At 60.9% G+C, this 55,438-nt stretch carries 50 protein-coding genes and 2 pseudogenes; 27 read left to right on the plus strand and 25 right to left on the minus strand.

From position 1 onward, the window contains the following. Positions 1-84: 84 nt before the first annotated feature. The 3 genes and pseudogenes from PG899_RS18580 to soxR form a co-directional block, all read right to left on the minus strand. Positions 85-495, minus strand: coding sequence for a nuclear transport factor 2 family protein (locus PG899_RS18580; protein WP_016351173.1), 411 nt, complete (start codon positions 493-495; stop codon positions 85-87). 9 nt (positions 496-504) lie between these two features. After that, on the minus strand, positions 505-1,083 hold the full coding sequence (locus PG899_RS18585) for an O-methyltransferase (protein WP_190284082.1): 579 nt from the start codon (positions 1,081-1,083) through the stop codon (positions 505-507). A gap of 68 nt (positions 1,084-1,151) precedes the next feature. Then, positions 1,152-1,618, minus strand: a pseudogene (gene soxR, locus PG899_RS18590) (redox-sensitive transcriptional activator SoxR). Between the two features lie 66 nt (positions 1,619-1,684). Here soxR and PG899_RS18600 point away from each other — a divergent pair. Beyond that, positions 1,685-2,680 carry a questin oxidase family protein gene (locus PG899_RS18600; protein ID WP_190284081.1) on the plus strand — a complete coding sequence of 332 codons (996 nt, stop codon included), beginning with the start codon at positions 1,685-1,687 and terminating at the stop codon, positions 2,678-2,680. Between the two features lie 19 nt (positions 2,681-2,699). Here PG899_RS18600 and PG899_RS18605 read toward each other — a convergent pair whose 3' ends face one another. The 7 genes from PG899_RS18605 to PG899_RS18635 all read right to left on the minus strand — a co-directional run bounded on the left by PG899_RS18605 (position 2,700) and on the right by PG899_RS18635 (position 9,895). Continuing rightward, positions 2,700-3,134, minus strand: a complete 435-nt coding sequence (locus PG899_RS18605) for a hypothetical protein (RefSeq protein ID WP_041217824.1) — start codon at positions 3,132-3,134, stop codon at positions 2,700-2,702. A 64-nt stretch (positions 3,135-3,198) separates the two neighbouring features. Further along, positions 3,199-4,242, minus strand: coding sequence for a M35 family metallo-endopeptidase (locus PG899_RS18610; RefSeq protein ID WP_167824990.1), 1,044 nt, complete (start codon positions 4,240-4,242; stop codon positions 3,199-3,201). Between the two features lie 270 nt (positions 4,243-4,512). Continuing rightward, on the minus strand, positions 4,513-5,151 hold the full coding sequence (locus PG899_RS18615) for a DUF2913 family protein (RefSeq protein ID WP_190284080.1): 639 nt from the start codon (positions 5,149-5,151) through the stop codon (positions 4,513-4,515). 99 nt (positions 5,152-5,250) lie between these two features. Beyond that, positions 5,251-6,546, minus strand: a complete 1,296-nt coding sequence (locus tag PG899_RS18620; protein WP_190284079.1) for a DEAD/DEAH box helicase — start codon at positions 6,544-6,546, stop codon at positions 5,251-5,253. 251 nt (positions 6,547-6,797) lie between these two features. Then, a complete protein-coding gene (gene speG / locus PG899_RS18625) occupies positions 6,798-7,331 on the minus strand; it encodes a spermidine N1-acetyltransferase (RefSeq protein WP_016351180.1) in 534 nt (177 codons plus the stop codon). A 99-nt stretch (positions 7,332-7,430) separates the two neighbouring features. Next, positions 7,431-8,081, minus strand: a complete 651-nt coding sequence (locus PG899_RS18630; protein ID WP_011706529.1) for a DedA family protein — start codon at positions 8,079-8,081, stop codon at positions 7,431-7,433. Between the two features lie 230 nt (positions 8,082-8,311). After that, positions 8,312-9,895, minus strand: a complete 1,584-nt coding sequence (locus PG899_RS18635; RefSeq protein ID WP_182859855.1) for a CHASE4 domain-containing protein — start codon at positions 9,893-9,895, stop codon at positions 8,312-8,314. 221 nt (positions 9,896-10,116) lie between these two features. Between PG899_RS18635 and PG899_RS18640 the strand changes: the two genes are divergently transcribed. From PG899_RS18640 to PG899_RS18650, 3 genes are all read left to right on the plus strand, one after another. Continuing rightward, a complete protein-coding gene (locus PG899_RS18640) occupies positions 10,117-11,073 on the plus strand; it encodes a hypothetical protein (RefSeq protein ID WP_158197025.1) in 957 nt (318 codons plus the stop codon). Positions 11,074-11,296: 223 nt separating this feature from the next. Further along, positions 11,297-12,163: a nuclease-related domain-containing protein gene (locus PG899_RS18645; protein ID WP_182859854.1), complete on the plus strand. Its 867-nt coding sequence runs from the start codon at positions 11,297-11,299 to the stop codon at positions 12,161-12,163. A 137-nt stretch (positions 12,164-12,300) separates the two neighbouring features. After that, positions 12,301-12,864 carry a hypothetical protein gene (locus PG899_RS18650; protein WP_158197023.1) on the plus strand — a complete coding sequence of 188 codons (564 nt, stop codon included), beginning with the start codon at positions 12,301-12,303 and terminating at the stop codon, positions 12,862-12,864. Positions 12,865-12,920: 56 nt separating this feature from the next. Here PG899_RS18650 and PG899_RS18655 read toward each other — a convergent pair whose 3' ends face one another. The 5 genes from PG899_RS18655 to dapB form a co-directional block, all read right to left on the minus strand. After that, entirely contained in the window at positions 12,921-14,174 is a 1,254-nt protein-coding gene (locus PG899_RS18655; protein WP_405689607.1) for a DUF1615 domain-containing protein, read from the minus strand. Positions 14,175-14,266: 92 nt separating this feature from the next. Beyond that, a complete protein-coding gene (gene leuA / locus PG899_RS18660; protein ID WP_043162931.1) occupies positions 14,267-15,925 on the minus strand; it encodes a 2-isopropylmalate synthase in 1,659 nt (552 codons plus the stop codon). 485 nt (positions 15,926-16,410) lie between these two features. Continuing rightward, complete coding sequence (carB, locus tag PG899_RS18665) at positions 16,411-19,647, minus strand: carbamoyl-phosphate synthase large subunit (protein ID WP_158197020.1); 3,237 nt, start codon at positions 19,645-19,647, stop codon at positions 16,411-16,413. Between the two features lie 16 nt (positions 19,648-19,663). Then, positions 19,664-20,800, minus strand: coding sequence for a glutamine-hydrolyzing carbamoyl-phosphate synthase small subunit (gene carA, locus PG899_RS18670; protein ID WP_182859852.1), 1,137 nt, complete (start codon positions 20,798-20,800; stop codon positions 19,664-19,666). Between the two features lie 688 nt (positions 20,801-21,488). Further along, complete coding sequence (dapB, locus tag PG899_RS18675) at positions 21,489-22,301, minus strand: 4-hydroxy-tetrahydrodipicolinate reductase (RefSeq protein ID WP_077096784.1); 813 nt, start codon at positions 22,299-22,301, stop codon at positions 21,489-21,491. 310 nt (positions 22,302-22,611) lie between these two features. Between dapB and PG899_RS18680 the strand changes: the two genes are divergently transcribed. From PG899_RS18680 to serA, 4 genes are all read left to right on the plus strand, one after another. Beyond that, positions 22,612-23,946, plus strand: a complete 1,335-nt coding sequence (locus PG899_RS18680) for a Na+/H+ antiporter NhaC family protein (RefSeq protein ID WP_016351189.1) — start codon at positions 22,612-22,614, stop codon at positions 23,944-23,946. Between the two features lie 132 nt (positions 23,947-24,078). Further along, a complete protein-coding gene (locus PG899_RS18685) occupies positions 24,079-24,678 on the plus strand; it encodes a 5-formyltetrahydrofolate cyclo-ligase (protein ID WP_182859851.1) in 600 nt (199 codons plus the stop codon). Between the two features lie 185 nt (positions 24,679-24,863). Next, complete coding sequence (gene rpiA, locus PG899_RS18690; protein ID WP_182859850.1) at positions 24,864-25,517, plus strand: ribose-5-phosphate isomerase RpiA; 654 nt, start codon at positions 24,864-24,866, stop codon at positions 25,515-25,517. 373 nt (positions 25,518-25,890) lie between these two features. Then, entirely contained in the window at positions 25,891-27,123 is a 1,233-nt protein-coding gene (gene serA, locus PG899_RS18695) for a phosphoglycerate dehydrogenase (RefSeq protein WP_024946386.1), read from the plus strand. Between the two features lie 206 nt (positions 27,124-27,329). Here the strand turns inward: serA and PG899_RS18700 are convergent, their stop codons facing one another. After that, on the minus strand, positions 27,330-27,710 hold the full coding sequence (locus tag PG899_RS18700; protein ID WP_011706544.1) for a diacylglycerol kinase: 381 nt from the start codon (positions 27,708-27,710) through the stop codon (positions 27,330-27,332). A gap of 155 nt (positions 27,711-27,865) precedes the next feature. Here PG899_RS18700 and PG899_RS18705 point away from each other — a divergent pair, with 155 nt between their 5' ends. Next, positions 27,866-28,930 carry a 3-deoxy-7-phosphoheptulonate synthase gene (locus PG899_RS18705; protein WP_029303894.1) on the plus strand — a complete coding sequence of 355 codons (1,065 nt, stop codon included), beginning with the start codon at positions 27,866-27,868 and terminating at the stop codon, positions 28,928-28,930. 6 nt (positions 28,931-28,936) lie between these two features. After that, positions 28,937-29,395 (plus strand): aminoglycoside 6'-N-acetyltransferase, encoded by a 459-nt coding sequence (aac(6'), locus tag PG899_RS18710; RefSeq protein ID WP_182859849.1) that lies wholly within the window; start codon positions 28,937-28,939, stop codon positions 29,393-29,395. Positions 29,396-29,416: 21 nt separating this feature from the next. Here the strand turns inward: aac(6') and PG899_RS18715 are convergent, their stop codons facing one another. From PG899_RS18715 to PG899_RS18725, 3 genes are all read right to left on the minus strand, one after another. Further along, positions 29,417-30,202, minus strand: coding sequence for an ATP-binding cassette domain-containing protein (locus PG899_RS18715; protein WP_182859848.1), 786 nt, complete (start codon positions 30,200-30,202; stop codon positions 29,417-29,419). After that, entirely contained in the window at positions 30,189-31,196 is a 1,008-nt protein-coding gene (btuC, locus tag PG899_RS18720) for a vitamin B12 ABC transporter permease BtuC (protein ID WP_182859847.1), read from the minus strand. Before btuC ends, PG899_RS18715 begins: the two co-directional genes overlap by 14 nt. A 100-nt stretch (positions 31,197-31,296) precedes the next feature. Continuing rightward, positions 31,297-32,028 (minus strand): substrate-binding periplasmic protein, encoded by a 732-nt coding sequence (locus PG899_RS18725; RefSeq protein WP_029300033.1) that lies wholly within the window; start codon positions 32,026-32,028, stop codon positions 31,297-31,299. A 113-nt stretch (positions 32,029-32,141) separates the two neighbouring features. Here PG899_RS18725 and PG899_RS18730 point away from each other — a divergent pair, with 113 nt between their 5' ends. The 4 genes from PG899_RS18730 to PG899_RS18745 all read left to right on the plus strand — a co-directional run bounded on the left by PG899_RS18730 (position 32,142) and on the right by PG899_RS18745 (position 35,868). Next, a complete protein-coding gene (locus PG899_RS18730; protein WP_005302630.1) occupies positions 32,142-32,498 on the plus strand; it encodes a DMT family protein in 357 nt (118 codons plus the stop codon). 60 nt (positions 32,499-32,558) lie between these two features. After that, positions 32,559-33,698 (plus strand): type IVa pilus ATPase TapW, encoded by a 1,140-nt coding sequence (gene tapW / locus PG899_RS18735; protein ID WP_011706550.1) that lies wholly within the window; start codon positions 32,559-32,561, stop codon positions 33,696-33,698. A 283-nt stretch (positions 33,699-33,981) separates the two neighbouring features. Then, positions 33,982-35,253, plus strand: a complete 1,272-nt coding sequence (gene glgC / locus PG899_RS18740; protein WP_011706551.1) for a glucose-1-phosphate adenylyltransferase — start codon at positions 33,982-33,984, stop codon at positions 35,251-35,253. A gap of 135 nt (positions 35,254-35,388) precedes the next feature. Then, positions 35,389-35,868, plus strand: a complete 480-nt coding sequence (locus PG899_RS18745; protein WP_182859846.1) for a WbuC family cupin fold metalloprotein — start codon at positions 35,389-35,391, stop codon at positions 35,866-35,868. 111 nt (positions 35,869-35,979) lie between these two features. Here PG899_RS18745 and PG899_RS18750 read toward each other — a convergent pair whose 3' ends face one another. From PG899_RS18750 to PG899_RS18760, 3 genes are read right to left on the minus strand one after another with little or no spacing between them, the layout of a single operon-like run. After that, on the minus strand, positions 35,980-36,222 hold the full coding sequence (locus tag PG899_RS18750) for a FeoC-like transcriptional regulator (protein WP_011706553.1): 243 nt from the start codon (positions 36,220-36,222) through the stop codon (positions 35,980-35,982). Then, a complete protein-coding gene (feoB, locus tag PG899_RS18755; protein ID WP_044800326.1) occupies positions 36,219-38,492 on the minus strand; it encodes a Fe(2+) transporter permease subunit FeoB in 2,274 nt (757 codons plus the stop codon). The genes PG899_RS18750 and feoB overlap by 4 nt, the downstream gene beginning before the upstream one ends. A gap of 55 nt (positions 38,493-38,547) precedes the next feature. Continuing rightward, positions 38,548-38,775: a FeoA family protein gene (locus tag PG899_RS18760; RefSeq protein WP_005302641.1), complete on the minus strand. Its 228-nt coding sequence runs from the start codon at positions 38,773-38,775 to the stop codon at positions 38,548-38,550. A gap of 119 nt (positions 38,776-38,894) precedes the next feature. Between PG899_RS18760 and PG899_RS18765 the strand changes: the two genes are divergently transcribed. From PG899_RS18765 to PG899_RS18795, 7 genes are all read left to right on the plus strand, one after another. Further along, positions 38,895-39,224 (plus strand): translation initiation factor, encoded by a 330-nt coding sequence (locus PG899_RS18765; protein ID WP_024945954.1) that lies wholly within the window; start codon positions 38,895-38,897, stop codon positions 39,222-39,224. A gap of 256 nt (positions 39,225-39,480) precedes the next feature. Continuing rightward, the gene (locus tag PG899_RS18770; protein WP_010633534.1) at positions 39,481-40,038 is read left to right on the plus strand and encodes a TMEM165/GDT1 family protein; all 558 of its coding nucleotides are present in this window, start codon (positions 39,481-39,483) and stop codon (positions 40,036-40,038) included. Positions 40,039-40,236: 198 nt separating this feature from the next. Continuing rightward, entirely contained in the window at positions 40,237-41,175 is a 939-nt protein-coding gene (locus PG899_RS18775) for a DUF2157 domain-containing protein (RefSeq protein ID WP_182859845.1), read from the plus strand. Next, complete coding sequence (locus PG899_RS18780; RefSeq protein ID WP_182859844.1) at positions 41,168-42,175, plus strand: DUF4401 domain-containing protein; 1,008 nt, start codon at positions 41,168-41,170, stop codon at positions 42,173-42,175. The genes PG899_RS18775 and PG899_RS18780 overlap by 8 nt, the downstream gene beginning before the upstream one ends. After that, positions 42,172-42,669, plus strand: coding sequence for a GDYXXLXY domain-containing protein (locus tag PG899_RS18785; RefSeq protein WP_270697540.1), 498 nt, complete (start codon positions 42,172-42,174; stop codon positions 42,667-42,669). Before PG899_RS18780 ends, PG899_RS18785 begins: the two co-directional genes overlap by 4 nt. Positions 42,670-42,742: 73 nt before the next feature. Beyond that, positions 42,743-43,489: a substrate-binding periplasmic protein gene (locus PG899_RS18790; RefSeq protein WP_182859842.1), complete on the plus strand. Its 747-nt coding sequence runs from the start codon at positions 42,743-42,745 to the stop codon at positions 43,487-43,489. A gap of 100 nt (positions 43,490-43,589) precedes the next feature. Beyond that, positions 43,590-44,336, plus strand: a complete 747-nt coding sequence (locus tag PG899_RS18795; protein WP_043168376.1) for a substrate-binding periplasmic protein — start codon at positions 43,590-43,592, stop codon at positions 44,334-44,336. A gap of 61 nt (positions 44,337-44,397) precedes the next feature. Here PG899_RS18795 and PG899_RS18800 read toward each other — a convergent pair whose 3' ends face one another. Further along, positions 44,398-45,411, minus strand: coding sequence for a GGDEF domain-containing protein (locus PG899_RS18800; RefSeq protein WP_049045573.1), 1,014 nt, complete (start codon positions 45,409-45,411; stop codon positions 44,398-44,400). Between the two features lie 1,564 nt (positions 45,412-46,975). On the opposite strand from PG899_RS18800, the gene PG899_RS24310 reads away from it, so the two are divergent. The 3 genes from PG899_RS24310 (at position 46,976) to PG899_RS18810 (ending at position 50,547) form a co-directional block, all read left to right on the plus strand. Then, on the plus strand, positions 46,976-47,467 hold the full coding sequence (locus PG899_RS24310; protein ID WP_182859841.1) for an AAA family ATPase: 492 nt from the start codon (positions 46,976-46,978) through the stop codon (positions 47,465-47,467). Beyond that, positions 47,424-49,238, plus strand: a complete 1,815-nt coding sequence (locus PG899_RS18805) for a retron Eco8 family effector endonuclease (RefSeq protein ID WP_269149524.1) — start codon at positions 47,424-47,426, stop codon at positions 49,236-49,238. The genes PG899_RS24310 and PG899_RS18805 overlap by 44 nt, the downstream gene beginning before the upstream one ends. A gap of 136 nt (positions 49,239-49,374) precedes the next feature. Further along, positions 49,375-50,547, plus strand: coding sequence for a reverse transcriptase family protein (locus PG899_RS18810; RefSeq protein ID WP_182859839.1), 1,173 nt, complete (start codon positions 49,375-49,377; stop codon positions 50,545-50,547). Between the two features lie 845 nt (positions 50,548-51,392). On the opposite strand, the gene cysS is transcribed toward PG899_RS18810, so the two are convergent. Then, entirely contained in the window at positions 51,393-52,769 is a 1,377-nt protein-coding gene (gene cysS, locus PG899_RS18815; protein ID WP_270697541.1) for a cysteine--tRNA ligase, read from the minus strand. Positions 52,770-52,959: 190 nt separating this feature from the next. Between cysS and PG899_RS18820 the strand changes: the two genes are divergently transcribed. Genes PG899_RS18820 through lpxH form a run of 3 tightly spaced genes read left to right on the plus strand, consistent with a single transcriptional unit; the run spans position 52,960 to position 54,888 of the window. After that, positions 52,960-53,457, plus strand: coding sequence for a peptidylprolyl isomerase (locus tag PG899_RS18820; RefSeq protein ID WP_182859837.1), 498 nt, complete (start codon positions 52,960-52,962; stop codon positions 53,455-53,457). Next, on the plus strand, positions 53,447-54,166 hold the full coding sequence (locus PG899_RS18825; RefSeq protein WP_182859836.1) for a DUF4269 domain-containing protein: 720 nt from the start codon (positions 53,447-53,449) through the stop codon (positions 54,164-54,166). Before PG899_RS18820 ends, PG899_RS18825 begins: the two co-directional genes overlap by 11 nt. Further along, complete coding sequence (lpxH, locus tag PG899_RS18830; RefSeq protein WP_182859835.1) at positions 54,163-54,888, plus strand: UDP-2,3-diacylglucosamine diphosphatase; 726 nt, start codon at positions 54,163-54,165, stop codon at positions 54,886-54,888. Before PG899_RS18825 ends, lpxH begins: the two co-directional genes overlap by 4 nt. 75 nt (positions 54,889-54,963) lie before the next feature. On the opposite strand, the pseudogene netD reads toward lpxH, so the two are convergent. Further along, positions 54,964-55,359: pseudogene (netD, locus tag PG899_RS18835) on the minus strand (Nrf-like electron transfer protein NetD); the annotation flags it as partial. Positions 55,360-55,438: the final 79 nt, after the last annotated feature.

A 55,438-nucleotide genomic window follows, 5' to 3' on the forward strand; every position in this document is an offset into this window, starting at 1 on the left:
TTCATGTAGAACCTCCTGCGTTCAAGGTACGGGAAAATTCTACTTATGAGCACCCTGGTTTTTCGGGGGGATTACCAAACCATATCAGGCGGGTTGCGACTCCCGCGGGATACTGGTGACCCAGTGACGACGCCAGTGCGGCGCCTCGTAGAGATCGGGCCAGAATTCGGTCTGATGGCAGATGGTATTGCCACGCACCGTGTGGAAGGTGATGGCACGCGCCTCGACTTCACCGTCGGTGATCACCACTTCGGTCACCACCTCCCGCCCCTGCTCCAGCAGGCGAACGACATCGAAATTCCAGGGCCCGGCCGCCGGGTAGCGTCGATTGATCTCGACGAAGTTGGCCCGCCCCTCGATCCGCTCCCCCGACTGGGGCCAGTCACAGAGGAAGTCATCGCTCAGCCACCTGGAGGCCTTGACGAAATCGTTGCTCTGCATGGCCTGCCAATAGGCCTCCACCACTGCTTTTGGTTCCATGGTCTTGTTTTCCATGCCTGTCCCCTACAACCGCACCACCAACCACTCCCCCTTGCCCACCGGCACCAGCGAGGTCGCGAAGGCCGGATCCTGCTCCACCTCTGCCATCCACTCGGCCAGCTCCTCCCGATGGGAGATGGCATTGTCCACCACCAGCAGACCGCGGGGGGCCAGCAGGCGCTGGATCTCGGGCCACCAGGCCTGGTAGTGCTGGCGAGCGGAGTCGAGGAAGATGAGCGGGTAAGCGGCCGTCGGCAGGGTGGGCAACAGCGTACCGGCTTCCCCTGCCAACTGCTCAATCCAGGGTTCGAGCCCGGCCCGCTCAAAGTTGGCGGCCGCCATGGTCCGCTTGCCCTCGTCCAGCTCGATGGTGGTGACCCGGCCCCCCAGCCGTTTTACTGCCTCGGCCAGCCAGAGGGTGGAGTAACCGTTGGAGGTGCCGATCTCCAGCACCGCATCGGCCCCCCTCGTCTGTACCAGCACCGCCAGCAGCTCGCCGGTATCGCGGGTAATGTTGAGCATCTTGCTGCCACGGGACTGTTGCGCGCCGTCATTCTGCTCGCCAAACAGCTCCAACTCCCGTTTCAGTTGTTCCAGTGCCATGTCTCCTCCTTGACGGTGTAAACGAGTCGGCCCGGTGCATGGCATGGCTGGACCGCCCCTCATGTTCATCATTTTGCTGCCGGCCCGCTCGGTGGCGTATCCCCCAGCAGGTAGCGGGGACCCTCGCCCTGCCCGGCGGCCTGATCATCCGGATTGTAAAGTGCGCAGTGCTCCAGCGAGAGGCAACCGCAGCCAATGCAGGCGCCGAGCTTCTCCTTGAGCTGCTGCAGAGCCGTGATGCGCCGATCGAGCAGGCTCTGCCACTGGCCGGCAATGCCGTCCCAGTCGCGGCGATCCGGGGTGCGCCCCTCGGGCAGACCGGCCAGGGCCTCCCCTATCTCGCCCAGGCTCAACCCCATGCCCTGCGCCACCCGGATGAAGGCGATGCGGCGCAGCACATCCTGCGGATAGAGTCGCTGCCCCCCTCGCTGCGCACACTGCCAATCAGCCCCTTCTGCTCGTAGAAGCGCAGGGCGCTGGCCTTGACGCCCGAGCGCTTGGCTATCTGGCCGATGGCCAGCCATTTGCGTTCCATCGCCACGCTTGACCTCAAGTTAGCTTTAACTTGCACAATCCTGTCTCCCCTTATGAAAGGAGTCAAATGATTATGCATCATCTTCATCATCTGCTCGATGTCAATCGAGCCTTTTCCCTCAACGGACGCGGCACCACCAACCACTGCCCGATGGCATTGCACGCCCTGCACGAGATGGGCGCCAATCCCCGCCAGCTGCAGCAGTTCTTCGCACACTGGCAGGCCAACCATGCCCTGCCGGGGGGTGAACAACAGCAGGGGGATGAGGAGGAGCTGCAGTTTGTCCGGCTGCGTCAGCAGTTGGCAACACGGCTGGCCGACGAGGGGTGGCTGCCCACCTTTGCCAGCCTGTTGGAGCAGGGTCTTTCACCGGCCGGCGGCGCCTTCCATCCGCTGATCCGCTTCGCCTGCGCGCTGGAAAATGGCCATCAGGGAGAGCAGGCCGCCGCATTGGCCGCCTGGCAGTGCAGACCCTTGCGGGTGCCGGCCGGGCAGCGGGCGCCGGTGCAGGATATCGGCACTCTGCTGAGCGCGCTGGCCCAACAATGGGAAGGCGCATGCTGGCAAGGCGAGTGGATCACCAAACGACTGCGGCAGGTGACGGATGCGCCGACCTGGGCGAGCGGGTTGCCGAGCGGGGTATCATCATCGGATCTGCTGGTGCAGCTGGCCAACGCGGCCCTCGCCCTCTACTGGCAGACCGGCAATTTTACCGTGCTGCACATGGTGACCGGCAGTCGCGCCGCCGCCATCGTCGCCAGCTATCTGCCCGCGCCATGGCTCGCGCGCTGGCAGACCCTGATGTGGCAGGCGGTGGCGGCCGCCTATGTCACGGTCGGCGCGCCGTCACTGCAGACGCCGGTCTGGCCCGATACCGGCAAGCTGTCGTGGCAAAACGTGCTGGCCCGGGCAGTGGCGAGCCTCGACGATCATGTGATCAAGCTGGTGCATTGCTGCTGGCGAGAGGGACTCGCCAGGCCTTTGCTGGCAGACCGTTATCTGGCGGTGGCCGCCCGCGCGGCAGGCCTGCTGGCGCCTCACACCGGGCCGGATGCCATCTAGGTAGTACACAGGGGCTGCCCTAGGAGGCGGGCAGCCGGGTGAAGTGAATGACGGGGCAGCGGGGAGCCACGCCCCGGGTCAGGGTCAGCGGCTGGGCGCGGTAGCTCAGTTGGTAGCGGCCGGGGTGGGAGAGATCGTAGACCAGGGTCAGATCCGCGTCGGCCTGGCTCTGCTGACCGGCCCCCAGCAAGAAGAAATCCTCGGCGCCCGGGTTGCCCCGCTTGGCCAGCGGGCCCTTGTAGGGTATCGGCCGATCATCGAGGGTGAGTTCGATGGCATCGGCAAACCAGCCTTCGAACGGCGTGAACCAGCTCAGCACCTCGAGCGGCCCCTCCCCCCGGTTGGTCAGGGTCATCACCAGCGGCAGCGGCTCGTTGACCCGGCTTTGTGCCTTGACCGACAGATCGCACTGCAGGGGGGCCAGCGCCAGGGTGGTGAGCAAGAGTGTCATCATGGTCGCTCCTTCCTGTGACAAACGACATGGACAAGAAGGGGCCTTGCGGCCCCCGGTCGGCAAATCAGTTTTCGCTCGGCGTATTCTCGGCGAAGTACTCGTGGTTGTCGGCGTTGTTGAGCGCCTTGACCGGATCCGTCTTCGCCAGGTTGCGGGCATTGGCCTGACCGTAACCCAGATCGTCGGTGCCCGCCACCACGTTGAAGTGGCTCAGCTCGTGGACGATGGTGCCGGCACGGGAATCGGTCCCGCTGACCGGTGCGGTCCAGAAGCTCTTGCACAGGTAGACCTTGTAGGGCTGATCCGGATAGACATAGGCAAAGTAGCTCTGCTTGCAACCGCAGTCGAAGGTGAGCGGCTTGTTGTCGATGGCATCCTTGATCTTGCTGAAGTGGGTCTCGGCCTGATCCCAGCGCGATGCATCATAGGCGCCAAACCAGCTGCGATAACGCTGGCCTTCCGGCTTGTCCACCGCCAGGTAGCTGCTGGAGTTGTTGGTGATGCCGCTGGCCGCATCGAGCGCCGCCAGGATGTCGCTCTTCTGGGTGTTGGTGCAGCGGCCGCTGAAGCTGACCGAGGCGGTCACCGCCTGCGGCTCGGCCAGGGGGGCCGCCTTGGCCAGCACCCGCTCGTCACTCACTCCGTCCACCCACAGGGTCACCACATTGGATTCGCTCACCTGGGCCTGCTTGGCCTTGGCGGCTTTCGCCTCTTGCGGCAACGTCGGCAGCAGGTAGCGGATGCTGTACTGGCCCTGGGCACTCATGTCGTAGAGACCGGAGACCTCGGCCTGCACCGTCAGGCTCTGGCCGGCCTTGAGCAGCTGGAAGTCCTTGTCGGTCGGGGCTGCCCGCTTGATCAGGGCCCCCTCGTAGCTGACCGGCTGGCCGTCCCGCTCCACCAGGAACAGGGGGGCATCTTCGCTGCCCGGCAATTGCCATTTGAGCAGGCGGACCGGCTTGTCCCCACTGTTGGTCAGGGTCAGGTTGACGCGCACGTCGTCACTGTTGCCATCCACCAGGGTGAGCTGGGCGTCGAGCCCTGCGGCGCAGAGCGGGGAGGCCAGCACGCCGGCCAGCAACAGGGCAATGGGAGTCGCTTTCATCATGTTTCCTCATTCATTGAGTGTCGCCTTGTCAGGCGGTTTGCTTCCTTCAAGGCCCTCTTTGGGGCCCACTCACCCTAGAGCAGTTTTTTTCCGCGACCATCCCACCATATGGGGGACGCCCCCCAGGATAGGGGGAATGCCCAATGTCCCCGCTTGCTGCGACAAGAGTCGCGCCGCCCTCCCCCTTTCCCCTGCCTGCCACCCCGCCCGCGCGCTCATAAAAAACCCCGGCACCGGGCCGGGGTCTCAGACAAATGGAACACTCCCTGTTCAGGGGCCCACCAGCAGCGCCAGCGCCGGTTGTGCATTGTCCGGCACCAGCCGGTAAGCCTTGTGGTGCTTGACCAGGGTGGTTTTCTTGTTGCCCTGGCTCAGCAGCAGGCGGTGGGCAAAGGCCGCCCGTGCCAGCCGGGCCTCGTCGCCGCGCACATAGAGGGTGAGCGGCTTGATAAGCTCACCCGCCTCGATGTGGCCCTGATACTCGCTGGCGCTGATGATGAGGCTCGGCTGACCGCCCGATTGCAGACGCAGCTTGGCGCTCACCTCGCTGTCGGTAATCACTAACCAACCCTCGGCCACGAGCTCGGCCAACAGGGCGGCCAGCCGGCTGCCGAGCCCGGTCGGCTCGGCCATGGCCCGCTCATACTGGCTCATGATCCGCTCAAGCAGCCCCTTGAGATCGGCGCCGGCCCCCAGGGTGCGGCCAAGCTGCACCCAATCCTTCAAATCCTCCATCACCAGCCGGGAGAAACGCTTCTCCTTGAGGGAGTCGGCCATCCAGGTACAGAGAAAATGGCTCTCTTGCGCCGGGGTACGCTTGCCAGCCTTCTGCTCGGCAGTGCGGGCCAGTTCGGCCAGACTCTGGCTGGCCATCTCGAACAGGGCCTGATTGTAGGTTGGAGAGGTCATAAGCAATCCTTGAGTCGACCACCAGGGGTCAACACCGATGACAGAGATGGCAAAGGCGCCAGTGGCGCCTTTGCGGTTCAATAGAGCGGCCTGCGCGCCTTATTTCGGCTGGCGCGGCTTTTTGGCGGCAGCCAGGCGCTTGAGGCGCTGGCCCTGCAGCTTGGCCTCAGCCATGGCCTGGGCGGCGGCGTTGTCTTCCCGCTGCGGGCGCTTGCCAAAGCGACGACGCTCCTGCAGTTGCTTGATCAGCTCGTCGCGGCTGCTCACCTCGTAGCCCGGCACCATGATGCGGCGGATCTTCTGACCGATCAGCGCCTCGATCTCCAGCAGGGTGCGCTCTTCCTCGCGGCTGACGAAGGAGATGGCCATGCCGCTCTTGCCGGCGCGGCCGGTACGGCCGATGCGGTGCACATAGTCTTCCGCCAGGAACGGCAGATCATAGTTGACCACGTACTCGAGATCCGGGATATCCAGGCCACGGGCGGCCACTTCAGTGGCCACCAGCACCCGCAGCTTGCCCTCGGTGAACTCGCGCAGGGCGCGGCGACGGCTGCCCTGAGCCTTGTCGCCGTGCACCACGGCCGACTTGATGCCGTCGAGGTTCAGCTCGGCCACCAGCTCGTCGCAGCTCTCGCGGGTACTGGCAAACACCAGCACCTGCGGCCAGTTCTGCTTGCCGATGAGCTCGGAGAGCAGCTCGCGCTTGCGCTTCTGCTCCACCGGATAGACGGTGTGGCTGACGGTATCGGCGGTGGAGTTCTGCTTGTTGACGCTCACTATCTGGGGCTTGTCCAGCATCAGGTTGGCCAGCTTTTTCACCGCCTCGGAGAAGGTGGCGGAGAACAGCAGGTTCTGACGGGTCTTGTTGACCGCTTGCAGGATCTGCTGCACATCGGCACTGAAGCCCATGTCGAGGATGCGGTCTGCTTCATCCAGCACCAGGCACTCGACACCGGAGAGGCTCAGGTTGCAGGCGGTGAGGTGCTCCAGCAGCCGGCCCGGGGTCGCCACTATGATGTGAGCGCCCGCTTTCAGTTTTCTGGCCTGCACATCCTGCTTGCCACCGCCGTAGATGGTGAGGGTGGTGATATCCAGATGCTTGGCGAAGTCATTGATGTTGCTCGCCACCTGGGCCGCCAGCTCGCGGGTCGGGGTCAGGATCAGCACCCGGGCGTTGGAAGGCTGCACCGGCGTCGGATTGTCCACCAGCCGCTGCAGGATGGGCAGGGCAAAGGCGGCGGTCTTGCCGGTACCGGTCTGGGCGCTGGCCAGCACGTCACGACCGCGGCGAATGGCCGGGATCGCCTGCTGCTGCACAGGGGTCATCTCCTGATAACCGCACTCTGAGATGGCGCGCAAAATCTCGGGGGCAAAATCGAACGATTCAAATCTCATAATGGGTTCCTGTGTTCCAGCTGGACTGTGGCTGGCTTGGTTAGCTCGGCATGAGCGAAAAGTCGGTGCAGACCACCGACGGCTGTGCCTGACATCAAGTCAGAGAGTGGCCGGAAAATGGCGGGCGCGAAGTGTAACAGATAGATGGCGCAAATTCTGCCTCAAATACGCGCCCTTTTCATGGGGCCAGGGCCGCCTTGCTGGCAAGGCGAACACGCCCCGCCAGCAGCCCTTCACGTCCATGCGGGAGCTCAGCCACCTCGACCATTCTGGGCCAGGAAGTCTCTTTGGAACAGGCACATGCGAATGGCGGTGCGGTATTGGCCATCGATGAAGAACTCCTCTTTGAGCTCCCCCTCCGGCTCGAAGCCCAGCTCCTGATAGATGTGGATCGCCCGGGCGTTGTCCCGATCGACGATGAGATAGAGCTTGTGCAGGTTGAGCACGTTGAAGCCGTACTTCATCGCCTTCAAGGTGGCGGTCTTGGCATAGCCCTTCCCCTGATGGGCGGGGGCGATGATGATCTGGAATTCGGCGCGGCGATGGATGCTGCGGATGTCCACCAGCTCCACCAGCCCCACGTTGTCCCCCGCCACTTCGAGGATGAAACGGCGCTCGTGCTGGTCGTGGATGTGCTTGTCATAGAGCTGGGCCAGTTCCATGTACGCCTCGTAAGGCTCCTCGAACCAGTAGCGCATGATGCTGGCGTTGTTGTTGAGTTGATGGACGAACTTGAGATCCTCGCGCTCGAGGGGGCGAAGGGTCAAGGTGTCATGGGATGACATAAGGTACCTGCTTGCAGAGTGAAGGGGCGCCGGCCAGCCAGGGGAGGCGGCGCCATGAAGAATGATAGCAACAGACGGCGGGGCCCGTGCCCCGGCCGGTCAGCGAATGCGGTTGGTCGGGCGCTTGAGCAGCCGGATGGCGATGGCGGCCATGGCGATGACGAACAGACCGAGGGAGGTCACCAGCAGGCACTTGGTCAGCAGCTCGTGATACTGGGCAAACACCGGGGCCGCCATCACCGCCTTGCCCACCAGGCTCAGCACCAGGGCCCAGAGGAAGGCGCTGGCAAAACTGGCGATCATCACCCGCGGCAGGTGCAGCCGCGAGACCCCCATCAGCATGGGCGTCAGCACCCGCACGAAGGGCACGAAACGGGAGGAGAACATGGCCCAGAAGCCGTAGTTGTGCAGCAGGCGGGAGGCCCGCGGCAGGCTGCCGTCCGGGATCATCCGCTCCACGTGGCCCATGAAGGCGGTGCCGTGCAGCGCCTGCCCCTGCACATAGGCGATCAGGCTGCCAAGCCCCGCCGCCAGCGGCATGTAGAGCAGCGTCACCTCGGGGCCGAGCACCCCCATCCCCACCAGCCCGCCGGCCAGCAGCACCAGGCTGTCGCCGGGCAGGGGCAGAAACACGAAACTCGATTCGAGAAAAAGGATCACCACCAGGCAGGTGACGAGCAGGCCCACCGCCTGCATCTGGATCAATTGGTCAAAGTCCTGTTGCCATATGGCAAGCAGCATGTCCTGCATCTGGTGACTCCCATCAACTTCGTGAGCATCCATCCTGGGCGGCCTGACGGCCTCCGGTGCGGCAGACCCTCCCTGTCGCCAACCCCTTTTCTCCCTGAGGGTGGCCCGTTATACACCCGGCCAAGTGAACAAGAAATTAATACAGGTCATGGATAGGGGAGATAATAGGCCAAGGCCAGCAAAAAAATCGGGCCCGCTCCGGCTGGAGGGGCCCAGACAGGAACACGGCGTCAACTGCGCTTGAGGCGCTGCAGCTTGGTGAGGGTGAGCAGGGTCTGGGCCGAGAGATCGCACACCGACAGCACGAAGGCGAGTTCGTCGGGATGCCATACCTCGCTCAGCTTGGCACGCTCGGCAATGATGAAGCCGAGCAGTTCATCCCCCTGCTTGAGGGGGGCCATCAAGATGGTGCCGGAGAGCCCCTCCAGCCCGAGCTGGGCCAGCATGGCGCCAAAGCGCGTCAGATCGTAGGGCTCGCGCAGGATGAGGCAGGGCTCATGCTCGGGCTTGGAGACCTCGTAGCGCCCCTGGATCAAGGCATAGGGCAGGTGAAAACCCTGCTGGTGATGGAGCTTGGGCAAAAAGAACAGATCCTGGCAGTACATGCTCTGCTTGTCTTCGGCACTGAACCAGACACTGGCCCGCGCCGCGCCGGTACCGGAGCAGATCGCCTCGTTGATGTGGCGCGCCGCCTGACCCGGATCCTCGCCGCTCAGCAGATCGCTCTTGGCCAGATGAATGAGGGCGCCGTGCTGCAGTTTCTGGCGGGCTTCGCTGTCGAGCTGGCGCTGACGCAGGCTGTCCAGATGATCGAGCATTCGATTGCAGTCGATGGCCACCTGGGAGATCTCGTCGTTGCCCTCCACCAGCAGCCGGCGCACCGCGCCGTCGTCGCCGATGAGCCGCAGATTGGCGCTCAGCCGCTGCAGACGGGCGGCGATATAGCCGTTGAGGATCAGCAGCACCAGGGCCCCGAACAGCAAGGTCCCCAGGCTCAGCAGCCAGAAGATGTGACGCTCGATGGCCTTGCCCTCCAGCATCAGATCCCGTGGCAGGGTGAAACGGAAGATGAGCGGGGAGTCCTCCTGCAGGGTATCGATCTGGGCCAGGGTGAGCAGTCGCTCCTCCTGCGGCAGGATCAGGCTGTCGTTGGCCCTGAGCCGGGCCAGGGTGGTGACTCCCAGGCTGGTAGCCAGCTGCTGCGGGCTCAAAAAGGAGAGCGAGAGATTGGTGCGCTTTTGCAACTGATGGACCAGCCGGGTGGTGAAGGCCTTGAGCAGCAACAGGGTGCCGCGACTCGGCCCCTCCCCCTCGCTGGTCAGGATCTGGGTGGCGGCCAGCAGGTAGTAACGCTCACCGTCAAACCAGATGCCGGCATTGGGCTTGAGGCTGCCGTAGCGCACCAGATAATCGGTCAGAGGCGCCAGCTGGGCCGGGGTCTGCGTCACCAGCTGGCCACCATGATAGGCAAACGCCGCCTGCGGCTGCTTGTCGGCATCATAGAGCGCTACCAGATCCACCCCCAGGGTCTCGAAGGTGCGCACGTTGAGATTGGCCGCCAGATAGGCCGGATCGCGACTCACCATGTAGGCGTAGGTCTCGTCCCACTCGGACCAGTCCTGCCCCAGCATGGTGAGCTGGCCAAGCTCGGCCTGCACCACGGCCCGGACCCGCTCGCGGTTGCGCTCCACGCTCATGCGCTCCAGCTCGCCAAACTTGTTGCCGACCACATAATGAAGGCCGACATAGCCGACCCCCAGCAACAGCAGCAGCGTCAGCACTATGGTCAGCGTAATCTTGCGGCTGATCTTCATCTTTACCCACACTCCCGAACAGGTGACCCATTGAGTTTAATGGATTTTGCCTCTGCGCCTCTCCCTTGCGCGAAAAACCTCGCCAGGGCGACCAACCTGCACTGCCATGGCGTGAATGGGCAAAAATGGCGTCATCCGGCTCACGATGGGGCTGCCAAGCGAACAAAAAATCGCTACAGTGTAACCGTGCCTCATCGGAAGAGGCTTCACGGGATCCCGGCATGCTCACACCTCTCCCCCTTCCACTGCGCCCCGCCCTGCTGCTTGGCCTGCTGTGCAGCTGCCAGGCCATGGCCGACGACGACTCGCGGGTGCAGCAGCGCGCCAACGCCGTGGTGTCGCTGATGACCTTCACCGTGGTGCCCGACATCACCGCCAGCAACATCAACATCGGCAGCGGTACCAATCAATCCTCGGCCCTCAACATGACCCAGATCGGCGGCGGCGCCACCATGAGCGAGAGCGTCCCGATTTATCTGGAAGGAACCCTGGGGTTCAGCCGCTACGATCCCCAGTTCGTGGTCAGCAACGGCAGCGAGAGCCGCACCGTTCCCACCAAGTGGAACAGCCTGACCGCCACCGGCGGGATCGGCTGGGACATAGGGCTGCACCGGGACAGCCACGGCGGCAACTGGGTGCTGCGCCCCATCGGCAACGTCACCCTCGGCACGGTGGCGAGCGATCTGCGCATCGGCAACTGGCTGCTGGGCCAGTACACCGGCAAGAACCTCGATTTTCTCGATGGCGGTCGGCTCGATGTCTACGGCCTCGGCGGCGCCATGATGCTGGACTACGAGCTGTTTTCCCCCGGCCAGGACATCGACGCCGAGCTGCGCTACTCCTATCAGCACCTGCAGAGCTTTGGCGGCACCGCCGCCAGTGTGACCGGCCAGGCCAACGCCGAGAACCTCGGCCTCTATCTGCGCCGGCGCGCCCCCATAGGCAATCTGACGCTGCTGGGCAAACCCGTGCGCTATGTGATGGAGGGAGCCCGCACCGAATACCTGGGCGAGCAGCGCGGCCTGCTCGGCTTCAACTCCCTCAACTCCCTCGGCCTCGGGGTGGAGCTCGACAGCAGCAAGTACGATATCTTCGTCACCCGCACCCGGCTGGTGGCCCGCTATATGTTCAGCCACAACACCAGCGGCTACGGCGTAGGGCTGGCGATGAGCTTCTAGGCCACACCCTGCGGCGCCTTCCCTCTCTGGCATTGGCACAAAAAGAGTGATGCGCCGCTCAGTTGGTGCAAGCGGTCACACATTCCTTCTGGTCAACTCGCTACAGTAGCTCACTTCGGCACCCCATTTTCCAGATGGCGCCAATCCTGTGGTGCCAAACCAGGCTCACACCATAAGAGTGCCCCGTCGCCAGGGAGAGGTTTCGGGAGCGAGGAGAGATGACATGGACGTTACCGCCCTGATGGCCGTTCTGCTGAACCAGCTCTGGTTTCTGCTGCCACTGTTTTTGCTGGCCACCATCGCCAAGAGCCCCTGGTTCAAGGGCATGCTCGGGGAGTGGCTGCTCAATCTCAGCATCCGGCTCTTTCTCGATCGGCAGGAATATCATCTGCTTAGCAATGTCACCTTGCCGCTCGAGCAGGGCAGCACCCAGATCGATCAGGTGATCATCTCCCGCTTCGGCGTATTCGTGATAGAAACCAAAAACATGAAGGGGTGGATCTTCGGCGATCCCAAACACAAGCGCTGGACCCAGCAGCTGTTTCGACACCGGCACGGCTTTCAAAACCCGTTGCATCAAAACTATCTGCACCTGATGACCCTCAAATCCCTGCTGGGGCTGGCGGATCACCAGTTGCATTCCATCGTCTATTTTATTGGCGACTGCACCTTCAAGACCCCCATGCCGGAGAACGTCATGCGTCGCGGACTGGTCAGCTATATCAAGAGTAAGAGCACTCCCGTCTTGAGCACCGCCGACGTTGATCGGATTGTCGATACCATTCAGCAAGGCCGCTTGACCGCCAGTTGGCAAACCCACCGGCAGCATGTCACCCAGCTCAAGGCACGCCATGCCGACTCATCCGCCAACCATATGTCCACCCGCGCACCTGTCAGGCAATCCGTTGCAAACCCACCCTCACAGAGCGTATCGCCAGCGGACAATCCACCCCCGCTCTGCCCCAGATGTGGCAGCACCATGGTATTGCGCACCGCAACTCGTGGGGAAAACAAGGGCAATCAGTTTTGGGGATGCAGCGGATTTCCAAAATGCAGGGGCGTGACTTTGTTACACAGTCAGTCCCCTTAATCGGAGAACACTATCTCGAATCATTAAACGGACCAGAGTCATTGAAACTGTGCAGGGGATTTATTTTATATTTACCCCCTATCGCCGCTTTAAAACCCCTTGGTCTAGATACATCAGCACATTTATGGAGCAATAACATGCAAGTATTTCTAGATAAATTAATGGCTCGTTTGCACAGCCGATATACAACTATTTTTTCTCACTACTACCCTGCACATGGATCTACCGGCTTCACCGAACGGAATCTCACCAACAACTTTGTTTCTGCGCTTGAAAGCCTCTATCCCGGCTCATGCTTCTCATGGTTTGAGGCCCCAATAAGCCTCACGGAAAAGAAACATATGGACGCCGTAGTTTTCACGGAAACGGAGCTATTTCTTATTGAGGCTAAGCGCTTTACGGCACCTCAATCAAAAACCAATAGCGTCAGGAATGATGTTGAACGAATGCAGTCCAATGAAGCACTCCTGTTGCTTGAAAAGGGGCTGATTAACCCAATACAGCGCCAGCGTTATGCCGTAGTGCTCGCTGATGTCTGGACAGAAACTAAAGGCAAACAGGATATCTTTGATACTTGGCCAGCCTGCCTAAATAGCGGTCCATTTCTATATAGTAAAACACTGGAGTTTTCTGATCTTCCTGTCGAAGGAGAGTGGAAAAACAATTACAAGATACTGGTTGCGGTTAAACAGTTAACTTGACGCCATGATATCTACATAAAACAAAGGCGGCCCATTGGCCGCCTTTGTTATTGTAGTTACAGCGACCCCAGCCGCTTCAGGCAGGTTTGCTGGCGCCACTGCACCCGCTTGGCAAACCAGGCGGTGGTGAGGTTGCGGGTGATCTTGGGGCTCTTGAGAGAGATGCCCGGCAGCACGGCGCGGGGCAGCCGGCTGCCCGCCTTGCGGTCGGCCAGCACGAAAACTCTGTGGTAGAGATCGCTTTGGGCAAACTCGCTGGTGTCGCCGAGCTTCAGGCTCTGGTGGATGGCCTGCTGGCTCATGCTGAGCTGGCCGGCGATGGTATGTACCGCCAGCTCGGTCTTGCCCGGCAGCTCGGAGTCGTAGCGAATGAGATCCCCATCCAGCGCCAGCGGCTTGCCGCTCAACCGGCTCACCGCCGCCTGGAAGGCTGCGTTGCGGCTGGCGTACCAGCCGGCATTGAAGTCGGCATAGCGGTAGAGGTGATCCGGATACTGGGCCGGGTAGTTGAGCAGGTGGCGGGTGCCGAACCAGATGCCACCACGGCGACTGAACACCTCGTGGCGAATGGACTCCTTGATCGGATAGGGATAGCCATCGGTATTGGCCTCGGCAAAGGCGATGCTCACCTGCATGGGGCCGCCGGTGCGTACCGGGTTCATGTTGCCAAACAGGGTCTTGCCCATGGGCACCTCCCCTATCATGTCCTCGAAGATCTCGCTCATCTCCCGCTCGGTGCGCAACTTGTCGATACGCTCGGCGTAAGTTTTGCCGGTAGGCGAGTTGATGGAGAGCGCGGTGCGCACCACGAACTCGGGGATCAGCAGCTTACTGGCGCGGGCGTTGATCTCCTTCCAGGCGATCTTGCCAAGGCCCGGCACCACGGGGTCGGCCTGAAAGGTGGACTCCTGCTCCGCCACCGCCAGCACGGAGCAGACGTTCTCGTCGGTCACCGCCAGATCCTGTTTGGCGAGAGCGGTGACGATATCCTGGGCCCAGCCGTTGCGATCCACGGTGCGGGCCGGCAGCAGCCGCACGATGCGCGACTGCATGCTGGCGGGCGCCCGGGGGACCTGGGCCTTGGGCAGCGGGGCGGGCTTGGCGATGGCCGGCCCGGTGACGGCGGCGCTGCCAGGCTTGCTGGCATCGCCCTGACTGACGGGTTCACTGGCACAGGCGGCCAGCAGCAAGGTGGCCAGCAGCGGGGCCAGATAATGACGACAGACGATGAGATGAGACATGAATGCTTCCCGGTGGATGAGGCGTCCCGGCACCCGCAAAGGGTATCCGGACGCAGACAGGCAGGGCATTGTAGAGGATTGAGACGGGGAGCAGAAGCCATCAATGACAAGGGCCCCCGCCTGCGTGGCGAGGGCCCCCAAGGGTCGAGACGGCGCCGGGATCAGGCGCTCTGGCGCAGCGCCTCTATCTGGGCGGCGCCATTGATCACCGCCTGCAGGGAGGCACTGACCACATCGCGGCCGATGGCCACCCCGCAGGTGCGGGTCCCGTCGACGCTCAGCAGCACGTAGGCGGCGGCGCGGGACTCGGTGCCGGCGCTTAAGGCATGCTCGGAGTAATCCAGCACGTCGATATGCATCCCGGTCTGGCGCTGCCAGCCGTTGACCAGCGCCGTGATGGCCCCCTCCCCTTCACCACTCAATTGCAGCGAGCCGGTCGGGGTCTGCAGCTCGAGGCGCAGGCTCTCCTGGCTGTCGCGACCGAGTTGGAAGCGACCGATGCGATAGCCGTGGGCGGGCTCGAGATAGTGGCGCTCGAACAGGGTGCGGATCTGCTCCGGGCTTATCTCGCTGCTGCAAGCCTCAGCCTGTGCCTGTACCCGGCGGCTGAAGTCGATTTGCAGCCAGCGCGGCAGTTGCAGACCAAGGTCGCGCTCCAGCAGGTAGGTGACGCCGCCCTTGCCGGACTGGCTGTTGATGCGGATCACCGCCTCGTAGCTGCGACCGAGATCGGCAGGGTCGATGGGCAGGTAAGCCACGTCCCAGTAGTGATCCGGCTTCTCCGCCGCCAGGGATTTGCGGATGGCATCCTGGTGGCTGCCGGAAAACGCCGTGTAGACCAGCTCGCCAGCATAGGGGTGGCGCGGGTGCAGGGCAATCTGGGTACAGGCGCCCACGGTGGCGACGATGGCATCCATGTCCGCCAGGTTGAGTTCAGGGTCGATCCCCTGGCTGTAGAGGTTCATGGCCATGGTGACGATGTCCATGTTGCCGGTGCGCTCGCCGTTGCCGAGCAGAGTGCCCTCGATGCGATCCGCCCCCGCCAGCACCGCCAGCTCGGCGGCGGCCACCCCGCAGCCCCGATCGTTGTGGGTGTGAATGGAGAGGCTCACCTCGGGGCGCGCCTTGAGGTGGCGGCAGAACCACTCCACCTGATCGGCAAACACGTTGGGGGTGCTCACCTCCACGGTGGCGGGCAGGTTCAGGATCATCGGGCGGGCAGCCGGGCGCCACTCATCGATGACGGCGTCACACACCTCGACGGCGAACTCCACCTCGGTGCTGCTGAAACTCTCCGGCGAGTACTGAAAACTCCACTCGGTGCCCGGATTGCGGGCCGCGTACTCCCGTACCCAGCGCGCCCCCTGCACGGCGATGGCCTTAACCCCTTCGCGCCCTGAGTTGAACACATAGTTGCGCTGGGTCGGGTTGACCGAGTTGTAGACGTGGACGATGGCCCGCTTGGCCCCCTTGAGGGCCTCGAAGGTGCGGGCAATCAGATCTTCGCGCGCCTGCACCAGCACCTGGATGGTGACATCGTCCGGAATGAGGTTGCGGTCGATAAGCTCGCGCACGAAGTCGAAATCGGGCTGGGAAGCGGCCGGAAAGCCCACCTCGATGTGCTTGAAGCCGATGTGCACCATCAGCGCCCACATCTGCAGCTTCTGCGCCACCGTCATCGGCTCGACCAGCGCCTGGTTGCCGTCGCGCAGATCCACCGCGCACCAGAGCGGTGCCCGCTCCAGCACCCGGTTGGGCCACTGGCGATCCGCCAGATTGATGACGGGGGCACGGCGGTATTTGCGATGATCGAAGCTCATATTCTGATTCCCTTGGCAGATGTCCTGGCGGTACGGCTGGGCTGATTGACGGGGACAAGGAGGGGAAGCGGGCTGGCGCGGTAACGCTGGCCCTGGCCGGTCGTGCGGCGGTAGCCCCACGTCCGGTTTCCTGTGGCCCCTTCCGGTAAGTGGGGGCCGGCCGCACAACCCGATAAGGCTGCGGGCCCGATCTGCTCGCCCCTGCGTTGGCAGGCGCAGACGACCTGGGTCGATAAATCCTGTGACGAGAAACCAGTATAAAGAGGCGACGCGGGCGAGAGATTGCAAAGAAGGCTGTCAAATACATCTATCGCGCAATCATTGCGACACTTTCTGCTGCACAGTGGTGAATATCACCCAGAGCCTGTTGCTCGGTGACGCCCGTGGCCATGACAGCCCAATCTCTTTTCCAATAAAAAACCCCGCCATCGCTGGCGGGGTTTTATCGGGTCACAAAGGAGGCGTCCCTCCTTCATCACGCGGTCTTAGCGGCTTTTCAGCTGGCTCTCGACCTTCTGGTGCAGCTCCTGCACCGAGTTGACGTTGGCGGTGGCATCCACGCTGATGGCCATGCAGGTGGCAAAGGCGGCATGCAGCGTGGTGGTGTAGGCCACCTTGTGCTGCAGGGCGCCGCGACGCAGTTGCTTGGAATCCTGGATGGCCTGGCGACCCTCGGCGGTGTTGACGATGTAGGTGTACTCGCCATTCTTGATGCGATCCAGAATGTGCGGACGGCCCTCGTGCACCTTGTTCACCAGGCGCGGGTTGATGCTCGCCTCCCCCAGAGTCACGGCGGTGCCGTGGGTGGCGTCGAGGTCATAGCCCAGCTCCAGCAGCTTGGCGGCCAGGTTCACCACCCGCTCCTTGTCGCTGTGGCGAACGGAGAGCAGGGCGCGCCCTTCGCGCGGCACCTGGTGACCGGCCCCAAGCTGCGCCTTGGCATAGGCCTCGGCAAAGCTGCTGCCCACCCCCATCACTTCACCAGTGGAGCGCATTTCCGGCCCCAGCAGCGGATCCACGCCCGGGAACTTGGCGAACGGTAGTACCACTTCCTTCACCGAGTAGTAGGGCGGGATGATCTCCTGGGTAAAGCCCTGTTCCTTCAGGCTCTGACCGGCCATCACGCGGGCGGCGATCTTGGCCAGCGGCGCGCCGGTGGCCTTGGAGACGAACGGCACGGTACGGGCAGCACGGGGGTTCACCTCGATGAGGTAAATTTCGTTGTCTTTCACCGCGAACTGCACGTTCATCAGACCAACCACGCCAAGCTCCAGCGCCAGTTTGCGCACCTGCTCGCGCATCTCGTCCTGAATGGCCTTGGACAAGGTGTAGGGCGGCAGGGAGCAGGCGGAATCACCGGAGTGGATACCGGCCTGTTCGATGTGCTCCATGATGCCGCCGATGACCACGTCCACGCCGTCGCAGATGGCGTCCACGTCCACCTCGGTGGCATCGTCCAGGAAGCGGTCCAGCAGTACCGGCGACTCGTTGGAGACGCTCACCGCCTCGGCGAAGTAGCGGCGCAGGTCCTGCTCGTCATAGACGATCTCCATGGCGCGGCCACCCAGCACGTAGGAGGGGCGTACCACCAGCGGGTAGGTGATGCGCTCGGCGGTCAACACCGCCTGCTCCAGCGCGGTGACGGTGCCGTTTTCCGGCTGCTTGAGGCCCAGGCGCTCAACGGCGGACTGGAAGCGCTCGCGGTCTTCGGCGCGGTCGATGGCATCCGGGCTGGTGCCGATGACCGGCACGCCGTTGGCTTCCAGGGCGCGAGCCAGCTTGAGCGGAGTCTGGCCACCGTACTGGACGATGACGCCCTTGGGCTGCTCGACGCGCACGATTTCCAGCACGTCTTCCAGAGTGACCGGTTCGAAGTAGAGACGGTCGGAGGTGTCGTAGTCGGTGGAGACGGTTTCCGGGTTGCAGTTGACCATGATGGTCTCGTAACCGTCTTCGCGCAGGGCCAGCGCCGCGTGTACGCAGCAGTAGTCAAACTCGATGCCCTGACCGATGCGGTTCGGGCCGCCACCGATGACCATGATCTTGTCGCGGTTGGTGGGGTTGGCCTCGCACTCCTCGTCATAGCTGGAGTACATGTAGGCGGTGTTGGTGGCAAACTCGGCGGCGCAGGTATCGACCCGCTTGTAGACCGGGAAGATGTTGTGGCGGGCACGCAGCTTGCGCACTTCCCCTTCGGCCACGCCGAGGATCTTGGCCAGACGGGCGTCGGCAAAGCCCTTGCGCTTGAGGGCGCGCAGGAAGTCGGCATCGAGGCCGGCCATGCCGCGCTCTTTCACCTGCTCTTCGAGTTTGACCAGCTCTTCAATCTGCACCAGGAACCAGGGGTCAATCTTGGTCAGCTTGAACACGCCGTCCATGGAGAGGCCGGCACGGAAGGCGTCGGCGATGTAGAAGATACGCTCGGCGCCGGCATCCTGCAGCTCGTGACGGATACGGGTCAGGGAGTCAGGAGCGTTCAGGTCAACCATGGGGTCGAAGCCGGTCTTGCCGGTCTCGAGGCCGCGCAGCGCCTTGTGCAGGGACTCCTGGAAGTTGCGGCCGATGGCCATCACTTCCCCGACGGACTTCATCTGGGTGGTCAGACGGTCGTTGGCGCCGGCGAACTTCTCGAAGTTGAAGCGCGGTACCTTGGTGACCACGTAGTCGATGGCCGGCTCGAAGGAGGCCGGGGTGCGACCGCCGGTGATGTCGTTCATCAGCTCGTCCAAGGTGTAACCGATGGCGAGCTTGGCGGCGATCTTGGCGATGGGGAAGCCGGTCGCCTTGGAGGCGAGCGCAGAGGAGCGCGACACCCGCGGGTTCATTTCGATGATGACCATACGGCCATCTTTCGGGTTGATGCCGAACTGGACGTTGGAGCCACCGGTCTCGACGCCGATCTCGCGCAGCACCGCCATGGAGGCGTTGCGCATCAGCTGGTACTCCTTGTCGGTCAGCGTCTGGGCTGGCGCGACCGTGATGGAGTCACCGGTGTGAATGCCCATGGGGTCGAAGTTCTCGATGGCGCAGACGATGATGCAGTTGTCGTTGCGATCCCGTACCACCTCCATCTCGTACTCTTTCCAGCCGATCAGCGACTCGTCGATGAGCAGCTCCTTGGTCGGCGACAAGTCCAGACCGCGCTCGCAGATCTCGACGAACTCTTCCGGGTTGTAGGCGATGCCGCCGCCGGAGCCACCCATGGTAAAGGAGGGACGGATGATGCAGGGGAAGCCCACCATCTGTTGCACGCCCCAGGCCTCTTCCATGTTGTGGGCGATGCCGGCACGCGGGCACTCCAGACCAATGCTGCGCATCGCTTTGTCAAAGCGGGAGCGATCTTCAGCCTTGTCGATGGCATCGGCAGTGGCGCCGATCATTTCCACACCGAACTCGGCCAGCACGCCGTGTTTTTCCAGATCCAGCGCGCAGTTCAGCGCAGTCTGGCCACCCATGGTGGGCAGGATGGCGTCCGGGCGCTCTTTCTTGATGATCTCGCGCACCACTTCCCAGGTGATGGGCTCGATGTAGGTGGCGTCGGCCATCTCCGGGTCGGTCATGATGGTGGCCGGGTTGGAGTTCACCAGAATGACGCGGTAGCCCTCCTCGCGCAGGGCCTTGCAGGCCTGGGCGCCGGAGTAGTCGAATTCGCAGGCCTGGCCGATGACGATGGGGCCGGCGCCGAGGATCAGGATGCTCTGTAGGTCGTTACGTTTTGGCATGGCTTCTCTTTTCCTCTTAAGCGCGATACTGCTTGATCAATTCAATAAAGTGGTCGAACAGACCGGCACAGTCGTGCGGACCCGGGCTCGCTTCGGGGTGACCCTGGAAGCTGAAGGCCGGCCGGTCGGTGCGATGGATGCCCTGCAGTGACCCGTCGAACAGGGAGACGTGGGTCGCGCGCAGGCAAGCCGGCAGGGTCTGCTCGTCCACCGCAAAACCGTGGTTCTGGGCGGTGATCATGACGGTGTTGTCGTCCAGGCTCTTCACCGGGTGGTTGGCACCGTGGTGGCCGAACTTCATCTTGATGGTCTTGGCGCCGGAGGCCAGACCCAGCAGCTGGTGACCCAGGCAGATGCCGAACACCGGGATATTGGTCTTGAGGAAGGCCTCGATGGCCTCGATGGCGTAGTCGCACGGCTCGGGGTCACCGGGGCCGTTGGAGAGGAAGATGCCATCGGGGTTCAGCGCCAGTACCTCGGCAGCCGGGGTCTTGGCCGGCACCACGGTCAGGCGGCAGCCACGGTCCACCAGCATGCGCAGGATGTTGCGCTTGACGCCAAAGTCATAGGCTACCACGTGGTATTTGAGCTGGTCGGCAGCCGGGGTGACGTGCCCCTTGCCGAGCTGCCAGCTCCCTTCGGTCCAGTTGTACGCCTCGCCAATCGTGACCTCTTTGGCCAGGTCCATCCCCTTCAGACCGGGGAAGGCACGGGCCTGTTCGAGGGCATAGGCTTCATCTATCTGCTTGCCCGCCAGGATGCAGCCGGCCTGGGCGCCTTTCTCGCGCAGGATGCGGGTCAGTTTGCGGGTGTCGATGTCGGCGATGCCAACGATGTTGTGAGACTTGAGGTATTCGGAGAGGGATTGCTGATTGCGGAAATTGGAGGCAAGTATCGGAAGGTCCCGGATGATCAATCCCTGCGCGTGGATTTGACTGGACTCTTCATCTTCGCTGTTGGTGCCGGTGTTGCCTATATGGGGGTAAGTGAGGGTGACTATCTGACGGGAATAAGAGGGATCGGTGAGGATTTCCTGATAGCCCGTCATCGACGTATTGAAAACCACTTCACCAACGGAACATCCCTCGGCGCCTATCGACACGCCTTTGAACACAGTTCCATCTTCCAGCACTAGCAATGCAGTGTGATTCAAGACAACCTCCAGTTATTTAGCTTTAAATTCAGCAATTTACCTGGGTGTTGCGGGCTCGGTTCCGGCCTTGGACAGGACTCGAACCCGGCAGATTTCTGGCAAATTGGGCGCATTCTACTTAAAAACGATCGCATTTCAACGTCTTTTCTCATCTGAAATGCATCTAAATTCAATAAACAAGCAACATTACCCATTATCTATGCACTCAATCGCTTTGCAACCCCCACCCTGAAAAGAAAAGGCAAAAGTTGCTGCCAATCCAGACCAAGAGGCCACCATTGATACAAAAACCAATTTTTAATCCTTAAAAAACAATGTAATGAAGTTTCATATAAAAAATCTCAACGCCTGCAAGCAGCTTTTTTAGGGAGGATGAGTGGCCTTGAAAAATGTAAAACGTTTTTCTGTGTTTGAATTTTTAGTCTGTTTTGATGGATGTAAAAAAATGCCCTTGCAGGGGCTATTGAGGCCCAATTTCGTTACCAGCCGATGACATTTGTGCAATGGCAGATCCGGCGCAGCAGCAGAGAAGAAGGGTTTATGCCACTTCGCATTAAAATCGCTGCGTAATCGCCATTTATACAAAATCACCAATAAAAAACCCCGCATGAGCGGGGTTTTTAGCAGACGAACGGGCCGGGCAGCCCCTTCGGGCGCACCACGGGGACCTGGGTGTCAGCTGATCTGATTACTTGAGGCCGAGCACGTCCTGCATGTCATAGAGGCCGGCACCCTGCCCCTTGAGCCACTTGCTGGCGCGCACTGCACCGTTGGCGAAGGTGAGGCGGCTGGAGGCCTTGTGGCTGATCTCCACCCGCTCGCCGATGTCGGCGAACATGACGGTGTGATCCCCCACCAGATCGCCGGCGCGAATGGTGGCAAAGCCGATGGTGTTGCGATCCCGCTCGCCGGTGATCCCCTCGCGGCCGTAGACGGCGCACTCTTTCAAGTCACGTCCGAGCGTCTTGGCCACCACCTCGCCCATGGAGAGCGCGGTGCCGGACGGGGCATCCACCTTGTGTCTGTGGTGCCCCTCGATGATCTCGATGTCGGTGTAATCCCCCATCACCTTGGCGGCCTGCTCCAGCAGCTTGAACACCAGGTTGACGCCGACCGAGTAGTTGGAGGCGAAGACGATGCCGATCTCGCCGGCGGCGGCCTTGAGCGCCGCCTTGCCCGCGTCGTCAAAGCCGGTGGTGCCGATCACCATCTGCTTGTGGTGGGCCCGGGCGAAGGCCAGGTTGGCCAGGGTCACCTCGGGGCGGGTGAAGTCGATGATGAGATCAAACTCGTCCCGTACCTTGTCCAGGCTGTCGCTGATGATGACGCCGAGCCGACCCAGCCCGTTGAGTTCACCGGCATCCAGCCCGATCACGGCGGAGCCCGGTCGCTCCAGCGCCGCCCCGACCACCACGCCCTCGGCATGGCTGATCGCCTCCAGCAGCACCTTGCCCATACGACCATTACAGCCCATCACGGCCACACGGATCGGATTGTCCATCTCCACCCTCTCATCTCTATTAAGGAAAGAGACCGTTTTACCAGCCTGCGCCCGCTTTGAAAAGCCCGCCGTGGCTGCCGTTAGTCGCCCGAAAATTCAACAACATACCTCTTTAAATCCGAATATTTGACGGATTTAATCAATTAAGCAAAATCATCAGACAAAAAGCAGTATCCATCTGGACGGCTATCTTGACCCGGCGGGCACGACTCACTACTGTAGACGCCCCATAGCGGCAGGATGCCCGCCACGCTCACCCCACTGCGGGCTGGCTGAGACAGGGAGGTCATGTTCAACCATCGAGGAACACATGATCCAGACTCAACCCAGCGCCAGAGCCCTGCTGCCTCTGCTGGTCTTTCTTGCTCTCTTTATCGGTACCGGCACCTGGCTGACCCTGCAAGGGGTCGAGTTTGCCTTCTATCAGCTGCCCGCCCCCGTCGCCGCCCTCCCCGCCGTCATGCTGGCGCTGGTGCTGGGCAAGGAGGGGTTCAACAAGAACCTCGAGACCTTCTTCAAGGGGGTCGGTGACAGCAACATCATGGCGATGTGCCTCATCTATCTGCTGGCGGGTGCCTTCGCCACGGTGGCCAAGGCCACCGGCGGGGTGGATGCCACGGTCGCGCTCGGCCTCTCCCTCATCCCCGGCTGGTTCCTGCTGCCGGGGCTGTTCCTCATCTCCGCCTTCATCGCCACCGCCATGGGCACCTCCATGGGGACCATTGGCGCCGTGGCACCGGTGGCGCTCGGCGTGGCCCAGGCTGCCGGCATCGATCCGGTGCTGATGGCCGGCACCATCCTCTCCGGCGCCATGTTTGGTGACAACCTCTCCATCATCTCCGACACCACCATTGCGGCCACCCGCAGCCAGGGCTGCGAGATGAAGGACAAGTTTCGCGAGAACTTCAAGATTGCCGCCCCGGCCGCCATCGGGGTGATCCTGCTCTATCTGACCCTGGGGTCGGTCGGGGATGCCCCCGCCACCGAGGCCCATGTCGAGCTGCTCAAGGTGATGCCCTACCTGCTGATCCTGGTGCTGGCCCTCTCCGGCATGAACGTCTTCATGGTGCTGGGGCTCGGCATTCTGGCGGCCGGCGGGGTCGGCCTGCTGGGAGATTACCCCCTCGGCCAGTTCAGCAAGGACATCTATCAGGGCTTCACCGGCATGCAGGAGATCTTCCTGCTCTCCATGCTGATCGGTGGCCTCGGCGCCCTGATGGAGCGCCAGGGGGGGCTGGCCTGGATAAGCGCCCGCATCAGCGCCCTCATCGCCCGCTTCACCCGTCAGCATGACGGCGAGCAGAACGAGAAGGCGGCCGAGCTCGGCATCGCCGGGGTGGTGAGCCTCACCAACCTCTGCACCGCCAACAACACGGTGGCCATCATAGTCGCCAGCAAGGTGGCCAAGGAGCTGGCGGATCACCACGGGGTCACCCCGCGCCGCGCCGCCTCCATGCTCGACATCTTCTCCTGCGTGGTGCAGGGGCTCATCCCCTGGGGCGCCCAGGCACTGCTGCTGGGCTCCATCTTCGCCCTCTCGCCACTGGCGGTGGTGAGCATGAGCTTCTACCCCATGGCGCTGGCGCTGGCCGCCCTGGTGGCGGTGTTCGTCAAACACCAGATGCGCAAAGCCGCCCACGCCTGATAGTGCGGCCGCCGGGTCCCCGAGGATCCGGCGGCCGAGCCACGCTGTTCAACCCGGCGCGGCCTTGTTAAGGTGATCGCCTGTCAGCGCGATCCGCTCGTCGCCCCCCGCCCGTTCATCAGAGGAGCCCCCATGCCGGATACCCAGCCTGAAAGACAATCCCTGCGCCAGCTCATCCGCCAGCGCAGAAAGAGCCTGACCCAGGCCGAGCAGCAGCAGGCGGCCCAACAGCTGGTTGCCCAGTTCAAGCTGCATCCCGAGATCCTGGCGGCCAGACGCATCGCCCTCTATCTGGCCAACGACGGCGAGCTCAATCCCCTGCCCGCCATCCACTGGCTGTGGGCCCAGCAAAAAGAGGTCTACCTGCCGGTGCTGCACCCCTTCACCCCGGGCCACCTGCTCTTCTTGCGCTACACCGCCACCAGCCCCATGACCCGCAACCGTTACGGCATCGCCGAGCCGGAGCTCGACATGCAGCAGGTGGTGCCCCACAGCACCCTCGATCTGATTTGTACGCCGCTGGTGGCGTTCGATGCGACAGGCAACCGGCTCGGCATGGGCGGCGGCTACTACGATCGCACCCTCGCCTGCTGGCATGAACATCGGCTCGGCCCCAAGCCACTGGGGCTCGCCCACGACTGCCAGCAGGTGGACGCGGTGCCGCAAGAGGAGTGGGACGTTCCGCTGCCCCAGATCATCACCCCCAGCCGCTGCTGGCACTTTCCCGGCTAGGACCATCCGCCCCCTCTGCCGCTATCGTCACTCCCTGCTGCCACAGCCATGATGCAATGACATGGCACAATAAACAGGCAAACGATTTACATCTTGCGACTTTTTGGCCCGGAACGTGAGCTGGGTGGTCGCTCTGGGGGGGCGGCTTGGATATAATGCGGCCGCTTTTTTCCAAAGGATCGATCATGACTCAAGATGAAATGAAGAAGGCGGCCGGTTGGGCTGCGCTCAAGTATGTGGTTACCGGCACCATCGTCGGGGTAGGCACCGGCTCTACCGTCAACCACTTCATCGATGCACTGGCGACCATGAAGGACGAGATCAAGGGGGCGGTATCCAGCTCCGTGGCCTCCACCGAACGCCTCAAGGGCTTCGGCATCACAGTGTATGACCTCAACGAGATCGACGCCCTCTCCGTCTACGTGGACGGTGCCGACGAGATCAACGGCACCCGCGACATGATCAAGGGCGGTGGCGCAGCCCTCACCCGCGAGAAGATCGTCGCCGCCGTGGCCGACAAGTTCATCTGCATCATCGACAACACCAAGACAGTCGACGTGCTGGGCACCTTCCCGCTGCCGGTGGAAGTGATCCCCATGGCCCGCGAATACGTGGCCCGCGAGATCAGAAAACTCGGCGGCAACCCGGTCTGGCGTGAAGGGGTGGTCACCGACAACGGCAACCACATCCTGGACGTGAAAGGCATGGCCATCAGCGATGCCAAGGGGCTGGAAGTGCAGCTCAATGCCATCGTCGGCACCGTCACCAACGGCCTGTTCGCCCACCGTGGGGCAGATGTAGTGCTGATTGGTACTCCCGACGGGGTCATCACCCAATAAGGTTGCCTGCCAAGACGCCGCTCAATGGCATCATGGTCGGCACCGTCACCAACGGTCTGTTCGCCCACCGTGGTGCAGACGTGGTGCTGATTGGTACTCCCGATGGGGTCGTCACCCAATAAGGTTGCCTGCCAAGAGGCAGCTCAACAGGGGTGGTCCCCGATCATCGCCCCGCAATGCAAGACGGCGCCCCATGGCGCCGTTTTTATTGGTTGCTCAATGAGTTGCAAACCCTCGTTTACAACTATCGTTGAAAACTTCAAAGAATTTGACTTTCGTCACAAACATTCCCTCTCCCAAACGTTTTTGCTACTTTACGGTTTTCTTCACACACCATATCTGCACTCACTTTTGCAAACATAGAGGGATCGTCATGACTGCCAAGTTTTCACTGGACAAGGATAAAATCAAGGTACTGCTGCTGGAGGGGGTTCACCCCAACACGGTGGAAACCTTTCGTGCCGCAGGTTACACCAGTGTGGAGTATCTGAAGACCTCTCTCTCCGAAGAAGATCTGATCGAGCGCATTCGTGACGTGCATTTCGTGGGGCTGCGCTCGCGCACCCAGATCACCGAAAAGGTGCTGGATGCCGCCAACAAGCTGGTGGCCATCGGCTGCTTCTGCATCGGCACCAACCAGGTCGAGCTCGACGCCGCCCATCTGCGCGGCATCCCGGTGTTCAACGCCCCCTTCTCAAACACCCGCTCGGTGGCCGAACTGGTGCTGGGCGAGATCCTGCTGCTGCTGCGCGGCATCCCGGAGAAGAACGCCAAGTGCCATCGCGGTGTGTGGGAAAAGCTGGCCAACCGTTCGGTGGAAGCCCGTGGCAAGAAGCTCGGCATCATCGGCTACGGCCACATCGGCACCCAGCTCGGCATCATCGCCGAGAGCATCGGCATGAAGGTCTACTACTACGACATCGAGAACAAGCTCTCGCTCGGCAACGCCATCCAGGTGCCGAGCATGGTCGAGCTGCTCAACATGTCCGACGTCATCAGCCTGCACGTGCCTGAGACCGCCTCCACCAAGGATCTGATCGGTGCCGAGCAACTGCGCATGATGAAACCGGGCGCCATCTTCATCAACGCCTCCCGCGGTACCGTGGTGGACATCGATGCCCTGGCCGACGTCATCAAGAGCGGTCACATCTCCGGCGCCGCCATCGACGTCTTCCCCAGCGAGCCCAAGTCCAATGACGAGGAGTTCCTCACCCCGCTGCGCGGGCTGGACAACGTGATCCTGACCCCTCACATCGGCGGCTCCACCCAGGAAGCCCAGGAGAACATCGGGCTGGAAGTGGCCAACAAGCTGGTCAAATACTCCGACAACGGCTCCACCCTCTCCGCCGTCAACTTCCCCGAGGTCTCCCTGCCCGGCCACAAGGGCTCCAGCCGCCTGCTGCACATTCACCGCAACCAGCCCGGCGTGATGAACCAGATCAACCAGATCTTCGCCGACGAGGGGATCAACATCGCCGGTCAATACCTGCAGACCAGCAGCCACATCGGCTACGTGGTGATCGACGTGGAGACCGAGCACAGCGAGAAGGCGCTGGCCAAGCTCAAGGAGATCGGCGGCACCATCCGTGCCCGTATTCTGCACTGATTGGCCTGCAGAGCCGTCCAGCAAAAAGCCCGTCGTGATGACGGGCTTTTTTATGCTGCGATGCTAAGCGCACATCCGCATCGTTGCTCTTTTGCCCCTTCTCCCCTCGCGGGAGAAGGGTTGGGGATGAGGGGGAGAAGAGACCTCCCTCACCCAGTCATCTCCCAAAGGAGAGAGCAATGACGCGAGAGAAAATGCGGTCTGACTTACCACCAACCCAGCAGGTTGCGGCCAACCAAAGCGCCCCACACCAGGGCGTTCAGGGCCAGCGCGATAAAGACGGCAGCGGAGCCCAGATCCTTGGCGCGACCGGAGAGCTCGTGATGTTCGGAGCCGATGCGATCCACCACCGCCTCGACCGCGGAGTTGAGCACCTCGACGATCACCACCAGCCAGCTGATGCAGACCAGCAGCAGGATTTGCTCGAGGGTATCGCCGATCCAGAACGCCAGCGGCATCAACAGCAGGATCAGCATCAGCTCCTGCCGGAAGGCCGCCTCGTTGATCCAGGCTGACTTGAGCCCCTTCATGCTGTAACCGGTTGCATTGATGATGCGGGTGACCCCGGTTGCCCCTGGCTTTGCCACGCTATCTACCTCATTTGGAATCGTTTTGGGGCTCACATCCTATCAGAGCCCCTCGAGGTTTCCATCAGGGGTTTTTTGCTTTATTTTATCCCTTTGCCTCTTCGGCACTCAGTCATTGCTACTGCCCACGCCACCCATTTCGAGAATCGAGTCGTATGTCCATTCACACCGATGAATTGCGCACCCGTCGCCTGGAGTCCCTGATCACTCCCAGCGAACTGGCGCACGCCTTCCCGTTAAGCGACACCGTTGCCCAGAATCTGCTGGATGCCCGCCGCGAAGTGGAAGCGATCCTGGCCGGTGAGGATCAGCGCCTGCTGGTCATCGTCGGTCCCTGCTCCATTCACGATCCGGCCGCCGCCCACGAGTACGCCCTGCGCCTCAATGCCCTGCGCGAGCAGTATAAAGAGAGCCTGTGCATCGTGATGCGCACCTACTTCGAGAAGCCGCGCACCATCGTCGGCTGGAAAGGCCTCATCAATGATCCGCGCCTCGATGGCAGCTTCGACGTCAACGAAGGGCTGAAACTGGCCCGCAAGCTGCTGGTGGACATCAACGCCCTCGGCATGCCCACCGCCACCGAGTTCCTCGACATGGTGACCGGCCAGTACATCAGCGATCTCATCACCTGGGGCGCCATCGGCGCGCGCACCACCGAATCCCAGGTGCACCGCGAAATGGCCTCTGCCCTCTCCTGCCCGGTCGGCTTCAAGAACGGCACCGACGGCAACACCCGCATCGCCATCGATGCGGTGCGCGCCGCCCGTCACAGCCACATCTTCTATTCCCCGGACAAGGACGGCAAGATGACCATCTACCGTACCGCCGGCAACCCCTATGGCCACGTGATCCTGCGCGGCGGCCACCGCCCCAACTACGACACCGCCAGCATCGATGAAGCGTGCGAAGCGCTGGCCGACGTCGGCCTGCCCGAGCGGCTGGTGGTGGATTTCAGCCACGGCAACAGCATGAAGGATCATCGTCGTCAGCTGCTGGTGGCGCAGGACATCTGTGATCAGCTGCGCCGCGGCCGCACCGGCATCGCCGGCATCATGGCCGAGAGCTTCCTGGTGGAAGGGCGGCAGGATGTGGAGAACGGCTGCGCCGTCACCTTCGGCCAGAGCATCACCGATGCCTGTCTGTCGTGGAGCGACACCGAAACCCTGCTGGCCATGCTGGCAGAAGCCGCCCAGGTGCGCCTTGCCAAGCAGCAGGCCTGAGTGCGGATGACGAACGCCGACTGGCGGATAGTGCCCCTCGACGAGACGCGGCTGGCGCAGTGGGCAACCCTGCGCCAGCAGTTGTGGCCGCACCACGGGATGGCGGCCCATCTGCAGGAAGGGGCCGAACTGCTGGCCGCTGCCCATCTCAACGCCTTTCTGGTGCTGGATGCGCAGAGCCAGGCGGTGGCCTTTGCCGATGCCGCCCTGCGCCACGATTACGTGAACGGCTGCGAGAGCAGCCCGGTGGTCTATCTGGAAGGGGTCTATGTGCAGCCGGCTTCACGCCGGTGCGGGTTGGCCCAGGCCTTGATTGCCCGGGTGGCCCAGTGGGGTCGCGAGCTGGGTTGTCGCGAGCTGGCCTCCGATGCCGCCATCGACAACCTCGCCTCCCAGCAACTGCACCAGCGACTCGGCTTTGCCGAAACGGAGCGGGTCGTCTTCTTCAAAAAGGCCCTCGGCTGACGCCAGGGCCTTGCTTGTCTCTCACAGGCTCGGCATAAACCAGACCCGGCCACCCGCCTCGATGCGATCGGTCTTTATCTGAAACACCTGCGCCAGCAGCGCCTCGTCCACCAGCTCGACGCCCCCCTCCCGCACCACCCGTCCCTGTTGCAGACAGAGCAGGCGATCGGCCCAGTCGATGGCCAGGTTGATGTCGTGGATGGCGAGCACCACCAGCAACCCCTGCCCGGTCAGCTGCTTGAGCAGCCGCAGCAGCGCCAGCTGATGGTGCAGATCCAGCCCCGCCAGCGGTTCGTCCAGCAGCAGTACCCGTCCGCCAGGGTTGAGGCTCGGCCACACCTGCAGCAGGGTGCGGGCGATCAGCACCCGCTGCTGCTCCCCGCCAGACAGCCGGCTGAAGTCCCGCGCCAGCAAGGCTTCCAGCTCCAGCGCCTGACACAGCGCCTGAATAGCCTCGTTCTGTCTGCTCGCGGGTTGAGCCTCATCGAGCCCCAGGCTCAGCACCTGGAACACCGGGATATGGAACAGCTGGGGCTGGCGCTGGGGCAGCATGGCGCGCCGCTGTGCCAGCGCCGGCCAGCTCAAGTCCACCAGCGACGCCCCGCCGATGCGCACCTCCCCTTGCCCCGGCAAGAGGCCGGCCAGGGCGCCGAGCAGGGTCGACTTGCCGCTGCCGTTGGGGCCGAGCAGGGCCACCAGCTGGCCCCCCTGCCAGGCAAGGTCAAGAGGGGCGAGCCGGTTGGCGACGGCCAGGGCGCGGGCCGCCAGCAAGGGGGGCTGACCCCCGAGGTGATCAGGTGCTGGCATGGGCATCTTGCCTCAACAACAGATAGATGAAGAGCGGAGCGCCGACCGAGGCAGTGATGACCCCGATGGGCAGCTCCCCCGCCTGCAGGGCGGAGCGGGCGATGAGATCGGCCGCCAGCAGCAGGGCGCCGCCCCCCAGCGCCGAGGCGGGCAGCAGGAAGCGTTGATCGCTGCCGCCGCACAGGCGCAGCAGATGGGGCACCACCAGCCCGACGAAGCCGATGACGCCGCACAGCGCTACCGCCATGCCGGTGAGCAGGCACACCGCCAGCACCAGCCGCACCCGCATCTTGTCCACATCGAGCCCCATCAGGCGGGCCTGGGTCTCTCCCAGCAGCAGTTGCTGCAGCGCCTTGCCCTGCCAACCGAGCCAGCCGAGGGCCAGCGGGAACAGCAGCCACCACCAGGCCAGTTGTTGGCTGCCGTAGGCCAGGCTGCCCATCATCCAGAACATGAATTCACGCAGGGAGCCGTCATCGGCAAAGTACATCAGCCAGGTCATGGCGGCGTTGGTGAGGATGCCGATGGCGACCCCGAACAGCAGCAGCCGGGCGTGGCCGAGCCGAGCCCGGCGCGCCAGCCGAATGAGCAGCATGGTCACCAGCAGGGCGCCGCCGAAGGCCGCCAGCGACAGCCCCCAGCCCGGCAGATAAACGCCGAGGGCCTTGGCCACCGCCATCGCCACCATGGCGGCCAATCCCGCCCCGCTCGAGACGCCGAGCAGGCCGGGTTCGGCCACCGGGTTGTGCAGCATCACCTGCAGCACGGCGCCACCGCAGGCGAGCGCCGCCCCCGCCAGCAGGGCCAGCAGGGCGCGCGGCAGGCGCAGCTCCAGCAGGATGCGCTGCTCGAGATCCCCCAGCGGCTGCCAGGGCAGCAAGACGAATTCGCCCCAGGCGAGGGAGCAGAAAAACAGCGCCAGGGTCAGCAGCAGCAGGCCGAGCAACCAGCGCCGCTGCCAGCGCCGCTGGCGGGCGAGCAAAGAGAGATACACAGAGGCTCTCCGAAGGTGAGAACGAGCCAGCGCCAGAGCCTGTCGAGCAACTGGCGCGAGTCATGAAAAACGCATGATAACAGCGTGTTACTACCCGAGGTCAAGGCTGGTAAGGCTTGGCGAGGGCGGCAATTTCGCCGCTTGCCACCAGCTCCTGCAGGGCCAGGGCCAGCGGTTGCTGCAGCGCCTGATGGGGGGAGTGCTTGCTCATGCCCAGATAGAGCACCACAGGTTGCGGTGGCTGATAGGCCGCCTTGAGCAGGCCGGCCTCGTTGTCCTGGCTCAGGGCGTAGTCCACCTGGCAGTCGGTGCCGATCATCAGCGGCAGGTGGCCGCGCTGCACCATGCGCAGCAGCTGATCCTCGGTGGGTACCCCGTGCTTGTCGAGCCGGTTGTCGGCATCAAAGGGGGCAAAATAGGCCGAATTGAGCACATAGCCCACCTTCTTGCCCTGCAGGTCGGCGTAGGTGCGCAGGGTCGATACCGCCGCAGCCTTGCCGTAGAAGGCCGGCCGACACTGATAGTAGGCCGGCTGCAGATAATCGATGAAGGCTGCCCGCTCCGCCGTCATCGCCAGCCCGATCATGAGGTCGACCTGGCCGGTCTGCATCTGCTTGAGTGCCCGCCCCCAGGGCACCCGTTTCACCTCGAAGCGGATGCCGCTGCGGCGCTGCAACTGCTGCAAGATGTCCATGTCCAGTCCGCCGAAGCGGCCGTCCGGCTGCACTATCCGAAACGGCGGCCAGACATCGGTGGCCACCGTCAGGGTCGGCGCCCCATGCACCAGGCAGGCAAACAGCAGACCAAGCACACCCCAGCTTGTCTTGCCCATCCCGTACAACCCTCTGTGACTTCATCCTTGATGGATTAAAAATACCCTGCCGCCCCACTTATGAAAACCCGTGGTTCGGAGATAAAATGCGATTGATTTTAAAGGAGAACCTAATGAACCCTATCTTTACCAGCATCGGCCTGCTGCTGTGCAGCAACGTCTTCATGACCTTCGCCTGGTATGCCCACCTCAAGAGCATGAATCACAAACCCTGGATCATCGCCGCCCTGGTGAGCTGGGGCATAGCGTTGTTCGAATACCTGTTGCAGGTGCCTGCCAACCGCATCGGCCACACCGTACTCTCCGTCGGCCAGCTCAAGATCCTGCAGGAGGTGATCACCCTCACCGTGTTCGTCCCCTTCTCCATCTTCTATCTGAAAGAGGATCTGAAATGGGATTACCTGTGGGCCGGCCTGTGCATCCTGGGCGCGGTGTTTTTTGTCTTTCGCGAGAAACTCACCGGCGCCTGACGCTGTACACTCAATGACATTCGATGTAATTGCATCTGCTTGATAGACGAGGCAAAACCAATGGAATTGCGAGACATGCTACAGATCCTGGCCAAGCAGGATGGCTCCGACCTCTATCTGTCGACCGGCGCCCCCCCTTGCGCCAAGTTCAACGGCGGCCTGCGTCCGCTCAGTGAAACGCCGCTCGAGCCCGGCGAGGTGGCCAGAATAGCCGACGCCATCATGGACGGCGAGCAAAAGCAGCAGTTCGAGCGGGAGCTGGAGATGAACCTCGCCATCTCGCTGCCCCAGATCGGCCGCTTTCGGATCAACATCTTCAAGCAGCGCAACGAAGTGTCGCTGGTGGCGCGCAACATCAAGACCGAGATCCCCCGCTTCGAGGATCTGAAACTGCCCCCCGTGCTGCTCGACACCATCATGGAGAAGCGCGGCCTGGTGCTGTTCGTCGGCGGTACCGGCTCGGGTAAGTCCACCTCGCTCGCGGCCCTCATCGACCATCGCAACCGCAACAGCGGCGGCCACATCATCACCATCGAGGATCCGGTGGAGTTCGTGCACCGTCACCGCAAAAGCATCATCAACCAGCGCGAGGTGGGGGTGGACACCCGCAGCTTCCACGCCGCCCTGAAGAACACCCTGCGCCAGGCGCCGGACGTCATCCTTATCGGCGAGATCCGCGATCGCGAGACCATGGAGCATGCGCTGGCCTTCTCCGAGACCGGCCACCTGGCCATCTCCACCTTGCACGCCAACAACGCCAACCAGGCGCTGGACCGCATCATCAACTTCTTCCCGGAAGAGCGCCGCCCCCAGCTGCTCAACGACCTTGGCAACAACCTCAAGGCCTTTGTCTCCCAGCGGCTGGTCAAAACCAGCGACGGTGGTCGCCGGGCAGCGGTGGAGATCATGCTGGGCACCCACACCATTCGCGACATGATCAAACGCGGCGAATTTGGCGGCCTCAAGGAGGTGATGGAGAAATCCAAGGCCCTCGGCATGGTCACCTTCGACAGCGCCCTGTTCGATCTGGTGGTAGAGGGCGTGATCGACGAGGAGGAGGCGGTGAAAAACGCCGACTCGGCCAACAACCTGCGCCTCAAGATCAAGCTGTGGAAGGAGAAGGGCCAGATCGCAAGCAGCAGCGATGCCACCGGCTGGAGCCTCGAACCCACCAAGGATGAAAAAGACGATCTGTTCTGACCTCGCCCGCCCCCTGACGGCCCCTGCAAACACCTGCTTCGGCGGGTGTTTGCACAAGAAACGCCCGCATCTAGCCGCCCCTCAACACCACCGCCCTCCCCGCCAGCCCAGCGCCGCCGTGACATCTGGTGAACTATCGCGCCATCTGCGACAGATTTTGTCATCACAAATGACAAAACCATCACTTCACCGCAAAACCGTGTGAGAAGTGTGAGTGAAAGCACTTTCATACTGGCTTCAAAGGAGGTAGTATCAAGGAGTTCTATCAATAAAGGGGTATTCAATGTTGTTACAACCTGCCAATACAGCACAGTCCAGACAGTTGCTGAACGAGACCATGGCCTTGGTTCTCGCAGGAGGGCGGGGCAGTCGCCTCAAACAGTTGACGGACAACAGGGCGAAACCGGCAGTGCATTTCGGCGGCAAGTTCCGCATCATCGACTTCGTACTCTCCAACTGCATCAACTCCGGCATTCGCCGGGTCGGGGTGGTGACCCAATACAAATCCCACAGCCTGCTGCGCCACCTGCAGTCCGGCTGGTCCTTTCTGCGCTACCAGATGAACGAGTTCATCGACCTGCTGCCCGCCCAGCAACGGGTGGACGAGGTCAACTGGTATCGCGGCACCGCCGATGCGGTCTACCAGAATCTGGACATCATTCGCGATCACGGCCCCAAGTATGTGGTGGTGCTGGCAGGGGATCACATCTACAAGATGGATTACGCCGCCATGCTGCTCGATCACGTCAACATGGGGGCCAGGGTGACGGTAGCCTGCATCGAGGTGCCGCGGGATGAGGCGAGCGCCTTCGGGGTGATGGCGGTGGATGGGGATCGCAAGATCAATGCCTTCGTCGAGAAGCCCGCCAACCCGCCTGCCATGCCGGGCAAGCCCGACACCGCGCTGGCCTCCATGGGGGTCTACATCTTCGAGGCCGACTACCTCTACCAGTTGCTGGAAGAGGATCTCGCCAATCCGGCCTCCCACCACGATTTCGGCATGGACGTGATCCCGCGGGTGGTGCAAGAGGGCACCGCCTACGCCCACCCGTTCAGCATGTCCTGTGTCGGCTGCTGCCCGCAAAAGCGCCCCTACTGGCGCGACGTGGGCACGGTGGATTCGTTCTGGGAAGCCAACATGGATCTCGCCTCCGTCACCCCGGAGCTCGACATCTACGATCAGGACTGGCCCATCTGGACCAGCCAGAACATGACCCCGCCCGCCAAGTTCGTGCAGGACAGAAACGGCCAGCACGGCATGACCATCAACTCCATGTTTGCCGGCGGCACCATCGTCAGCGGCTCCTTCATCGTGAGCTCGGTGCTGTTTACCAATGTGCGGGTCGACTCCTTCTGCACCCTGGATCAGGCGGTGATCTTCCCCGGGGTCGAGATAGGCCCGGGCTGCCGGCTGCGCCGGGTGGTGATCGACAAGGGCTGCAAGCTGCCGGAAGGGCTGGTGGTGGGGGAAAACGCCTGCGAGGATGCCCGCCGCTTCTACCGCTCCGAGCAGGGCATAGTGCTGGTCACCAAGGAGATGCTGGCCAGATTGTGATGCCGAACAGTCATAGCAGAGGGAGTCATAGAGGCTCCCTTTTTACATTTGCTTACCGCTCGCCCCTTGCCTGACAGGCCGCCGGGCATGCTACTCTGCGCTCGGCCCTGCCTTCGTCTCACCATGGAATCGCATATGAAAAAACTGGATGTTGCCCGCCTTGCCAGCCTCGCCGACGAGGCCGCCCACTCCCCGCGCCTGCGCATGAACCACAACCTGCATCAGGAGCTGGCCGACCCCATCCAGCGCCTGGCCATCGCCATGGAGCCGGGCACCTATATCCGCCCCCATCGCCACCTGCAGACCTGGGAGCTGCTCACCTCGCTGCAAGGCCGCTTCGTGGTGCTCAACTTCGATGACGAGGGCACCGTCATTGCTCGCGCCGTGCTGGGGGAAGAGACCTCGGTGCTGGAAACCCCCATCGCCAGCTGGCATGCGGTGCTCTCTCTGGATCCCGGCGCCGTCATCTTCGAGGTGAAACACGGCCCCTACGCCCCCTTTCGGGAAGAGGACTTCGCCCCCTGGTCACCGGCGGTGGACGACATCCAGGGCCAGCAGGCGCTGATGGCCTGGTATCGCCACGCCGAGGTGGGTCAGCGCTGGCCGGGGCGCTGATCTGCCCCCCTTCTACGCCAACCCAGCGAACACGGCGAACACGCACCAATAAAAAAGACCCGCCAGTGGCGGGTATTTTTTATATCTGAATGCGGGGGTTCGGGCGTGAGCTCAGCCCTTCTGCACCAGACCAATCTGGCCCGGCTCGCACCACTCGAACATCACCTCCTGGCTCTTGCCGCAGCAGGAGCCACCACACACCTGAGTCTCCCGCTTGGCGACCCGCCCCTTGCGCATCCAGACGCCGAGCATGGCCTCCACCGCATCTTCCGAGGTGTGGAAGTGGCGGGCCAGCTCGCGCCGGCTCACCTTCTGCTGCGCGGCGAGGTACTCCCCCAGCTCGCGCAGGATCATAGGGTCACCACCTTGCGGGCGACGATGTCGCCGTGGCGACGACCGGCCCACCAGAGCAGCAGCAGGGAGCCGCCGTAGCTCGCCACCCAGAACAGGCTCTGCTCGGGGTGCGCGGCAAAGGTGGCCAGCTGATAGAAGACGGTGGCACACATGAAGGCCATGTAGTTGCACCAGGCCGCGGTCAGCAGGGCCCACTGGCGGCCGGTTTCCCGCACCAGGGCGCCCATGGCGGCGGCGCAGGGCATGTAGAGCAGCACGAACAACAGGTAGGCGAAGGCACCGGCCGCCCCGTCGAAGTGGCTCTGCATGTTGCCGTAGGTGGAGACGTCCACCTCCTGCGCCTCGGCGGCAGCTTTCTGGTCATCCAGGTTGCCCACCGCCAGCCCCATGGGGTCGGTCGGGTCGATGTCGGCCAGATTGGTGGCGACCGCGGCGATCGCCTCCTGGAAGCTGTTCACCAGGGAGAACTCGCTCGCCTCCTCTTCCCCGTCGCCGCTGCCGGCGTAGAGGCTGTTGAGGGTACCGACCACCGCCTCTTTGGCGAAGATGCCGGTGACGATGCCGACCGTGGCCTGCCAGTTGTCGTCGCGCACACCGATGGGGTGCAGCACCGGGGTCACCGCCTGGCTGATTTTGCTCAGCACCGAGCTCTCCTGATCCTGATGACCGAAGCTGCCGTCGGTGCCCAAGGAGTTGAGCACGCTCAGCACGGCGACCACCAGTACGATGGTTTTACCGGCGCCAAAGACGAAGGATTTGAGCTTCTGCCAGGTCTTGATGCCGACGTTGACCGGGCGCGGCCACTCGTAGTCCGGCATCTCCATCAGCATGGAGTCGCTCTTGCCCGGCAGCAGGGTGCTGCGCAGCAACAGGCCGGTGAGCACCGCCACCAGAATGCCGATGAGGTAGAGGCCGAACACCAGGTTCTGGCCAGATTCGGGGAAGAAGGCTACCGCGAACAGGGCGTACACCGGCAGGCGGGCACCGCACGACATGAAGGGGGCCATGGCCGAGGTCATCAGCCGCTCACGCTCGGAGTTGAGGGTGCGGGTCGCCATCACCGAGGGCACGGTGCAGCCAAAGCCCATCAGCATGGGGACGAACGCCTTGCCTGGCAGGCCGAGGCGGCGCATCAGGGCATCCACCACGAAAGCCGCGCGGGCCAGGTAGCCGGAGCTCTCCAGCACCGCCAGGAACAGGTAGAGGCAGCCGATCACCGGGATGAAGGTGGCAACGGTCTGCAAGCCCACCCCGAAGCCGTCCGCCAGGATGGCCCCCAGCCAGTCCGGCGCATGGATCAGCCCCAGCAGGTGGTGCACCCCGTCGACAAACAGGGCGCCGCCCATGATGTCGAAGAAGTCGATGAAGGCGCTGCCCACCTTGATGGCGAACATGAACATCAGGTACATCACCAGCAGGAAGAAGGGGATGCCGAACCAGCGGTTGAGCAGCACCCGATCGAGCCGCTCGCTCTGGGCCGCGGTGAGCTTGCCCTTCTGCTGGCAAGCCTGGGCGGCCCACTGGTGAATGTGGCCGTAACGGATATCCGCCAGCTGCAGGTCAACGTCCTGCCCGTGGTGGGCGCGGGCCACCACGTTGGCGGCGGCGGCCTGCTGGCCGGGCAGCAGGGTCTCCTGCATCACCGCATCCTCTTCCAGCAGGCGCAGGGCGCGGCCACGGGTGGTGAGGTGATGCGGGGCAAGCAGGGTCTCCAGCTCCGCCAGATCTTTTTCAAGCTCGCTGCCGTAGTCCAGCAACAGCGCCGGCTGCGGCTGGCCGATGAACTGCTGGATCTGGTTCTTGAAGGCGGCGACCTGCTGGCGGTTGTGGGCCGAGAGGGCCACCACCGGGCAGCCGAGGGTGTTGGCGAGCTTGCTCTCGTCGATGGTGATGCGCCGCTTTTGCAGGATATCCATCTTGTTGAGCACCACCACCATGGGCAGCCCCAGCTCGCGCAGTTGCAGCGTGAGGTAGAGGGAGCGCTCCAGGTTGGCGGCGTCGATGACGTTGAGCAGCAGATCCGGCTGCTGGCCTTCCACGAAGCGGCTGGCGATCTGCTCGTCCAGGCTCCCCTCCTGGTTGGCCAGGCTGTAGATGCCGGGCAGGTCCATCAGTTTGTAGTCGTGGCCCTGGGCACTGAATTCGCCCATCTTCTTGTCGACGGTGACGCCGCTCCAGTTGCCCACCTGCTGGCGGGCCCCGGTCAGGGCGTTGAACAGGGAGGTCTTGCCGCTATTGGGGTTGCCGACGGTTACCAGGGAGTAGTTCATACCGGTTCGACCTCGATAGTGCTTTGACCAAGACGATTATTTTGTGAGGTGTGTTTCATACCGGCTCGACCTCGATTTGCTGGGCCAGACTTTTTTGCATGGAGAGGCAGATCCCCTGACACTGGATCTGCAGCGGATCCCCGAGCGGGGCCGCGCGCAAATAGATGACTTCAGTCTGGGGCAACAAGCCCATCACCATCAGCTTGCGCCGCAGGGGACGGGTCAATTGATTCATGTTCTTGATGCGAGCACTCTGTCCCGGTGACAACTGCGCGAGTACCATGACTGACTCCTGAAGTTAAACAATAATAATTCTCTTTTACTTGGGGCATTATAATCCGTGTTTTCAACGCTTATTTGAGTAAAATCAAACTCCGCTTAGCTAACCCACAAATAACTGCCATGAGTCACGACAACAACAGCCGCCTGGTTTACAGCACGGACGGCGGCATCATCAAAGAACAGAACCAGCCGCAATCCGCCTCCCCCTTCCCCACCGACGGGGTGGTACGCATCCGCCGCGAAACCAAGGGGCGCAAGGGCGCCGGGGTCATCACCATCCACGGCGTCCCGGCCGAACAGCAAAAGAGCCTCGCCACCCTGCTCAAGAAAAAGTGCGGCACCGGCGGCGGCCTGAAAGAGGGAGTGATCGAGATCCAGGGGGACAAACGGGATCTGATCAAGGCCGAGCTCGAGAAGGCCGGTTTCAGCGTCAAGCTGGTGGGCGGCTGATCCCCGCGCAGCCCGGCTTGCGTCACTTTCGCTTTTTCCCTAGAATGCCCGCTCCCATCGAGGGGGAGTAGTCTCGCCAGCCGGCCCCAAACCGGTTCGCGACCCTGATCAACATACTTGGTGCCAACTCACCATGGTCAGGGTGATCCACGCCAGCCGCGGATTTGACAAGACCTTTGACGGGCCAGTGCCAATACCGGGGACGGATGGCGCAGGCTTGTCTCAGGTATAACAATTCCGTCCCCCGGTCATTTTTATGGAAGCCTTGTTAACCTCAACCCTCAGCGTGGCCATCGCCGAAATCGGCGACAAGACCCAGCTGCTGGCGCTGTTGCTCATCTGTCGTTTTCGCAAGCCCTGGCCCATCATCGCCGGCATGCTGGCAGCCACCCTGCTCAACCACGCCGGCGCCGCCTGGCTTGGCGAGTTCATCAGCCGCTGGCTCGATCCCAAGGTGATGACCTACCTGGTGGCCGGTGCCTTCATCGCCATGGCCGCCTGGATCCTGGTGCCGGACAAGATGGACGACGAGGAGAGCCCGCTCGACAAATACGGCCCCTTCATGGCCACCTTCGTGCTGTTCTTCATCGCCGAGATCGGCGACAAGACCCAGATCGCCACCGTACTGCTGGCGGCCAAGTATGACTCGCTGACCCAGGTCATCACCGGCACCACCCTCGGCATGATGCTGGCCAACGTGCCAGTGGTGCTGCTTGGCAAGCTGGGGGCCGATCGCCTGCCGCTCAAGGGGATCCGCATCGCCTGCGCCATCCTGTTTGTGGGCCTCGGGGTGAGCACCCTGCTGTTCGCCTGACCCGGCCGGATCAGAAGGTGGCGAGGCAAGGGTGAGCACTTGCCGACGCAGCTCCCGCGCCCATGTCGTGTCCTTGCAAGCCCCGCCCTTTGGCGGGGCTTTTTGCATCCGCTTGCCGGGCTGGTTGCGCCCGCAGACGGGGGCTGCCAATAGGCGCCATGGCCGTGGCATAATGCGGCAAACCTGATGGAGCATCCCATGCACTTCACTTCAAGACAGACGCTGCTCGACTGGGTCAGGCGTGGACGCCTCGAGCGGGCCAGTCTGCCCGCCGCCCTCGCCCTGTGCGAGCTGCCCCCCGGCCCTGCCCGCTGGCAGTGGCTGTTCGATCGGCTGCTGCTCTGGCTTGGCAGCCTGTGCCTCGGCGCCGGCCTGGTGTTCTTCGTCGCCTTCAACTGGCAGGAGCTGGGCCGCCTCTCGCGCCTCGCGCTGCTGGAGCTGCCGCTGCTCGCCATGCTGCTGTTGCTGTGGCGCAAGCCCCTCGCCGACAGCCAGCGCCAGGCGCTGCTGCTCGCCATCGCCCTCAACATCGGTGCCCTGCTGGCACTGGTGGGGCAGACCTACCAGACCGGCGCCGATCCCTGGCAGCTGTTCGCCACCTGGGCGCTGATGCTGCTGCCGCTGGCGGCGCTCGGCCAGAGCCCGTTGCTGTGGACCTTGAGCTGGCTGCTCGGCCAGCTGGCGCTGGTGCTCTACTGGCGGCTCGGCCTGTTCAACTTCTTCTTCGCCTTCAACGAGGAGGCCCTCGGCTGGTGCCTGACCCTGTTCAACGCCGTCCTCTGGGGTATATTGCTGCTGGTGCCCGCTCACTACCGGCTGATGCCCTCCTGGCTGGCGGGGCTGGCCGCCGGGTTCGGCGTCACCCTGCTGACCCTGCTGGCGCTGTTCGATGTCGCCTCCCCCTGGGTCTGGCCGGCCTGGCTCGGCTGGCTGGCGGCCGCCTACCTGCGCTGGCACCACAGATTCATCGCCGGGCTCGCCATGGGCTGCCTGAGCCTCATCGTGGTGCTGCTGACCGCGCTCGGCAAATGGATGGAGCCGGATGTGGACGGCTTCCTGCTGCTCTGCCTCATCGCCATCGGCCTGTCGGTGGCGGCCAGCCGCTGGCTGCAACAACAACGGAGGCTCCATGAGTGATCTGACCCCCTGGCAGCGACTGCAACGGGCCCAACTGGTGGAAGGGGATGCCCCCCGTGACGACCAGCCCTACTGGTCGAGCCGCTTTCTGCTGGGCATGGTGGGCTGGATTGCCGCCCTGTTCCTGCTGTTCTTCCTGTTCATGTCGTTCTCCCAGCTCACCCGGGATGCCGACAGCGCCCTGCTGATGGGCGTCGTGCTGATGGTCATCGCCTTTTGCCTCAACCGCTTCGCCACCCGCAGCGATCTGTGGGATCAGTTCGTGCTGGCACTGGCGCTGGCCGGCGATGCCTGGCTGCTCTACGGGCTGCTCGATCGACTGGATCTGCACTCGGCTCCGCTCTGGTTCGGCCTCGCCCTGCTGTCGCTGGCCATCGCCGCTCTGTTCGAGCACTGGCTGATCCGGCTGTTCCACAGCTTCGCCGCCGCCATCCTGCTGGCGCTTGCCCTCGCCTGCCTCGGCCTGCAACTGCTGGCCCTGCCGCTGGTGATGACGGCGGTGGCCCTCTGCTGGCTGCAGGCAGAGCGCGATCCAGTGCGCCATCAGCTCTATGAATCCCTCACCCTGGGGCTGGCGCTCTCCCTGCTGGTGCTGGGGCGCCTGCACCACCCGCTGTGGGACGGTGGCGCCAGCATGCTCGACGAGCTGGGCCACTCCCGCCTGCCGCTCTGGCTCAACCCGCTGCTCTGCGCCGCCCTGTTGCTGGGGCTCATGATCAGGCTGAAACTGCCGCTGCTGTACGGGCTGCCGCTGGTGCTGATCAGCGCCCTCATTCCCGGCATGGGAGCCGGCGCCCTGGTGCTGGTGCTCGGCTTTTATGCCGGCAGCGTCGGCCTGATGACCCTGGCCGGCCTGCTGCTGGTCGGCTTCGGCTCCCTCTATTACTACGATCTGGGGCTGACCCTGATGACCAAATCCTGGCTGCTGCTGGGCTCGGGCGCCCTGCTGCTCGGCGCCCGCCAGCTGCTCAAACGGCTGAGCCTGCGGAGCCCCTCATGAGACGACTCGCCCTGCTGCTGACCGGCCTCGCCATCCTGGCGGCCATCAACATCACCGTCTGGCGCTACGAGCGCGCCATGAGCAGCGGCGAGGTGGTGCTGCTGCGCCTCGCCCCGGTCGACCCCCGCTCCCTGATGCAGGGGGATTACATGCGCCTCAACTACGAGCTGGCCCGCCAGCTCGGCAACCGGCAACAAGATGAGACCCCCGCCGACACCCTGGTGATCCGCCTCGACGAGCAACACGTCGCCAGCTGGGTGGAAGGGGGCAAGCCGGATCAGCTGGCCCGCGATGAGCGGCGGCTGCAGGTGCGCCGCAGCGATGGCCAGTGGCTCATCGGCCCCGACGCCTACTTCTTCGAAGAGGGCACCGGCGAGCAGTACGAGGCGGCGCGCTACGGCGAATTTCGCCTGCAGGAGAGTGGCAAGGCGCTGCTGGTGGGGCTTCGCGATGAGCAGCTAAAACCGGTGGGAAATACCAGAGCGCGCTGGTAACTACTGGCAATATCAGGCTTTTTTGCCCACACTAGGGCAAGATGGATCGCCCGCGCTACGCCAAGGAATGCCCATGAGGATAAGGTTTTGCGGTTGCCTGCTGCTGTTGTCATGCCTTGGCACGGCGCAGGCCGAGCTCGGCAAGCTGGAGTACCTGACCGAGGAGTATCCCCCCTACAACTTCACCGACCAGAGCGGTCAGCCCGGCGGGCTGGCGGTGGAGCTGCTGCAACTGATCTGGCAGCGCACCAAGACCCCCGCCCAGCCCATTCGCATCCTGCCCTGGGCGCGGGGTTACTACCTGCTGACCCAGAAACCCAACGTGGTGCTCTTCTCCACCGCCCGCACCGACACCCGCGACCCCCTGTTCAAGTGGGTATGCCCCATCGGTTACTCCGAGTACGTGCTGCTGGCCCACAAGCGCCGCCCCCTCACCCTCAGCGCCGTCGAGCAGATCAACGACTACCGCATCAGCGCCGTGCGCGCCGATGCCTCCGAACAGCTGCTGCTCAACCGTGGCATGGACGAGAGCCGCATCATCTCCGCCAACCGGCTGAGCCAGGCGCTGAAGATGCTGGTGTCGGGTCGTGCCGATCTGCTGGCCACCGGCAAGCTGGCGGGCTATGACGCCATCAAGGCGCTGCAGCTCGATGCCAATGACTTCACGGTGGCCTTCGTGCTGGATGCCGAGGAGCTCTGCTACGCCTTCAGTCGCCAGGTGGATGACGGCGTCATCAAGCAGTTCCAGCGCGCTCTCACCCAGGCGCTCGCCTCTTCGGAGTATCAGGGGCTGCGGCTCAAATACCTGCCCGCCCCCTGAGAAGGCCCGCGACCTCTCGCAGCCAGTGCGCGGCGAGTGGCGATTTGGCGGGCTTTGATAACACTTGAGAATGACGCTACACCCCACCAGGATGGCCAAGATGAAAAAATGGATTGGATTCGCCGCACTCGCGTTTGTCACCCTCGCCCAGGCCAGCCCGGAGCTTGGCAAGCTGCACTACCTCACCGAAGAGTACAAACCCTACAACTTCTCCAACGAATCCGGCGCCCCCACCGGGCTTGCCGTCGAGCTGCTGCAGCAAGTCTGGCAGAAGACCAATACCCCGCAGCAGCCCATCACCATCATGCCCTGGGCGCGGGGTTACTACTTGCTGACCCAGAAACCCAACGTGGTGCTCTTCTCCACCGCCCGCACCGAGGCGCGGGATCCGCTGTTCAAGTGGGCCTGCCCCATCGGCTATGCCGAGATCGTGCTGATGGGGCTGGCCAAGAGCCCGGTCACCATCGCCAAGCTGGAAGATGCCGAAAAGTACAACATAGGGGCGGTGCGGGCCGACGTGGGGGAGCAGCTGCTGCTCAACAACGGCTTTGACGAGCAGAAGATCATGACCGCCAACCGCCTGCCCCAGGCGCTCAAGATGCTCACCTCGGGCCGGGTCGATCTCATCTCCACCAACAAGACCACCATGCTGGATCTGATCGCCTCCCAGCAGCTGGATCCCGCCCAGTTCAAGGTATTCTGGATGCTGAGCTCGGAGCAGTTCTGCTTCGCCTTCAGCCACCCGGTGAGCGACGAGCTGGTCAAGGAGTTCCAGAGCGGCCTGACCCAGGTGCTGGCCAGCAGCGAGTTCCAGCAGATCCAGGCCAAGTACTTCCCCGCTCGCTGAGGGGCGGCATGAAAAAGGGGCCCGCCGGGGCCCCTTTTGCTTGTCTGTCTCGCCTGCGTAATCAGCTCGGCCGCCGGCGCTGGCGCTTGACCTCGTACATGCAGGCATCGGCCAGCCTCAGCGCCTCATCCACCGTGCTGCTGGCCGGATCGATGGCCACCACCCCCACGCTGGCGCCGGGGTAGTGCAGCAGGCCGGCGGGCACCTCGAGCTGCACCAGGCTCGCCTCGAACAGCCGGCGCTGAAAGCCCTGCACCGCCGCCTCCCGCGTCTCTTCGCCGCACTGCGGCCCCATTCCCACCGCCACGAACTCGTCGCCCCCCACCCGCGCCAGCAGATCGCTGCCGCGCAGCACGGTTGACAGCGCCGCGGCGACCCGCTGCAGCAGCAGGTCGCCGGTGTCGTGGCCGTGGGTATCGTTGATGGCCTTGAAGCCGTCGAGATCGATGAAACCGAGCAGCAGCGGATGCTCGACCCGCTCCGCCAGTGAAAACAGCCGGTTGAGCTCGTGCATCAGCGCCCGCCGGTTGGGCAGGCCGGTCAGCGGGTCGCTCAGCGCCTGGCGTGACAGCTCGTGGTTGGCCTGCTGCAACTGCTGCAGCAGCTGTTCGCGCTCCACCTGCTCAGCAATGAGCCGGGCAAAGAAGGCGATCAGGTGATCCGAGCCCGCCGTCAGCGGCTTTTGCTCGGCACTGGCGGCGCACAGGGTGCCATAGAGGGAGCCCGAAGGGGTCTGCACCGGGCAGCTCAGGTAGGTACGAATGCCAAGGGCCCGCGCCGCCTGGGAATCTCCCCAGCAGCTCGCCACATCCTCGGTGTAGAAGCGCCCCTCGTCGAGGGCCCGCCGGCAGAGGGCATCGCCCCACTGCACCGAGCCCCCCTCGGGGATCTGCAAGGTGGCGGCGTTGCGGGCAAAGCGGATATGTTGGGTGTCGTGACCAAGGTCGATTTCGGTCAGATAGGTGGATTCAAGCCCGGTGACCGTCTCGAGCATCTCCAGCAGCGGGCGGGTCAGGCTCTCCAGATCCCGCGCCCCGGTCACTTGCAGCGACAACGCCTGCAATATTCTGTCCATGCACACCTCCCTGCTTGCATGTCTATTCCTGAAACGATAGCCAACCCCGGGGACCCTTCACAAGCCGCGCGCCCCCGCCGTGGCACAAATTTTGCGGTTTTGGCGGCCTTTGTCGTCGAACGACCCTCGATTGTCCGGCAACGCGCTCCGTTTGCAGCCAATGCGGGGCGGCCCGGCCTGAGCCGTGGTGAGCGCCCCCTATTGAGGGCAGCCGTGCCTGTCGTGCGGCATTATTGGCTGCGGCTTGGCGAATGCTGTCGAAGGCTGGACCCATGATGGCCCCTGGCGCTCATCGCCTTTGTCAGTGGCGCAATCCCGCTCTGCCCCTCACTGCGCCCGGCGCTCTGCTTATCCTGCTTGTCTGCTTATCAGCCGGGTGCGGCGCTCATCTTCCATCACACCCCGGCCGCAGGTCAACCGCCGGTTGCCACTTTGCAGCAAAGGAGAAAAACCATTTAATTCTGATAGTTGCATCACTAATTTCATGGATTTGGATGGCCCCGCCGAAGCGGGTTCCGTAAGATGACCATCGGCCCCTGTTGGCCCCGAGTATTCATGGATGGTCAAGGGCGCAAGGTGGCGGCGACAGTCAGGGGCGGCAGCGTCTTTGGCGGAGACCAGCCGGTCTCCCGCGCCTGCGGCAAGGTACGAGGGTTGCACCCTCGACGGGCGTCCCCGTCAGCCTCGGGGGCTGCGCCCATGGCCCCGTGCGAATGCGACGCTTGGGGCAATGTGTAAGGTCGAATCGGGTCGAGTAGGGTCGATTAGCAAAGCGTAATCGTCCGCGGTAACCATCCCCTTTCCCTGCGGGAGACAGGTAGGGTGCGCATTGCACCGGGGAACGATCCCCTCTCCCCTTGTGGGAGAGGGCTAAGGTGAGGGGTTCGGTAACATCTTTGCTTGGCTAAATATCGCCGTCTAAATAGCACGGCTTCGCCGCGCAGGACACGAGGACTCCGTCCTCGACAGGGTTTCGCCACCGCTGCGCGGCTTGGCGAGTGACTTTGGAAAGACCCAAAGTCACCAAAAGTCTTCTCCCCCGCTTGTTCGCCCTCCTGCGTCGGGTTCCCTCGGTTCACCCGTTTGTCCCACGGCACGCGCCGATGGGCCATCCCTGGCCCAGCGGCACTCGCTCGGCGTCCTGCCTCGCGGCCTGGACAAACGGCCTCACCTCGGCGAACAACAGGGGGCAACACCTAACCTTAAGCCCCGAGGTTAGTTAACAACATCTTGTATCTTGTGTATTCGGGCAGTTAGCGGAAAAGACGTTATCTCTACTCCAACACCTAACCCACTGTCTGGTAAAGCCAGATAGTCACAACTATGCAACAGGCTAAAGCAACTTAGTTTCATTGATGAAAAAGTGAGCATAAATGCGACCGCACACCGTCCTATTGTTGTTTGACCTTATATTTAAGGCCGAGAATAAATATTTAGCAATGCTATAACCTTATTTCTAAAACTACGGCCCATGAGATGCTGTGACTTAAAATAGTAGAATAAGATAATTGGAAATTACATGAGCCAACATTTTGGCAAGTTGATTAGCATAATGGTGAATTAAATGTCATTAAAGCAGATAAGAATAAAAAACATACTTTCATTCGAAGATTGCTCAATTAATAGTTTTAGTGATTTTAATTGTATCATTGGCCAAAACAACGTTGGAAAATCAAACTTCCTTAAGATAATTCAATTTTTCTATTCCAAGTTGAATAGTGAATCTGTTATCCCTCCCTCTCTCAACTCCAACTATTCGAGTAAGGGATCTATCACTGTAGTTTATGATACAACACGACTTGAAGAGGTTATTAAAAGTCGAAAAACAAAGAGCTCATATCAGAAGCACATCTACAGTACACTTTTCAAAGATGATAATATTGATGACTTCTTCATGGTCAATAAACGAATAATTAGAGGCGAATTCTCATTAACACTAACAATAAATAATGATGGCTCTGTTCGTTGGTCAGACAAAGATAAAAATGTTCTTAAAGTAATAGCAAGAATATATCCGTTTTTTTTTCGTAGACACGCGAAGAATAAACTTATATGACTGGGACAAACTATGGAACACAGTAAGCCAGCTGAAATTTCTAAACACAAAATCCTTGAAGACAGAACAGATAATAAATTTCTTTGATGAAAAACTATCTGGAAAGAGCAATTCTTATAAAGATTATGTAAAAATCATTGGTGATTTAACCAAGGCTTCTCCATATGATTATCAGGATTTAGTTTTAAACTATATAAAGGTGGGACTAAGTGGACATAAATTCAATATTGATGGGTATGAATTAAATACGCAATCTGATGGTACAAACTCTCATCGCTTTATAGAGTTATTTCTGTCATTAATCATTAGCCTTACCAGGCGAGAATTCATTACCCCAATTGTTTATATTGATGAGCCAGAGCTAGGATTGCATCCAAAACTAAATGAAAGGCTGATCCATAACATACATAGCCTATATCGTAGCTTCAAAAAAAATAATACAAAAAAACAATTAGGAAAATATGCTACACCATACCCAACAGTAATAATGTCAACACATTCACCAAATATATTAAAGGCTATAATTAGATTATTTAAGGATGAGCGTGAGCATAACATATTCCATTTTACTTTAAATGAAAAAAGAATAACCCACGTCTCATTATTAAACTCAAGATTTAAAGACAAGAGATTCCTAAATATATTTAGTGACAATGAGGCTAGATTATTTTTTAGCGAGTTTATTCTTTTTGTAGAAGGTGAAACAGAACTTGAGCTATTTGGCAATCTAGAGCTAATAAATAAATTTCCATTTTTGAATAGAGTTGATGTATATAAAACAAATGAAGTTCTCTTGAAAGCAATGAATCCAAGAAATTCTAATGCATCTATACCTCACTTGACAATTTATGATGCGGACAAAATGGTCTCCTATGATTTTTCCGACAAGAAATTCAGGCTAAAAACCAAAGAGGTAAATTTGTTCGAAATATATAAAAACATGAGGTTCGCTCCTTTTTTTTCTCCAGACTATCATAACAAAAGAGTTCTAAGTAACATTATAAAAATACATGAAATCACGATTGAGCATGATAATAAAGGCATTGGATTTAAAAAATTAAGCTTTCTAGATTTCATATCGAGATGTAATCGCGTCCTATATAAAACGGACAGAATCCATATTACACCATCAACTGTTGAGGAGGTTTTAATATGTGACTCTGCCAGAAAAATAATTATGAGATGGTTGATTCATGAAATCTCATCTTTATCCGAGGGCACTCTCTATATTGGAGGGAAGGGAGATGTAAATAAAAAACTAGACCACTGGAGAACAAGACTTAACAAAGATTGCATAGATTGGATTTACTCAAATGTATTTACACCATATGAGTTTACAGGTGAGCTTACACAAGAAAACAAAGCATTTATAAAAAAACTTCAAATATTAAACTCAAAATATATTTTGAAGCTTTTTTACAAAATCAACTCACCATTGACTCGACAAGACCAAACAACAATACTCCGCCTAGCGTTAAATGGCAAAACACACACTTTATATAGTTACAAAGAAAGTCAAGAGCCACACGATCCAAACAACCCGATATGTCAAGAAGTTATCGAGTCAATAGACATTATCAGAAACCAATTATTGAAGAAATTGCCTTTTGGACTTGGTAAAACTGGGGGCTGGGTTACCTCATTCCTTGAGTTTTGCATAGAAGACATAGAAGCTAGGACGGATAGTGATGAGAGCTTTGAGGAGATTTTCACTAGCACGTTCCCCCATCTTCATGATATCCTTAAGAAGATTTCTATATCGATAGCTTAGAGGGGTCTTGTTCGCAAGATTGATATTACTATATCCTAGCCTCAACATTAGCTAACTTGTGGCGCATCTGCCATGATGCACTTTTAGTGCACGACAAGTTCGTGAAAAGATGAATTAGTATCAATATAGGATCAGAATGAAAAGCTACACTATAAATTCTACTGTTATAGCTACACTAGAAACGTGTTCTTTTTACTCTAAGGGGAAGGGCGTTGAGTCCTTCCCCTACTCACAGGTAAAAGAATGCAAATTAAATAATAAGTTTATATATAAACTCTCTGGCGCTGATACACGACAAATAAACGAAATACATGATATCTTGATCAAAACTCTTTTTGACAAACTTCCTATTAATAACGCTGCTACGGCATATTTAAAAAATAAATCTTATTTAGACTTTCTTGAGCCACACAGAAATAGCAACTATTTTCTCCGTATTGACTTGAAAAACTTCTTCCATTTCATTAATAAGAAAATTGTTAAAGAGGTCTTATTTCATCACGTATCATCAGACCCCATATCAGAAAAAACAACTCAATCCAGCTTAGATCTCATAACAAACCTTCTGACCATAACATTGCCAAACAACGTTAAAAACCTTGAATTTTCAGGAAAAAGCATTTTACCAATAGGGTTTAAAACTTCCCCCGCAGTTTCAAACATAATATTTAGAAAATTTGACATTCTTATTGAAAAGTTTTGCTCACGACATGATGTATTATATACCCGATATGCGGATGACATGCTTTTTTCAAGTTCGGACACAAGAACGGAGCAGTATATAGAGAAATCACTATTTGATATCCTATTGCCACCACCTAACACAAAGCCATTTTTGCACTCCAGTAAGTTCACTGAACAAATCGCATTTATTTTGAATTTAGGAGGGTTTAAAATAAATACAAAAAAAACTAGCATCGCCAAGGGCAATTTCACTGTTAATGGATACACCATATCCGGTTCAAACTATCCATACAAAAGTGGAACTATTAGGATCTCCAATAAAAAAACGAAAACCATATCAAAGTTAATTCATGAGTGCAAAAAAAACCTCTCCGATGAGGACGTATTAAATATTGTATTCAAATACAACCATAACAAAGTGAAGTTTCGTTATAAACCAAGCGCAAAATTCCTTGCAAAATACCACAGCTCCCAATTAGATAACAAGTTAATGGGCTATCGCTCCTATCTTATATCACTGCTTTCCTTTAATGATCGACATAACTGCATGACAGAATTATTTATTAAGAAGTGCTCAAACCTCGTCAGTGAAATAGATATAATAATGAAATCAAGAATGGTGTGATTTCAACCACCACCGCATTTTTAATACCCACAACCATCATTTCCAAGTTTAACAAAAAGCACTGATTAACCAATCTATTCAATATAAAATCGCCTCAACGCATAAAGGCCACTCAACATATCAACCCACTATTTGCACGATATTTTTGATGACATTTTCTATGTCTTATTGAATTAAATTACGCCGTATTTTTCATGCATATAAATATTTTATCCTTGAGCTGCGGTTGTTATTTATATTGCCTAAACAGTTCCCTCCAAACCAGAACGCTGCTATCCAGGCTTTTTACACCTAGGCAAAATAGATAGTCAAAGTAATAACGAAAGCCACGGGCAGGCACGGTATTGGTTCCCCCTGCAAACCGCCGAGTCGAGTTCAACGGGTCAGGAGCGCCATCAAGGATGATGGCGCAGCCGCAGTCGGCACAGGGATGTGCCGTCTGCGGCGCTCCGTCCGACCCGTTGGACGAGACGAGGGAACCCGCGAAGCGGGCGGTTTGCTGGGGGAGAAGACTTTTGGTGACTTTTGGTCTTTCAAAAGTCACTCGCCAAGCCGCGTAGCGGCGGCGAAATCCCTTCGAGGGCAAGGCCCTCGAGCCCTGTATGGCTAAGCCATGCCATTCAAGCGTTGGACGACATTCAGCCGAGGAATGACGTTAGCTCCCCTCACCCTGGCCCTCTCCCACAAGGGGAGAGGGGATCAGAGCGCAGACCACCGGGACTTAAGCAGAGCGCAGAGGCTTAAAAGGTGTCGAGGGAAAAGGCACAAACAAAAACCGCAGCCCAAGGGCTGCGGTTTTTTATTGGCTCAACCTGTTGGCCTAGGCGCCAAGAAGGCCACCGGCCTTAGGCACGGCGCCAGCTGGTCTTGCCGGCGCTGTCTTCCAGCACGATGCCCATCTCGGTAAGACGGTTGCGGGCGGCATCGGCAGCGGCCCAATTCTTGTCGGCGCGAGCCTGATTGCGCTGGGCGATCAGTTGCTCGATTTCGGCGACCTCTTCATCCGCCTCGTCACCCTTGAGGAAAGCATCCGGATCCTGCTGCAGGATGCCGAGCACGGCGCCCAGCTCGCGCAGGCGGGCGCCCAGCGCGGCAGCAACGGCCATGTCTTCACCCTTCTGGCGGTTGATCTCGCGCACCAGATCGAACAGGGCGGAGTAGGCTTCCGGGGTGTTGAAGTCATCGTCCATGGCTTCCTTGAAGCGGGCCACCTGCTCGTCGCCACCGGCAGCGGCGGCCACCGGCAGATCGCGCAGGGCGGTATACATCCGCTCCAGTGCGGCGCGGGCTTGCTTCAGGTTATCTTCCGAGTAGTTGAGCTGGCTGCGGTAGTGGCCAGACATCAGGAAGTAACGGACGGTTTCGGCGTCGTAGTGCGCCAGCACGTCACGAATGGTGAAGAAGTTGCCAAGGGACTTGGACATCTTCTCTTTATCCACCATCACCATGCCGCTGTGCATCCAGGTGTTGACGTAGTCGCCACCGTGGGCGCAGCAGGACTGGGCAATCTCGTTCTCGTGGTGCGGGAACTGCAGATCGGAGCCGCCGCCGTGGATGTCGAAGTGGTTGCCAAGGTGCTTGGAGTTCATGGCGGAGCACTCGATGTGCCAGCCAGGACGGCCCGGGCCCCAGGGGCTGTCCCAGGTCGGCTCGACGGGCTTGGACATCTTCCACAGCACGAAGTCGAGCGGGTTACGCTTGGCATCCACCACGTCGACCCGGGCACCGGCCTGCAGCTGTTCCAGATCCTGGCCGGAGAGCTTGCCGTAGTCGGCGTAGGAGTCGACGATGAACATCACATCGCCGTTGTCCGCCACGTAGGCGTGCTCTTTATCCAGCAGGGATTGCACCAGCTCGATGATCTCGCCGATGTGCTGGGTGGCGCGCGGCTCGACGTCCGGGCGCACCATGCCGAGGGCATCGAAGTCGGCGTGCATGTCGCCGATCAGGCGCTCGGTCAGGTCGTCACAGGTGACGCCGGTTTCGGCGGCGCGCTTGATGATCTTGTCGTCCACGTCGGTGACGTTGCGCACGTAGTTGAGCTGATAACCGCTGTAGCGCAGGTAACGGGCTACGACGTCGAAGGCGACGAAGGTGCGGCCGTGGCCGATATGACAGTGATCGTAGATAGTGACGCCACACACATACATGCCCACCTTGCCCGGGTGGATAGGTTTGAATTCTTCTTTTTGACGAGTGAGTGTGTTGTATATCTTCAGCATCTTATGACCACTGCCTGTGAGTAAAATGGCCTGCCATTCTACCCGCATCGCGCGTAGAAAACGAGGCAGAAAACGTGCCGGATCAGGCGCACCATCTATGCCGCAGGGCCCTGATGGGCTAGAATTGCCACCACTTTATGCCATACACCTGCGGGCACCTGGTCGCCCGCATCAAATGAAAGGACATATCATGGTCACTCTGCACACCAATCACGGCGACATCACCCTCACCCTGAACGCTGAAAAAGCCCCGGAAACCGTGGCCAACTTCCTGCAATACTGCCGTGACGGTCACTACGACAACACCATCTTCCACCGCGTCATCGATGGCTTCATGATCCAGGGCGGCGGCTATGCCCCGGGCTTCGAAGAGAAAGACACCCGCGCCGCCATCAAGAACGAAGCGGCCAACGGCCTGTCCAACAAGGTCGGCACCATCGCCATGGCCCGCACCATGGAGCCGCACTCAGCCAGCGCCCAGTTCTTCATCAACGTGAACAACAACGACTTCCTCGACTTCAAATCCGCCACCACCCAGGGCTTCGGCTACTGCGTGTTCGGTGAAGTGACCGCCGGCATGGACGTGGTCAACAAGATCAAGGGCGTCAAGACCGGCAACTACGGCCGTATCCACCAGGACGTGCCGACCGAAGACGTCGTGATCACCAAGGTGACCCTTGCCGAGTGATCTCTGCCTTCTGCGAGATGAACTGACTGCGGCCCCGGCCGCAGTTTTTCCATCTGCGAAGGCCGGCCCCATCGACTGGCGCCGTCTCGACTACCTGGCCCACGGCAACCCGCGCCAACGCTCGGCCCATGCCCTGCTCACAGCTGGGGGGTGGGATGCGCTGGCAGCGCAGTGCAGCGACCTGGCACTGGTGAGCACGGTCGCCATCGGGCTCGACCGACCCGGCAGCGATCTTGACATCGTCTGCCGCCACCCGGACCCGGCCACGTTTGCAGCGGCGCTGGCCACCCAGGGCTGGCAGGTTGCGCAAAAGGGCGCTGACATCTGGCTCGCCGAGCAGACCGTCACCGGCGCAGATGGTCACCCTTGGCCCCTTGAGCTCTACCTCACCCCGGATCCCCTCGAGCGCCTCAACGGCTGGCGCCACCTCAGCCTGATGGCCGCCCTGCTTGAGCGCTTCGGCGCGGCGTTTTATCACCAAGTGCTGCACCTGCGCCTCGAGGAAGGGCTCAAAGGGGAAGCGGCCATGTGCCACTTGCTGGGCCTTGCCGGCGACCCGTATGCCGTGCTGCTCACCCTGGAGGGCGGCGAGCTTGCCCCATTGGCGTGGCAGCCGAGGACGACGGCCCCCCACTGCACTGCGAACTCCAATACCAATACCAGTTCCACTTCCAGCCACCTCAACAGGGCCCAGCGCACTTTCTCATGAGCACCCTCTTTATCAGCGACATTCACCTGTGTGCCCAGCGGCCCGACATGACCGCCGCCCTGGTGCGCTTTCTGGCGCACGACGCCCCCGGCGCCGATGCCCTCTACGTGTTGGGCGATCTGTTTGAATTCTGGATTGGCGACGATGATCCCAATCCCCTCCACGGCGAGGTGGCCGACGCCTTTGCGGCCCTGAGCCAGCAGGGGGTGCCCCTCTACTTCATTCATGGCAACCGCGACTTCTTGCTGGGCCAGGCCTTTGCCAAGCGCGCCGGCATGACCCTGCTGGGGGATCCGTGCGTCATCGAGCTCTACGGCGAGCGGGTGGTGCTGAGCCACGGCGATCTGCTCTGCACCCTGGATGAGGGCTACCAGAAGTTTCGCCGCATCACCCAGCTCAAGTGGCTGCGCTGGCTGTTCCTGCGCCTGCCGCTCGCGCGCCGCCAGGCCATCGCCCACAAGATGCGCGGCCAGAGCCAGATGGAAAATGCCCACAAGAGCCAGACCATCATGGACGTGACCCCGGCGGCGGTGGACGAGATGCTGCGCCAGCACGACTGCCGGATGATGATCCACGGCCACACCCACAGACCGGCCATCCACGACTTCAACCTCGACGGCGCGCCAGCCCGGCGCATCGTACTGGGGGACTGGTTCGAGCAGGGCTCGGTGCTGATCTGCCGCCCCGGCGAGCAGCGCCTCGAGCAGCACGCGCTGATCTGATCAAGCAGGCTGGCGGCAATAAAAAAGGCGGGAAGATCCCGCCTTTTGTTTGCCTGCGATTTGCCCGCATAACGGCTACATCACCGTCATCTGCCCCGCGTAGAGGATGAAGTAGCGCAGCAGCAATATCCCCACCAGGCTCAGGCTGCAGATAAGCGCCAGCCGGGCCGGTTGATGGGCCTTGGCCGGACTGCCCACCCGCCCCAGCAGCTGGGGCAGCAGGATCCCCAGCCCGATGACCCCGAACCAGAACACCTGGGACCAGAAGCCGCCGCCGATGGCCGCCCACATGGCCGCTTCCCGCTGGCCGCCACCAAAATAGAGGCCGGTGAAGAAGCAGAGCAGCAGGAACAGCTCGATGGCGACGATGGGCCGCTCGAAGCGATGCACGAAGCTCACCCCGCGGCTGTGGCCATCCTCCCGAAACAGGGTGACCGCCAGCAAGATGGTGGAGGCCACCCCCGAGCTGATGCGGTAATCCCCCCATTTTTAGGGGCATTCAAAAGTAGAGGTCATGCGGCCTGTGCCAGACGCTGTTTCGGCGTGTAGC

The sequence above is a fragment of the Aeromonas sp. QDB39 genome, assembly GCF_027707585.1.
Taxonomy (GTDB): domain Bacteria; phylum Pseudomonadota; class Gammaproteobacteria; order Enterobacterales; family Aeromonadaceae; genus Aeromonas; species Aeromonas hydrophila.

Excerpts from the sequence above, each read along its gene's own strand:
- dapB (WP_077096784.1), bottom strand. The coding sequence starts at position 22,301 with ATGGACAATCCGATCCGTGTGGCCGTGATGGGCTGTAATGGTCGTATG.
- feoB (WP_044800326.1), bottom strand. The coding sequence starts at position 38,492 with ATGAACTACTCCCTGGTAACCGTCGGCAACCCCAATAGCGGCAAGACC.
- rpiA (WP_182859850.1), top strand. The coding sequence starts at position 24,864 with ATGACTCAAGATGAAATGAAGAAGGCGGCCGGTTGGGCTGCGCTCAAG.
- leuA (WP_043162931.1), bottom strand. The coding sequence starts at position 15,925 with ATGAGCTTCGATCATCGCAAATACCGCCGTGCCCCCGTCATCAATCTG.
- carB (WP_158197020.1), bottom strand. The coding sequence starts at position 19,647 with ATGCCAAAACGTAACGACCTACAGAGCATCCTGATCCTCGGCGCCGGC.
- PG899_RS18745 (WP_182859846.1), top strand. The coding sequence starts at position 35,389 with ATGAAAAAACTGGATGTTGCCCGCCTTGCCAGCCTCGCCGACGAGGCC.
- PG899_RS18725 (WP_029300033.1), bottom strand. The coding sequence starts at position 32,028 with ATGGGCAAGACAAGCTGGGGTGTGCTTGGTCTGCTGTTTGCCTGCCTG.
- PG899_RS18730 (WP_005302630.1), top strand. The coding sequence starts at position 32,142 with ATGAACCCTATCTTTACCAGCATCGGCCTGCTGCTGTGCAGCAACGTC.
- PG899_RS18750 (WP_011706553.1), bottom strand. The coding sequence starts at position 36,222 with ATGATCCTGCGCGAGCTGGGGGAGTACCTCGCCGCGCAGCAGAAGGTG.
- PG899_RS18655 (WP_405689607.1), bottom strand. The coding sequence starts at position 14,174 with ATGCCCTGCCTGTCTGCGTCCGGATACCCTTTGCGGGTGCCGGGACGC.
- cysS (WP_270697541.1), bottom strand. The coding sequence starts at position 52,769 with ATGCTGAAGATATACAACACACTCACTCGTCAAAAAGAAGAATTCAAA.
- PG899_RS18715 (WP_182859848.1), bottom strand. The coding sequence starts at position 30,202 with ATGCCAGCACCTGATCACCTCGGGGGTCAGCCCCCCTTGCTGGCGGCC.
- PG899_RS18770 (WP_010633534.1), top strand. The coding sequence starts at position 39,481 with ATGGAAGCCTTGTTAACCTCAACCCTCAGCGTGGCCATCGCCGAAATC.
- PG899_RS18765 (WP_024945954.1), top strand. The coding sequence starts at position 38,895 with ATGAGTCACGACAACAACAGCCGCCTGGTTTACAGCACGGACGGCGGC.
- PG899_RS18650 (WP_158197023.1), top strand. The coding sequence starts at position 12,301 with ATGCAAGTATTTCTAGATAAATTAATGGCTCGTTTGCACAGCCGATAT.
- PG899_RS18820 (WP_182859837.1), top strand. The coding sequence starts at position 52,960 with ATGGTCACTCTGCACACCAATCACGGCGACATCACCCTCACCCTGAAC.
- PG899_RS18685 (WP_182859851.1), top strand. The coding sequence starts at position 24,079 with ATGCCGGATACCCAGCCTGAAAGACAATCCCTGCGCCAGCTCATCCGC.
- PG899_RS18610 (WP_167824990.1), bottom strand. The coding sequence starts at position 4,242 with ATGATGAAAGCGACTCCCATTGCCCTGTTGCTGGCCGGCGTGCTGGCC.
- PG899_RS18640 (WP_158197025.1), top strand. The coding sequence starts at position 10,117 with ATGCTCACACCTCTCCCCCTTCCACTGCGCCCCGCCCTGCTGCTTGGC.
- PG899_RS18780 (WP_182859844.1), top strand. The coding sequence starts at position 41,168 with ATGAGTGATCTGACCCCCTGGCAGCGACTGCAACGGGCCCAACTGGTG.
- PG899_RS18760 (WP_005302641.1), bottom strand. The coding sequence starts at position 38,775 with ATGGTACTCGCGCAGTTGTCACCGGGACAGAGTGCTCGCATCAAGAAC.
- PG899_RS18645 (WP_182859854.1), top strand. The coding sequence starts at position 11,297 with ATGGACGTTACCGCCCTGATGGCCGTTCTGCTGAACCAGCTCTGGTTT.
- PG899_RS18705 (WP_029303894.1), top strand. The coding sequence starts at position 27,866 with ATGTCCATTCACACCGATGAATTGCGCACCCGTCGCCTGGAGTCCCTG.
- PG899_RS18600 (WP_190284081.1), top strand. The coding sequence starts at position 1,685 with ATGATTATGCATCATCTTCATCATCTGCTCGATGTCAATCGAGCCTTT.
- PG899_RS18790 (WP_182859842.1), top strand. The coding sequence starts at position 42,743 with ATGAGGATAAGGTTTTGCGGTTGCCTGCTGCTGTTGTCATGCCTTGGC.
- speG (WP_016351180.1), bottom strand. The coding sequence starts at position 7,331 with ATGTCATCCCATGACACCTTGACCCTTCGCCCCCTCGAGCGCGAGGAT.
- PG899_RS18810 (WP_182859839.1), top strand. The coding sequence starts at position 49,375 with ATGAAAAGCTACACTATAAATTCTACTGTTATAGCTACACTAGAAACG.
- PG899_RS18635 (WP_182859855.1), bottom strand. The coding sequence starts at position 9,895 with ATGAAGATCAGCCGCAAGATTACGCTGACCATAGTGCTGACGCTGCTG.
- PG899_RS18630 (WP_011706529.1), bottom strand. The coding sequence starts at position 8,081 with ATGCAGGACATGCTGCTTGCCATATGGCAACAGGACTTTGACCAATTG.
- PG899_RS18785 (WP_270697540.1), top strand. The coding sequence starts at position 42,172 with ATGAGACGACTCGCCCTGCTGCTGACCGGCCTCGCCATCCTGGCGGCC.
- PG899_RS18605 (WP_041217824.1), bottom strand. The coding sequence starts at position 3,134 with ATGATGACACTCTTGCTCACCACCCTGGCGCTGGCCCCCCTGCAGTGC.
- PG899_RS18585 (WP_190284082.1), bottom strand. The coding sequence starts at position 1,083 with ATGGCACTGGAACAACTGAAACGGGAGTTGGAGCTGTTTGGCGAGCAG.
- tapW (WP_011706550.1), top strand. The coding sequence starts at position 32,559 with ATGGAATTGCGAGACATGCTACAGATCCTGGCCAAGCAGGATGGCTCC.
- PG899_RS18620 (WP_190284079.1), bottom strand. The coding sequence starts at position 6,546 with ATGAGATTTGAATCGTTCGATTTTGCCCCCGAGATTTTGCGCGCCATC.
- PG899_RS18680 (WP_016351189.1), top strand. The coding sequence starts at position 22,612 with ATGATCCAGACTCAACCCAGCGCCAGAGCCCTGCTGCCTCTGCTGGTC.
- PG899_RS18795 (WP_043168376.1), top strand. The coding sequence starts at position 43,590 with ATGAAAAAATGGATTGGATTCGCCGCACTCGCGTTTGTCACCCTCGCC.
- PG899_RS18800 (WP_049045573.1), bottom strand. The coding sequence starts at position 45,411 with ATGGACAGAATATTGCAGGCGTTGTCGCTGCAAGTGACCGGGGCGCGG.
- serA (WP_024946386.1), top strand. The coding sequence starts at position 25,891 with ATGACTGCCAAGTTTTCACTGGACAAGGATAAAATCAAGGTACTGCTG.
- PG899_RS18615 (WP_190284080.1), bottom strand. The coding sequence starts at position 5,151 with ATGACCTCTCCAACCTACAATCAGGCCCTGTTCGAGATGGCCAGCCAG.
- glgC (WP_011706551.1), top strand. The coding sequence starts at position 33,982 with ATGTTGTTACAACCTGCCAATACAGCACAGTCCAGACAGTTGCTGAAC.
- lpxH (WP_182859835.1), top strand. The coding sequence starts at position 54,163 with ATGAGCACCCTCTTTATCAGCGACATTCACCTGTGTGCCCAGCGGCCC.
- PG899_RS24310 (WP_182859841.1), top strand. The coding sequence starts at position 46,976 with ATGTCATTAAAGCAGATAAGAATAAAAAACATACTTTCATTCGAAGAT.
- PG899_RS18580 (WP_016351173.1), bottom strand. The coding sequence starts at position 495 with ATGGAAAACAAGACCATGGAACCAAAAGCAGTGGTGGAGGCCTATTGG.
- PG899_RS18775 (WP_182859845.1), top strand. The coding sequence starts at position 40,237 with ATGCACTTCACTTCAAGACAGACGCTGCTCGACTGGGTCAGGCGTGGA.